Origin of the sequence: Pseudomonas sp. AN-1 (assembly GCF_034057115.1) — a bacterium.
Lineage (GTDB): Bacteria > Pseudomonadota > Gammaproteobacteria > Pseudomonadales > Pseudomonadaceae > Geopseudomonas.
Genome location: NZ_CP139195.1, coordinates 111860 through 168658, shown reverse-complemented (window position 1 = coordinate 168658; position 56799 = coordinate 111860). Strand labels below are relative to the sequence as shown.

Annotated in this window: 46 protein-coding genes and 2 riboswitches (2 of these 48 only partly in view); of the genes, 26 read left to right on the top strand and 20 right to left on the bottom strand. The window is 69.9% G+C overall.

Features of this window, described 5'->3' with window-relative positions:
* Both SK095_RS00735 and SK095_RS00730 read right to left on the bottom strand, forming a co-directional pair.
* Window positions 1-777, bottom strand: partial view of a glycosyltransferase family 2 protein gene (locus SK095_RS00735; protein WP_136491605.1) — the 5' portion only. It extends 528 nt beyond the left edge of the window; the window shows 777 of its 1305 coding nt (coding positions 1-777); its start codon is at window positions 775-777; the stop codon falls past the left edge of the window.
* A gap of 3 nt (window positions 778-780) precedes the next feature.
* Window positions 781-2166, bottom strand: a complete 1386-nt coding sequence (locus tag SK095_RS00730) for a diguanylate cyclase (RefSeq protein ID WP_320547560.1) — start codon at window positions 2164-2166, stop codon at window positions 781-783.
* A gap of 139 nt (window positions 2167-2305) precedes the next feature.
* On the opposite strand from SK095_RS00730, the gene SK095_RS00725 reads away from it, so the two are divergent.
* On the top strand, window positions 2306-2557 hold the full coding sequence (locus tag SK095_RS00725; protein WP_320547559.1) for a hypothetical protein: 252 nt from the start codon (window positions 2306-2308) through the stop codon (window positions 2555-2557).
* A gap of 136 nt (window positions 2558-2693) precedes the next feature.
* Here SK095_RS00725 and SK095_RS00720 read toward each other — a convergent pair whose 3' ends face one another.
* From SK095_RS00720 to recC, 4 genes are all read right to left on the bottom strand, one after another.
* A complete protein-coding gene (locus SK095_RS00720) occupies window positions 2694-3140 on the bottom strand; it encodes a bacteriohemerythrin (protein ID WP_136491602.1) in 447 nt (148 codons plus the stop codon).
* A 142-nt stretch (window positions 3141-3282) separates the two neighbouring features.
* Window positions 3283-5364 carry an exodeoxyribonuclease V subunit alpha gene (gene recD, locus SK095_RS00715; protein WP_320547558.1) on the bottom strand — a complete coding sequence of 694 codons (2082 nt, stop codon included), beginning with the start codon at window positions 5362-5364 and terminating at the stop codon, window positions 3283-3285.
* Window positions 5361-9041, bottom strand: coding sequence for an exodeoxyribonuclease V subunit beta (recB, locus tag SK095_RS00710; RefSeq protein ID WP_320547557.1), 3681 nt, complete (start codon window positions 9039-9041; stop codon window positions 5361-5363). Before recB ends, recD begins: the two co-directional genes overlap by 4 nt.
* Window positions 9038-12490, bottom strand: coding sequence for an exodeoxyribonuclease V subunit gamma (gene recC, locus SK095_RS00705; RefSeq protein WP_320547556.1), 3453 nt, complete (start codon window positions 12488-12490; stop codon window positions 9038-9040). The genes recB and recC overlap by 4 nt, the downstream gene beginning before the upstream one ends.
* Before the next feature lie 92 nt (window positions 12491-12582).
* Here recC and SK095_RS00700 point away from each other — a divergent pair, with 92 nt between their 5' ends.
* From SK095_RS00700 to SK095_RS00670, 7 genes are all read left to right on the top strand, one after another.
* Window positions 12583-12804, top strand: a complete 222-nt coding sequence (locus tag SK095_RS00700; protein ID WP_320547555.1) for a DUF3565 domain-containing protein — start codon at window positions 12583-12585, stop codon at window positions 12802-12804.
* A gap of 224 nt (window positions 12805-13028) precedes the next feature.
* Window positions 13029-13469 (top strand): type IV pilin protein, encoded by a 441-nt coding sequence (locus SK095_RS00695; RefSeq protein WP_320547554.1) that lies wholly within the window; start codon window positions 13029-13031, stop codon window positions 13467-13469.
* Between the two features lie 2 nt (window positions 13470-13471).
* Window positions 13472-14032: a type IV pilus modification protein PilV gene (pilV, locus tag SK095_RS00690; protein WP_320547553.1), complete on the top strand. Its 561-nt coding sequence runs from the start codon at window positions 13472-13474 to the stop codon at window positions 14030-14032.
* Complete coding sequence (locus SK095_RS00685) at window positions 14029-15231, top strand: PilW family protein (protein ID WP_320547552.1); 1203 nt, start codon at window positions 14029-14031, stop codon at window positions 15229-15231. The genes pilV and SK095_RS00685 overlap by 4 nt, the downstream gene beginning before the upstream one ends.
* Window positions 15228-15713 (top strand): hypothetical protein, encoded by a 486-nt coding sequence (locus tag SK095_RS00680; protein ID WP_320547551.1) that lies wholly within the window; start codon window positions 15228-15230, stop codon window positions 15711-15713. Before SK095_RS00685 ends, SK095_RS00680 begins: the two co-directional genes overlap by 4 nt.
* A gap of 29 nt (window positions 15714-15742) precedes the next feature.
* Window positions 15743-18868, top strand: coding sequence for a pilus assembly protein (locus SK095_RS00675; protein ID WP_320547550.1), 3126 nt, complete (start codon window positions 15743-15745; stop codon window positions 18866-18868).
* The gene (locus SK095_RS00670) at window positions 18865-19392 is read left to right on the top strand and encodes a GspH/FimT family pseudopilin (RefSeq protein ID WP_414153865.1); all 528 of its coding nucleotides are present in this window, start codon (window positions 18865-18867) and stop codon (window positions 19390-19392) included. Before SK095_RS00675 ends, SK095_RS00670 begins: the two co-directional genes overlap by 4 nt.
* A 102-nt stretch (window positions 19393-19494) precedes the next feature.
* On the opposite strand, the gene SK095_RS00665 is transcribed toward SK095_RS00670, so the two are convergent.
* Window positions 19495-20214 carry a murein L,D-transpeptidase catalytic domain family protein gene (locus tag SK095_RS00665; protein WP_320547548.1) on the bottom strand — a complete coding sequence of 240 codons (720 nt, stop codon included), beginning with the start codon at window positions 20212-20214 and terminating at the stop codon, window positions 19495-19497.
* A 234-nt stretch (window positions 20215-20448) separates the two neighbouring features.
* Between SK095_RS00665 and SK095_RS00660 the strand changes: the two genes are divergently transcribed.
* From SK095_RS00660 to SK095_RS00645, 4 genes are all read left to right on the top strand, one after another.
* On the top strand, window positions 20449-22056 hold the full coding sequence (locus SK095_RS00660) for a L,D-transpeptidase family protein (protein WP_320547547.1): 1608 nt from the start codon (window positions 20449-20451) through the stop codon (window positions 22054-22056).
* A gap of 60 nt (window positions 22057-22116) precedes the next feature.
* Window positions 22117-23121 carry an adenosine deaminase gene (locus tag SK095_RS00655; RefSeq protein WP_320547546.1) on the top strand — a complete coding sequence of 335 codons (1005 nt, stop codon included), beginning with the start codon at window positions 22117-22119 and terminating at the stop codon, window positions 23119-23121.
* 36 nt (window positions 23122-23157) lie between these two features.
* A complete protein-coding gene (locus tag SK095_RS00650) occupies window positions 23158-23721 on the top strand; it encodes a phosphoribosyltransferase family protein (RefSeq protein WP_320547545.1) in 564 nt (187 codons plus the stop codon).
* An 82-nt stretch (window positions 23722-23803) separates the two neighbouring features.
* Window positions 23804-23902, top strand: a riboswitch (glycine riboswitch).
* A riboswitch (glycine riboswitch) is annotated at window positions 23903-24004 on the top strand.
* Window positions 24005-24028: 24 nt separating this feature from the next.
* A complete protein-coding gene (locus SK095_RS00645) occupies window positions 24029-24649 on the top strand; it encodes a trimeric intracellular cation channel family protein (protein ID WP_201486170.1) in 621 nt (206 codons plus the stop codon).
* A gap of 12 nt (window positions 24650-24661) precedes the next feature.
* Here SK095_RS00645 and SK095_RS00640 read toward each other — a convergent pair whose 3' ends face one another.
* Window positions 24662-25333 (bottom strand): phosphoribosyltransferase, encoded by a 672-nt coding sequence (locus tag SK095_RS00640; RefSeq protein WP_320547544.1) that lies wholly within the window; start codon window positions 25331-25333, stop codon window positions 24662-24664.
* Between the two features lie 259 nt (window positions 25334-25592).
* Here SK095_RS00640 and SK095_RS00635 point away from each other — a divergent pair, with 259 nt between their 5' ends.
* Window positions 25593-26081, top strand: a complete 489-nt coding sequence (locus SK095_RS00635) for a BCAM0308 family protein (RefSeq protein ID WP_136488452.1) — start codon at window positions 25593-25595, stop codon at window positions 26079-26081.
* Window positions 26082-26116: 35 nt separating this feature from the next.
* On the opposite strand, the gene SK095_RS00630 is transcribed toward SK095_RS00635, so the two are convergent.
* The 4 genes from SK095_RS00630 to ttcA all read right to left on the bottom strand — a co-directional run bounded on the left by SK095_RS00630 (window position 26117) and on the right by ttcA (window position 28981).
* A complete protein-coding gene (locus SK095_RS00630; RefSeq protein WP_320547543.1) occupies window positions 26117-26635 on the bottom strand; it encodes a C40 family peptidase in 519 nt (172 codons plus the stop codon).
* 100 nt (window positions 26636-26735) lie between these two features.
* Window positions 26736-27314, bottom strand: a complete 579-nt coding sequence (locus SK095_RS00625) for a C40 family peptidase (RefSeq protein ID WP_201486167.1) — start codon at window positions 27312-27314, stop codon at window positions 26736-26738.
* Between the two features lie 154 nt (window positions 27315-27468).
* Window positions 27469-28140, bottom strand: coding sequence for a DNA-3-methyladenine glycosylase I (locus SK095_RS00620; protein WP_320547542.1), 672 nt, complete (start codon window positions 28138-28140; stop codon window positions 27469-27471).
* A gap of 16 nt (window positions 28141-28156) precedes the next feature.
* Window positions 28157-28981 (bottom strand): tRNA 2-thiocytidine(32) synthetase TtcA, encoded by an 825-nt coding sequence (gene ttcA / locus SK095_RS00615; RefSeq protein WP_136488456.1) that lies wholly within the window; start codon window positions 28979-28981, stop codon window positions 28157-28159.
* A gap of 191 nt (window positions 28982-29172) precedes the next feature.
* Between ttcA and SK095_RS00610 the strand changes: the two genes are divergently transcribed.
* From SK095_RS00610 to SK095_RS00600, 3 genes are all read left to right on the top strand, one after another.
* Window positions 29173-29766: a DNA-J related domain-containing protein gene (locus SK095_RS00610; RefSeq protein WP_320547541.1), complete on the top strand. Its 594-nt coding sequence runs from the start codon at window positions 29173-29175 to the stop codon at window positions 29764-29766.
* 161 nt (window positions 29767-29927) lie between these two features.
* Window positions 29928-30527, top strand: a complete 600-nt coding sequence (locus SK095_RS00605; RefSeq protein WP_136488458.1) for a Yip1 family protein — start codon at window positions 29928-29930, stop codon at window positions 30525-30527.
* Between the two features lie 155 nt (window positions 30528-30682).
* Window positions 30683-31177, top strand: a complete 495-nt coding sequence (locus SK095_RS00600) for a SprT family zinc-dependent metalloprotease (protein WP_201486164.1) — start codon at window positions 30683-30685, stop codon at window positions 31175-31177.
* Here the strand turns inward: SK095_RS00600 and SK095_RS00595 are convergent.
* Entirely contained in the window at window positions 31168-32196 is a 1029-nt protein-coding gene (locus tag SK095_RS00595; RefSeq protein WP_320547540.1) for a glycosyltransferase family 1 protein, read from the bottom strand. The genes SK095_RS00600 and SK095_RS00595 overlap by 10 nt on opposite strands.
* Window positions 32193-33005, bottom strand: a complete 813-nt coding sequence (locus SK095_RS00590) for a UDP-2,3-diacylglucosamine diphosphatase (RefSeq protein ID WP_201486162.1) — start codon at window positions 33003-33005, stop codon at window positions 32193-32195. Before SK095_RS00590 ends, SK095_RS00595 begins: the two co-directional genes overlap by 4 nt.
* A gap of 172 nt (window positions 33006-33177) precedes the next feature.
* On the opposite strand from SK095_RS00590, the gene SK095_RS00585 reads away from it, so the two are divergent.
* Window positions 33178-34029, top strand: coding sequence for a DMT family transporter (locus SK095_RS00585; RefSeq protein WP_320547539.1), 852 nt, complete (start codon window positions 33178-33180; stop codon window positions 34027-34029).
* A 4-nt stretch (window positions 34030-34033) separates the two neighbouring features.
* Here SK095_RS00585 and SK095_RS00580 read toward each other — a convergent pair whose 3' ends face one another.
* The 5 genes from SK095_RS00580 to recQ all read right to left on the bottom strand — a co-directional run bounded on the left by SK095_RS00580 (window position 34034) and on the right by recQ (window position 39734).
* Window positions 34034-35077 (bottom strand): glycosyltransferase family 4 protein, encoded by a 1044-nt coding sequence (locus tag SK095_RS00580; protein ID WP_136488463.1) that lies wholly within the window; start codon window positions 35075-35077, stop codon window positions 34034-34036.
* 232 nt (window positions 35078-35309) lie between these two features.
* The gene (locus SK095_RS00575; RefSeq protein WP_136488464.1) at window positions 35310-35603 is read right to left on the bottom strand and encodes a SelT/SelW/SelH family protein; all 294 of its coding nucleotides are present in this window, start codon (window positions 35601-35603) and stop codon (window positions 35310-35312) included.
* 57 nt (window positions 35604-35660) lie between these two features.
* A complete protein-coding gene (locus tag SK095_RS00570) occupies window positions 35661-37061 on the bottom strand; it encodes a DHA2 family efflux MFS transporter permease subunit (RefSeq protein ID WP_136488465.1) in 1401 nt (466 codons plus the stop codon).
* On the bottom strand, window positions 37061-37492 hold the full coding sequence (locus SK095_RS00565) for a MarR family transcriptional regulator (RefSeq protein WP_136488466.1): 432 nt from the start codon (window positions 37490-37492) through the stop codon (window positions 37061-37063). The genes SK095_RS00570 and SK095_RS00565 overlap by 1 nt, the downstream gene beginning before the upstream one ends.
* 100 nt (window positions 37493-37592) lie before the next feature.
* Window positions 37593-39734 (bottom strand): DNA helicase RecQ, encoded by a 2142-nt coding sequence (recQ, locus tag SK095_RS00560; protein ID WP_320547538.1) that lies wholly within the window; start codon window positions 39732-39734, stop codon window positions 37593-37595.
* A gap of 125 nt (window positions 39735-39859) precedes the next feature.
* On the opposite strand from recQ, the gene SK095_RS00555 reads away from it, so the two are divergent.
* From SK095_RS00555 to SK095_RS00530, 6 genes are all read left to right on the top strand, one after another.
* Window positions 39860-40447, top strand: a complete 588-nt coding sequence (locus SK095_RS00555; protein ID WP_136488468.1) for a YecA family protein — start codon at window positions 39860-39862, stop codon at window positions 40445-40447.
* Window positions 40448-40457: 10 nt separating this feature from the next.
* Window positions 40458-40859, top strand: a complete 402-nt coding sequence (locus SK095_RS00550) for a YbaN family protein (protein WP_136488469.1) — start codon at window positions 40458-40460, stop codon at window positions 40857-40859.
* A gap of 458 nt (window positions 40860-41317) precedes the next feature.
* Window positions 41318-44779 (top strand): Ig-like domain-containing protein, encoded by a 3462-nt coding sequence (locus SK095_RS00545; protein WP_320548939.1) that lies wholly within the window; start codon window positions 41318-41320, stop codon window positions 44777-44779.
* Between the two features lie 116 nt (window positions 44780-44895).
* Window positions 44896-45951, top strand: a complete 1056-nt coding sequence (locus tag SK095_RS00540; RefSeq protein ID WP_320547537.1) for an SCO family protein — start codon at window positions 44896-44898, stop codon at window positions 45949-45951.
* 90 nt (window positions 45952-46041) lie between these two features.
* Window positions 46042-46740 carry a cysteine protease LapG gene (lapG, locus tag SK095_RS00535; RefSeq protein WP_320547536.1) on the top strand — a complete coding sequence of 233 codons (699 nt, stop codon included), beginning with the start codon at window positions 46042-46044 and terminating at the stop codon, window positions 46738-46740.
* Window positions 46737-48728: an EAL domain-containing protein gene (locus SK095_RS00530; RefSeq protein ID WP_136488472.1), complete on the top strand. Its 1992-nt coding sequence runs from the start codon at window positions 46737-46739 to the stop codon at window positions 48726-48728. The genes lapG and SK095_RS00530 overlap by 4 nt, the downstream gene beginning before the upstream one ends.
* A gap of 55 nt (window positions 48729-48783) precedes the next feature.
* Here SK095_RS00530 and SK095_RS00525 read toward each other — a convergent pair whose 3' ends face one another.
* Complete coding sequence (locus SK095_RS00525; protein ID WP_320547535.1) at window positions 48784-52542, bottom strand: retention module-containing protein; 3759 nt, start codon at window positions 52540-52542, stop codon at window positions 48784-48786.
* A gap of 467 nt (window positions 52543-53009) precedes the next feature.
* On the opposite strand from SK095_RS00525, the gene SK095_RS00520 reads away from it, so the two are divergent.
* The 3 genes from SK095_RS00520 to SK095_RS00510 form a co-directional block, all read left to right on the top strand.
* The gene (locus SK095_RS00520) at window positions 53010-54362 is read left to right on the top strand and encodes a TolC family outer membrane protein (RefSeq protein WP_136488474.1); all 1353 of its coding nucleotides are present in this window, start codon (window positions 53010-53012) and stop codon (window positions 54360-54362) included.
* A 78-nt stretch (window positions 54363-54440) separates the two neighbouring features.
* Window positions 54441-56600: a type I secretion system permease/ATPase gene (locus tag SK095_RS00515; protein ID WP_320547534.1), complete on the top strand. Its 2160-nt coding sequence runs from the start codon at window positions 54441-54443 to the stop codon at window positions 56598-56600.
* A gap of 10 nt (window positions 56601-56610) precedes the next feature.
* Window positions 56611-56799: the 5' portion of an HlyD family type I secretion periplasmic adaptor subunit gene (locus SK095_RS00510; RefSeq protein ID WP_236574686.1), read on the top strand. The gene runs 1134 nt beyond the window's last position; the window shows 189 of its 1323 coding nt (coding positions 1-189); its start codon is at window positions 56611-56613; the stop codon falls past the right edge of the window.

Here is a 56799-nt window from a genome sequence, read left to right as displayed (position 1 = left end):
GCGGCCGAAATAGCTCTTGATGCGCAGGGTGATGTCCAGATCCTCGGCGGTGTGGGTATCCCAGCCGCCGATCTTGTCGAGGAAGCTGCGGCGGAAGGCGCCGAACGCGCCGGAGATGTTGTTCACCAGGTTCCATTCGCCGAGGCCGATCTTGGCCAGGTGGATGGACAGCAGGTACTCCAGCGCCTGCAGCGCCGTCACCCAGGAGGCGAACGGATTGCGCACCCGCAGGCTGCCGGCCACCGCCGGCACCCGGGGGTCGACGAAGTGGCGCACCATGGCCGCCACCATGTCGTTGTCGAAGGAAGTGTCGCCGTCCAGGGCCATGACGATCTCGCCGTGGCAGTAGGCCAGCCCGGCATTCAGCGAGGAGACCCGGCCGCCGCGCTGCCACTTGGCGATCGGGCGCAGGTGGCGGCGCGGATAGCGCCCGGGATCGACGCGGAAATCGCGGATCGCCTGCAGCGTGTCGCGGTTGACCGCGGCGCCGTCGACCACCGGGATCAGCTCGATCTCCCCCGGATAGACCTGCTCGCAGAGGCTCTGCAGGGTCCTGGTCACATCCGCCCCTTCGCTGTAGCAGGTGACGATGCACGACACCACAGGCCGGTAGGGCGTGACCAGGGGCTGCCGCTCGCCCCGGCGGACGAACCAGCGCAGCACACCGAGCACCACCAGCAGATTCAGCGGCACCTCGAACAGCAGGAAGGCCGGCAGCAGGGCGAACAGCCCTCCCTCGCGACCCAGCTCGGCCAGCAGTCCCGCCAGCGCCTCCATCGCTCACTCCAGCTCGCCGGCCAGGCGCGCCAGCAGCAGGGGACCGTCCTCCTGCTCGAGCAGGTCCTGCGGCGCGCTGAAACCCACCGTGCTCAGCTCGATGCCGTGGGCCGCGGCGTCGCCGAGCAGGCCGCTGGGGCGGGTCAGCCGCTGGCGCAGGCTGGCCAGCCCGGCGGCATCGGTGTGCGGCAGCAGCATCCAGAACAGCTCCTCGCTGGCGCGCGTACAGCGGTCGGTCTCGCGCACTATCTCCAGCAGGCGCTCGAGCAGACCGTCGATCAGCGCGTGGGCGCGCAGCTCGCCCAGCGTGCGCAGGTTGTGCAGGCGCATGCCCAGCACCGAGAACGGCGGCCCGCCGTAGCGCCGCACCAGCTCGATCTGCCAGCTCAGCAGCTCGGCGAACTCGCGGCCGCCGCGCAGGTTGAGGCGCAGCAGGGTCAGCTCCGCTCGCCCGGCCTCGCCCAGGCCCTGGCGGCAGTGCAGCCGGCCGGCGTCGGTCAGCCGGTAGTGGCGCACCTCGCGCACCCGCAGGCGCTCCGGCGCCTGCACCTGGCCGCAATCCAGGCAGCGCGCCTCGATCCGCGCATCGACGAAGAACGCCTGGCAGTGGCGACAGCCGTAGTTCTCCAGCGGCCGGTCGTAGTCGCTGCCGATGTGGCGCAGGCGGGTCAGGCAGTTCGGGCACAGCAGCAGCCCCTCCCTGACGAACAGCTCCTGCGGGCCCACGTGCCCGCAGGTGAAGCAGTGCAGCGACGGCTGGCGGGCGATGTCGAGATCGCCGCACTCGGGACAGACGTCGACGTAGTTGAGACGCCCCGAACCGCAGCGGTTGCACAGTCGCAGCCGGTCGACCAGTTCGCCGGCCTGCAGCCAGCCCTGCTGGGCCATCAGCTGCAGCCAGACGAAGTCGTTGACCGTCTCCTCCTCGGCCAGCACCTCCAGCAGCGGGTAGCGGTAGTGCCGGGCCACCGCGGTGTCGCGCAGGGCGCGGACCTCGCCGGCCGCGCGCAGCCACAGCCAGGCCAGCACCCGGCTGTCGAAGCGCTCGGGCGCCACGCCACGGTTGAACAGCGCGAAACGGCCGCGCCACAGCCGCCACTGGGCGACCAGGGCGTCGGCCTGCGCCGGCGGCGCGCCGTCGCCCAGCGCCAGGCACCAATCATCCTGGTCGCGGCAGCAGTAGATCGGCAGGAAGCGGCAGCCCTCGGCGCGGCGCAGCTGCTGCAGCGCCTGCCCGGCCTGCGCGCCGGGCTGGTCGAGCAGCAGGACGTCCCACGGACCGGCGGCCAGCAGCGCGCCGAGATCATGGAAGACGTGAACCTGCGGATAGGGCAGCTCCCGGGCACCGGGCGCCGCCAGCACCGCAATGCGGGGAGTGGTCGCCGACATGCCGGGCTCCGCGGTGGCCGCGTGCGGGTGTTGTCAGCGTAGACCAGCTGTCAGGCGGAGGGATGCCGGCCCGCAGCGTGGCCAATCTGGCCTAAGGTTGTAGCTACGCCGATGCACCGCCCGAGGAGGAAGCAGGACCATGACTATCCGTACGCTCAAGCAGGCCCGGGGCCACACCGGCGAGGCGCAGGACGAATGGGAGCAGATCACCGATGGTCGCATCGTGGTCAGCTACAACACCGTGCGTGCCAACGCCGACGTCAGCTGGCGCCCCTATGCCAAGGAGGACGACTGGCAGGATCTGCCCTATGTGTCGGCCGACCTGCCCGCCGGCGACGAGAAGATCATCGCGTTCGTGCTGGACTATCTCGACCTCAACGAGGAGGACTGAGCGCCGGGCCGTCCGACGGCGGCGTCGCGAAGGCCTGCGCCAGCAGCCAGGGCAGCAGCTCGCCCGCCGCCGCGCGCAGGCAGAGGGGCGGTCGCTCCCCGACAGGGACGGATGTCGCCACCCGTCTCCGCGCAGCTCAGCCGAACAGCCGGGCGAAGAAGCTCTTCGGCCGCGGCTTGAGCGACGCCGCCAGGGCGACCTTGACGGTCTCGGCGTAGTCGGCGTCGTCGCGCTTGATGTGGTTGATCAGCCAGGCGCGCAGGGTGGTGAGCAGGTGGCGGGAGACATCCTCGCCCAGTTCGAAGCGGTACTGGAAGTCCTCGATCTTGCGGCAGAACAGCTCGTGGACCTTCTTGTGGGCATGATGGAAGGGATAGCCGGCCTGCTCCTGCAGGTCCTCCTCGAAGGCGAAGTGCGACATGGTGTACTCGACCAACTGCTCCAGCACCTCGCCGACCTCCGCGCGGCTCTGCCTGTCGATGGCCTGGTGCAGGTCGTTGATGTACTCGACGATGCGCCGGTGCTGGTTGTCGATGACCTCGATGCCGAGCTCGAGATCGCTGGTCCACTTCATGTAGCTCATGGGGTCGTCCTTGGAGGCGGGAAATGTCCGGCATTCTGACACCCGAGCCAGGTACGAAACACAACCGGGATCAAAAAGCCGGAAAACCGCCCATCCGACCTAGGCGCTGCGCCCCCGCCCGGCGGCGCAGCGTCGGCAGCGCTCAGCCGCCCAGTGCCTCCAGCAACCCGCTGCGCCGCTGCACCCGGCGCCTGACCGCCTCGTCGAACACCCCGGCGCGGCTCTCGATCAGGCTGAACCAGTGCCGGGCGCGGGTGATGCCGGTGTAGACCAGCTCCTTGGTCAGCACCGGGCTGAGGGTGTCGGGGAGGATCAGCGCGGTGTGGGCGAACTCCGAGCCCTGCGACTTGTGCACGGTCATGGCGAACACCGTCTCCACCGCGTTCAGCCGGCTGGGCAGGATGTAGCGCAGCTCGCCCGAGCCGTCGTTGCGCGGGAACACCACGCGCAGCACGCTGCGCGGCGCCTCGCCCGGGCGCTCGGCCGGCTCGGGCAGGCGCAGGGCGATGCCGATGTCGCCGTTCATCAGGCCCAGGCTGTAGTCGTTGCGGGTCACCAGCACCGGGCGGCCTTCGTACCAGCCCTGGTCGCTCTCCAGCAGGCCGCGCCGCTGCAGCGCGGAGGCGATGCGCGGGTTGAGCCCCTCGACGCCCCAGGCGCCCTTGCGCACCGCACAGAGCAGCTGGAAGTCGTCGAAGGCCGCGAGCACCCGCCCGGCCCATTGCGTCCACGCCGCGGCATCGGCCGGGGTGTCGGCCGGCGGGCGGCTGGCGTGCAGCACGTTCAGGTAGTGGGCGTAGCCCTGCGGCCGGCCCTCCCCCTGGGCCGCCAGGCCGTCGAGCAGCAGGCGCTCCAGATGCGCGTCCTGCTCGCCGCGCAGGCGCAGCAGGTGCAGGTCGGGATTGCCCGCAGCGAGGATCTCCCGCGCCGCCGCCGGCTCGCGGGCGTTGACCGCGCGGGCCAGGCGGCCGATGCCCGAACCGCCGGCGAAGCGCCGCGAGTGGCGCAGCATCACGGTGCGCTGGGCCAGCGGCCGGCGGACGGCATCGCCCTCCTGCAGCGCCGCATCGACCAGCCGCTCGCCGCCGACCTGCTCCAGCCAGGCGCGGGTCGCGGGCGCGTAGAAGCCGCCCTCGGCGTCGCGACACAGGTCGCCGAGCAGCGCGCCGGCCTCCACCGAGGCGAGCTGGTCCTTGTCGCCGAGCAGGATCAGCCGGGCGTGGCGCGGCAGCGCGTCGAGCAGGCAGGCCATCATCTCCAGGTCGATCATCGATGCCTCGTCGACCACCAGCACGTCGAGCGGCAGCGGATTGCCGGCGTGGTGGCGAAAGTGGCGGCTGTCCGGCCGGCTGCCGAGCAGGCGGTGCAGGGTGGTGACCTCGCTGGGGATCTGCGCGCGCACGCGCTCCTCGACCAGCAGCGAGGCGACCTGCGCGCCGATGGATTCGGTGAGCCGCGCGGCGGCCTTGCCGGTGGGCGCCGCCAGGCGGATGCGCAGCGGCTGGCCGGCAGCCAGCGCCGGCTCCTGCAGCAGCGCCAGCAGGCGCACCACGGTGGTGGTCTTGCCGGTGCCGGGGCCGCCGGTGATCAGGCCGAAGCTGCCGCGCGCGGCCAGCGCGCAGGCGAGCTTCTGCCAGTCGGTCTGGCGCACGCCGTCGACCAGCAGCGGCTCGGGGAACAGCCGCGCCAGGCGCGCGGCGAGATCATCCGGCAGCTCCGCCGTGTCGCCCAGGCGCGCGGCGAGGGCGGCAGCCACCGCCCGCTCGTAGTTCCAGTAGCGGCGCAGGTACAGGCGCTCGCCGTGCAGCACCAGCGGCGCGGCCTCGTCCGCGCCGTCGACCGCCACCAGGGCGCTGGCGCGCAGCGCCGCCTGCCAGTCGGCCAGGGTGGTGCCGGCGAGCACCTGCGACGGCAGCAGGGTCGCCCGCTCGGCGTCCTCGCCCTCGGGCGGCAGCGACAGGGCGAAATCCGGGCTGGCCAGGGTGGCGGCGAGGTCCAGGCAGACGTGGCCGTGGCCGAGCTGGTGGCTGGCCAGCGCGGCGGCGAGCAGCGCCAGCGGCGGGCTGCCGCCATCCAGTTCGACAAGGAAGGCGACCAGCGCGCGGTCCAGCTCGCGCAGCCAGCCGCGCGCGCCCCATTCGTCCAGCAGCTGCAGCAGATCGGCACTGCTGCGCAGCTCCACGGCCGGCGCCACGTCCATGCCCAGGGACAGTTGTTCGTTCATGCCATCGCCTCCGTCTGCTCGGCCTTTTCACCCTTGAACAGCGCGTCCAGCGCCTCGATCAGCACCCGCGGCGGGCGGGCGTGGTGGATGCCCTGCCCCGGTGCGCGGCTGCCGCGCAGGAACAGGTAGAGCGCTCCGCCCATGTGGCGGTCGTAGTCGTAATCCGGCAGGCGCAGTTGCAGCTGCCGGTGCAGCGCCAGCAGGTAGAGCACGTACTGCAGGTCGTAGCGGTGGCCGGCCACCGCGGCCGCCATCGCCTCGGCCGTGTAGGCCGCATCGCCCTCGCCCAGCCAGTTGGACTTGTAGTCGACCACGTAGTAGCGGCCGTCGTGCTCGAAGGTCAGGTCGATGAAGCCCTTGAACATGCCGTTGAGGGTGTCGCGGGCCAGCGCCGGGCGCGCCAGGCCGGGCAGCACATGCTGCTGCACCAGGCGGTCGAGCCGCCGCACGTCCACGTTGCGCGCCTCGAACCAGAACTCCAGCTCCGGCTGGTAGCTGGCGAGCTGCGCCAGCGCCACCGCGCGCCCTTCGTCCAGGACCAGCGGGGTGTCCAGCAGGTGCCGCAGCCAGGCGGCGAGCGGCTCGATCCATTCGGGCATGCCGCGCAGCTGGCAGCGCCGGGCGATCTGCTCGCGCAGTTCCGCGGGCTCGGCGGCCAGCTCGGCGAAGCCCTCGCGCCCGGCCATCTCCAGCAGGCCGTGGAGGAAGGTGCCGGGATTGGGGCCGCGCGGGAAGCGGTGCAGGCTCGGCGCGTCGCCCGTGCGCAGCGGCACGGCCAGGCTCTCGCGCTCGTCGTCGGCGGCCTTCTGCGCCGCCGGGCTGTCCGGCGCGGCGTCGTCGAAGCGGCTGGCGGGCGGCGCCTCGATCTCGCCGGTGCGCAGGGCGCTGTAGGAGGCGATCCACCAGTGCTCGGCGGCCTTGCGCGCCGGCTCGCGCCAGCTCAGCCCGGTCTGCCTGGCGACCGCCGCGACGAAGCGTGCGTCGCCGGCCTCAGGGGCCGGCAGCACGGTGCTCTCCCCGGCCACCGCCAGCGGCGCCAGCCACTGCGCCAGCGCCGCACTGCCCGCCAGCGCCGCGCCGCCGCCGAGCAGGTAGCCGAGCGCCGAGCGATGCAGCCCGGAGGCCTTGCCGCGGCCGTCCTTCAGGTCGGCGACACCCAGCCAGCAGGCGTGGCGGGCACGGGTCAGCGCCACGTAGAGCAGGCGCAGCTCCTCGCCGAGGCGCTCGCGGTCGGCGCGCTCGACAGTCTCGTCATCGGGATCGAGCACCAGGCTACGCCGCTCGCCGTCGTGGACCGCCAGCGGCTTGCCGCCTTCCGCCGGGCGGAAGGCGCAGATGAACGGCAGGAACACCAGCGGATACTCGAGGCCCTTGGACTTGTGGATGGTCACCACGCGCACCAGCGCGGCGTCGCTCTCCAGGCGCAGCACCTGCTCCTCGGCGGCCTGGATCTCGCCGACCAGCAGCTCGGACAGGTGGCGGATCAGCGCCTGCTCGCCGTCCAGCTCGGCGGCGGCCTGCTGCAGCAGCTCGGCCAGGTGCAGCAGGTTGGTCAGCGCGCGCTCGCCGTCGGCGCGGGCCATCAGTCGCTGCGGCAGGGCGAAGTCGTGGAGCAGCTGGCGCAGCATGGGCAGCACGCCCTGGCGCTGCCAGCGCTGGCGGTAGCCGCGGAACTGCATGACCCGCCGCTCCCAGATGCGCTCGTCCTGGTTGAGCTGCTCCAGCTCGCCCAGCGCGAGGCCCAGGGTGCGGCTGGCCAGCGCGGCGCGCAGCGGGCGGTCGACGTCCGGCTCGGCGCAGGCGCGCAGCCACAGCAGCAGGTCGCGGGCCTCCTGGCTGGCGAACACCGAGTCCTTGTCGGACAGGTAGACGCTGCGCACGCCGCGCCGGTACAGCTGGTCGCGGATCGCCTCGGCCTCCTTGCGGTCGCGCACCAGCACGGCGATGTCGCTGGGCGCGAGGGCGTCGAAACCGTCCGCCTTGGCGAAGCCGGCCTGGCCCTGCTGGCCGAGGCTCAGCAGGCGGACGATCTCGCTGGCTGCGCGCGCGGCCATCTCGGCGCGATAGGTGGTGGCGGACAGCGGCTCGTCGCCGGCCAGCTGCCAGAGGGTCAGCGCCGGCGGCGTCTGCCCCTCGACCTGCCAGACCTCCTTGCGGCCGGCGGCACGCACCTCGACGAACGGCAGCTCGTCCTGGAACAGGAAGGCCCCCTGCCCGCCCGGACGCCGCTCGGCCAGCTCGAACACCCGGTTGACCGCATCGACCAGCACCTGGCTGGAGCGGAAGTTGGTGTCCAGATTCTCGTGACGGCCTGCGGTGGCTCTACGGGCGTGCAGGTAAGTGTGGATGTCGGCGCCGCGGAAGGCGTAGATCGCCTGCTTGGGATCGCCGATCAGGAACAGTCCGGTGGCCTGATCGTCGCTCTCGACGCGGTAGATGGCATCGAAGATGCGGTACTGCAGCGGGTCGGTGTCCTGGAATTCGTCGATCAGCGCCACCGGAAACTGCTTGCGGATCACCCCGGCCAGCCGCACACCGTTGTCGCCCTGCAGGGCGGCGTCGAGGCGGGCGAGCATGTCGTCGAAGCCCATCTCGGCGCGGCGGCGCTTCTCCTGGTCGAAGCGCCGGCCGATCCAGGCGGCGGCGTGGCGCAGCGCCGGCTCGGCCGGATCGGCGAGCGCCTGCAGGCGCTGCTCGAGGGTCTCCATGTCCTGCAGGGCCTCGCGCACCGCCGCGCTCAGCGTGAGTTCGACACCCTTCTTGCAGGCATCGCGCAGGCCGTCGAGCTTGAAGCGCTTGAAGTGGTCGTCCTTGAACGACAGCTCGCCATCCCCCTCGCACCAGGCGCGGAGCATCGCCAGGCGCGGCTCGAAAGTCTTGGCGCCGAGCTTGGTGCCGTTGAACTGACCGGCCGCACTGGCCTCGCGATAGAACGTCTCAAGCGCGCAGATCCAGCCCTGCCACGGCTGCCTGATCCGTTCCAGCCCGGCCTGCCGGACAGCCAGCGCCGCCTCGAGCAGCGCGCCCAGCGTCTCCGCCGGCGCGGCGGCCGCCTCGCCCAGCAGCGGGCGCAGCCTGCCGAGCAGCGTGTCCGGATGCTGCCAGTGGTTCATCACCCAGCCCAGCGCGGCGCCGTCCAGCGGGTAGCACTGCTGGCGCCAGTAGTCGCGCACCACCTCGGCCATCAGCTCGCCGTGGTCGGTCTCCAGGGTCTGGGTGAACAGGCTGCCGCTGTCGAAGGCGTGCTCGCGCAGCATGCGCTGGCACCAGCCGTGGATGGTGGAGACCGCCGCCTCGTCCATCCACTGCGCGGCGATGTCCAGCCGGCGCGCGCAGGCCGGCCACAGCCCGGGCGGAAAATCGCCGCGCAGCTGCTGCAGCAGGTCGTCGCCCGCCTCCTCCGCGCGGAACACCCGGGCGGCCTGCACCAGCCGGGCGCGGATGCGCTCGCGCAGCTCGCGGGTGGCGGCGTCGGTGAAGGTCACCACGAGGATTTCCGGCGGCAGCAGTTCGCGGCCGAAGCCGGTTTCGCCCTCGCCGTGGCCGAGCACCAGGCGCAGGTACAGGGCGGAGATGGTGAAGGTCTTGCCGGTGCCGGCACTGGCCTCGATCAGCCGGCTGCCGCGCAACGGGAAACGCAGCGCCAGGGGGCGCTGGTCGTGGGTGATCGGGCTCATGCGTCAGCCCCCTCCTTGAGTTCTTCGATTTCCGCCTGCAGCAGCGCCTGGTAGAGGTCCTGGCTCCAGGCCTGGAAGTCGCCGTCGGCGGTGAGCGCGGCGAAGTCCGGGTACTGGCGCGCCAGGCTGGCGCTCTTCTCGACCTCGCCGGTGCGCTGGTAGCCGCCCTCGTAGGTTTCGCAGGCCGCCCTGGCCGCCTTCTCCTCGTCCCCGGCCGACAGCCAGGCGATGGCGGTATCCAGCGCCACCGGCAGCGGCGCATTCAGGCCGGCCGCGTAGCCTTCCAGCCAGCCGCGCAGGATGCCCCGGGCCCGCCCGGGCTCGACGGGGGCCAGCCGCAGGCTGATATCCTCGCCGACCAGCAGGCTGGTCAGGCGCAGCCCGCAGGCCGCCGCGGCGACGTGCGCGACCCAGGCGCCGAGCAGACGCCGCCACTTCAGCGCCTTGCCCTTCTTGTCCTTCAGCGCCCCCGGCTGCAGCTCGATGCGCGCCAGCTCGCCGTCCGCGCCGCGCGTGCGCAGGCCGCCGAGCCAGCCGTCCAGCTCGACGCCGGCATGCTCGAACTGCAGCGCCCTGGGCGACTGCAGCCGCTCGGGCCACAGGGCGCACAGCGCCCGATAGCGCTGCACCTGCGCCGGCAGCGGCGCCAGCACCTGCTCGCGCAGGCGCTCGCCGAAGCCGGCCAGCGGCAGCTGGCCGCTGCGCTGCAGGCGCAGGGCGGTGGCCTGCAGCGCCGGCTCGACCTGCCCGGCGCCCTCCTCCAGCACCAGGCTGGCGGCGCCGAGCAACGTCTGGCGCAGCTGGTACAGCTGCAGGCCGTCGAGGCCGAAGGGTTCCTCGTCGAGCTGCGCCCTGGCCTCCTCGTCGAGATGCACCTTGAGGCGCTGGGTGAAGAAGTGCCTGACCGGGTCGCGCAGGAAGCCCTGCAGGGTTTCCAGGCCGAGCGGCGCGTCGGCCTGGAACGGCGGCAGCGCCTGCCCCGCCGCCTCCGTGCCGGCCGGGCGATGCAGCGCGGCCCACTCGCGGGCGTAGCTGAACAGCGCCGGATCGACCTCGGCGAAGTAGTCGCGGCTGAACGGCTGCAGCGGGTGCACGGTGGTCAGCGCGCCCAGCAGGTCGCCGTCGCCGGCCAGCGTCCAGCCGCTGGCCAGATGGTCGCGCAGTTGGCCGACCAGCACCGAGGCCGGGCGCTCGCTGTTGTCGCGGATGCTGCGCCCCACCCAGCTGACGTACAGCTGCTCGCGGGCGGCGAGCAGCGCCTCCAGCAGCAGGTAGCGGTCGTCCTCGCGGCGCGAGCGATCGCCGGGGCGGTAGTCGCCGGCCATCAGGTCGAAGTCCAGCGGCGTGGCGCTGCGCGGGTAGTCGCCGTCCTGCATGCCGAGCAGGCAGACCAGGCGGAACGGGATGGCGCGCATCGGCATCAGGGTGCAGAAATTCACCGCGCCGGCCAGGAAGCGCTGGCTGAGGCGGCCCTGATCCAGCGCGCCGAGCCAGGCCTCGCGCGCCACGCCGAGCGGCAGCGGCTCTATCAGCCCGACGCCGGCGCACAGCGCCAGCCAGTCGTCCAGCGCCTCGCCCATCTGGCCGAGCAGGGTCTCGTCGCGCTCGCTCTGCGCGCAGAAGAAGTCCGCGAGCAGGCCGCGCAGGGTCTCGCCCCACTGCTGCGCCGCGGCCGGCTTGGCCAGCCGCCGATGCAGGGCGTCGATGGCGTCGAGCAGGGCGACCAGCGGGCCGATCAGCGCGGCGTCCAGGCCGCCGATCTCGTCATAGGGCTCGATGCCGGCATAGGCCGCACCGCGCCCCACGGCGTAGCCGAGCAGCATGCGGCGCAGGCCGAAGCGCCAGGTGTTCTGCTCCAGGCCTTCCGGCAGGCCGAGCGCGGCGCGGCGCTCGGCGTCCAGCCCCCAGCGGATGCCGGCGCCCTCGATCCAGCGGTGCAGGGTCGGCAGCTCGCCCTCGTCGATGCCGAAACGCGCGCGCAGCGCCGGCACGTCGAGCAGGTCGAGCACCTCGCTGACGGTCAGTCGCCCCTCCGGCAGTTTCAGCAGGTGTTCGACGGCGATCAGCAGCGGCTCGCAGCCGCGCTGGCCCTGGTCGGCCAGGGTGAAGGGAATCCAGCGCGGATCGTCCTGGGCGTACTGGCCGAACACCGCCTGGATGTGCGGCGCGTAGGCGTTGACGTCGGGGACCATGACGATGATCTCGCGCGGGCGCAGGGTCGGGTCGGCGGAGAAGCGCGCCAGCAACTGGTCGTGGAGGATCTCCACCTCGCGCTGCGCGCTGTGGGCGATGTGGAAACGCAGCGAGCGGTCCCGGGCCGGATCGAGCGGCGGCCAGGCGGCGCGGGTTTCGCCAAGGGTGCGCAGCTCGAGGATGTCGTCCTGCAACTGGCCGAGCAGGTGGCCGGTGTCGCCCGGCGCGAACAGGTCGACCCGCTGCCCCAGCGCGGCGAAGCGCTCGCGGTAGTGCTCGGGGTCGTCGTGCATGTCGAGCAGGTTGATGTAGTCGCGGCCCTGCTTGCCCCAGGCGGCCAGCAGCGGGTGGGCGTGCTGGTGCAGCTCGTCGGCGGACAGCCCCGCCGCCATGCCGGCCTTGCGCGCATGGCGGCGGTACTGGTGGCGCAGCAGGTCCTGGTCGGGAACGATGTCGCCCCAGTGGTGCCGGCAGGGGTTGTGCACGCAGAGCAGCACCTGGCTGAAGCGCGCCAGCGCGGCCAGCGCCTCGAGGGTCTGCGCCGGCAGCGAGGAGATGCCGAACACGACCACCCGCCGCGGCAGGCCGCGCGGCCGCCGCTCGACGCTGCGCAGGCGCTCGACGAAGCGCGGATGCACCCCGGCGCGGCTTTCCGCCAGTTGCTCGTCACCGACGTCGGCGAGCAGCGCGCGCCACAGCGCCGGCTGCCAGAGCGCCGCCTCGTCCAGCGCCCTCATGCCGCCGCGCGAGGTGCGCAACCGGTCGCGGCCGGCGGCCCAGTCGGCCAGCCAGTCGGCGCGGTACACCTGGTACTGGTCGAACAGGTCGGCCAGGCGCTCGGCCAGCTGGTGGCGCTTGCGCAGGTCGCCGTCGTCCTCGAGGAAGCGGCGCAGCGGGGCGAAGACCTCGCCATCCAGCAGGCCGGGCAGCAGACGCATCAGCCGCCAGGTCATCGGCGCCTTGTCCAGCGGCGACTCGCGCGGAATGGCGTCGCCGCCGAGCACCGCGCGGTAGCTCTGCCAGAGGAAGCGCGCCGGCAGCTCGACCTGCACGGCGGCGGCGATGCCGCAGCCCTGCTGCTCGGCCAGCGCCAGCTTCAGCCACTGGGCGATGCCGTTGCTCTGCACCAGAACCACCTCGTTCTCCAGCGGCGCCAGCGGATAACGCTGCATCCACGCCACCGCCAGCTCGCGCAGCTCCTCCAGGCGGTTGCCGTGCACCACCATCAGCCCCGGCGTCAGCTCGTTGTCCTGCATGTCCTGCTCCCTCGACCGACAGAACGCGCATTGTGCCACCGGGGTGCGACAAAGGGTGTCGCGGGGGAATGGCCGGCTGCTAACCTGCCGCGATGAAACAGCCCATCACCGGTTATCACCGCGACGAAGAAGGCCACTGGGTCGCCGAACTGGCCTGCGGCCACAACCAGCACGTGCGCCACGACCCGCCATGGGTCAGCCGGCCGTGGGTGACCACGCCCGAGGGGCGGGCGCGGATGCTGGGTCACGAGCTGCAGTGCAGGAAATGCGCCGAGGGTGCGCCGGCTGATGCCCTCCACCGGCAGTCACGATGAACCTCCGGTCGGCTCCATGATGACCGATGTGATCCAGCTCAATCTTTCCGCGCATGGCCATTTACATTCCCCGCATTACCTGTAAAACCTGCGCATACTTTGCATCGCTAAGGATTGGCGTCAGATAACCGGCGAACCCCCCTTCGGGTCCAGCCATCAACGATCAATCCGGGCAGCGCAAACTCGCCCCCAGACTCCGAATGCGGAGATGCGGCGCTACACACATGACAAACCAGAACAACAGCCGGGGGCAGGAGGCCCCCACTCGACAGCGTGGCTTCACTCTCATCGAATTGATGATCACAGTCGCGATCATCGCCATCCTGGCAGGGATTGCCTACCCGAGTTACCAGCAGTACGTCATCCGCGGCAAGCGCGCCGAAGCGCAAGCGCAGATGATGGACATCGCCAACCTCCAGCAGCAGTACCTGCTGGCCAATCGCGCCTATGCGAGCAAGTCCCAGCTGGGCTATGCACTGCCGGCGTCGGTCAGTCAGATCTACGCCGACACCATCCTGAGGTGTCCCGGCGATACCGGCTGCGGCACGTCGAGCCTGCCCTCCTTCACGATCACTTTCACGCCGAAGTCTGGTACCTCCCAGGCCGGCGACGGCGCCCTGACGCTGAACAGCGAGGGCGTCAAGACCCCAGCCGGGAAGTGGTGATCATGATCCGCTCCTTCGCGCATCAGCGGGCCTTCTCGCTGATAGAGGTGCTCGTCACCATCCTGATTCTTTCGGTGGGCCTGCTGGGCATCGCCGGTCTGCAGGCGCGCCTGCAGATGTCCGAGGTGGAGGCCTACCAGCGTTCGCAGGCCCTGATCCTGCTGAACGATATGGCCAATCGTCTGGCAGGCAATCGCAATGCGGCGGCGAGCTACGCGACTGGCTCCACGAGCCCCGTCGGCTACGGCACCACCTGCAGCACTTCGACGGCCACCCGCAAGGACGTGGACCTTGGCGAGTGGTGCACCGCCCTGCAGGGCGGTGCGGAGAGCGACGGCGAGAACCGGGTCGGCGCCATGACCGGCGGACGCGGTTGCATCGAGTCGCTCGGCGGCGGCGAGTATCTGATCACCGTGGCCTGGCAGGGCATGACGCCGATTGCCGCGCCACCTGCGGGCCTGGCCTGCGGCACCGGACTGTACAACGGCGACGCCGGATCGTCCTGCAGCAGCGACCGCTGTCGTCGCGTCGTCTCCACAGTCGTTCGGATTCCCAACCTATGATCTCTGCAAATCGCAGCGCGGCTCATGCCGCGCGACATGCGCCTGCGCGCCCGCCCCAGTCGGGCTTCAGCCTGATCGAACTGATGGTCGCCTCGACCGTGGGCCTGGTGATCATGCTGGCGATCCTGACGCTCTACACCAACACCAGCCGCAACAACGCCGAGCTGAGCAGGACCAGCGTGCTGATCGAAAGCGGCCGGCTGGGCATCCAACTGCTGCAGAAGGAGATCGCCCATGCCGGCTTCTGGGATCTGTACGTCCCCGAGTTCGACGACCTGACCTTCAAGAATGCACCGACCGTGCCGAGCGAGATCCCCGATCCGTGCCTGCCCCTGGCGAGCTGGGCGGGACAGGCCTCGAACGCGGAGAAGAACCTGCTCGGCATCGCCGTGCAGGTGCACGACTCCGTGCCGTCGGGCTGCTCGACGCTGCTGAGCAACTGGAAGAGTGGTACCGACATCCTGGTGATACGCCACGCCCGGACCTGCGTGGCCGGCGCCAGCGGCTGCGATCCGCTGGTCGACGGCAAGCTCTACCTGCAGGTGTCCCGCGCTCAAGGCGGCAGCGCCTGCAGCAGCGCGATCCGCAACGAGCCACGCTACGTGCTGTCCACCGCGACAGGCTACGAGCTGCACAAGCGCGACTGCTCGCTGCTCCAGGAAAAGCGCCAGTACGTGTCGAACATCTACTACATCCGTAACTACTCGCTGCAGATCGGCGATGGCATCCCGACTCTGGTGCGCTCGGAGTTCGACCTGGAAGACGGTGTGATCAAGGCCAGGGCGCCGGTCGCGCTGATCGACGGTATCGAGGGACTCCGGGTCGATCTGGGAATCGACCGGATCAGCGACGCCGGCATCGACGTGATCAGCAATGCCGATACGGCCAAGCGCTGGACCGCCGCCGTCGCCTGGGCAAACGCCAAGCAGCTGAACTCGCCGATCAACCGCGGCGACGGCGTGCCCGACGAGTTCGTGCACTGCTCCGGGGTCTGCTCGATCGACCGGCTGGCCAATGTGGTGGCGGTCAAGGTCAGTCTGCTGGCACGCAACCGGCAGCCCACCCAGGGCCACACGGACAACCGCAGCTACACGCTGGGCAGCCAGACCATCGCCGCCGCCAACGATGCCTACAAGCGGCATGCGTTTTCCACGGTCGTGCGCCTGAACAACATCGCCGGCCGCCGGGAGACCCCATGAGAGCCATGTCCGCCTATCGGCGCCAGCGCGGCGCCACGCTGATCATCGGCCTGATCATGCTGCTGCTGTTCACCCTGATGGTTTCCAGCTCGTTCATGCTCAGTTCGACCAACCTCAAGGCGGTGGGCAACCTGCAGGCGCGCAACGAGGCAATCGCCGCCGCCAACAAGGCCATCGCCTACGTCCAGAGCACGAAATTCACCGATGCGCCGGCAGCCGATCAGGTCGGCCTCGACCTCGACAAGGACGGCACCGCCGAATACACCGCAGCGGTGGATGCCCCCGAGTGCGTTGCGGCCACCTTGGCCGCCTCCACGGCGCCGAGCAGCGTGACGCTGCCGACCATCGCCAGCACTTCCTGGAACACCGTGTGGCTGATCCGCGCCGCCGTCAACGACCCGGTCACCGGCGCCGCAGTGGCGGTGCGAGCCGGCGTTCGCGTACTGCTCAACCAGGCCGAGAAAGACAAGTCCTGCCCCTGACCCAGAGGCCCTTGGATAAGGAGTTTCAGATGAAGCGCATGAACAAGAGCCTGCTGGGCGCCGCCCTGCTGACCGCCAGCCTGGGGGCAGCCGCCGAGGACATCGACCTGTTCGTCGGGGTGAAGTCGACCGACAGCAAGGACAACCCCAACGTCCTGATCCTGGTGGACAACACCTCGAACTGGAACACATCCAAACAGGACTGGCCCGGCGGCAAGCAGGCCGAGGAAGAGCTGCAGTCGCTGATCAACGTGCTCAACGCCCTGGACTCCAAGGTCAACGTCGGCCTGATGCTGCTGGACGCCCAGACCGGCGGCTACGTGCGCTCGGCGATGAAGCCGCTGGAGGGCGAGGCCAAGACCCAACTGATCGCCGACATCACGGACGTCAAGGCCAACTACAAGACCGTGGAAACCTCTTCGAGCGCCGACTACGACCGGGCGATGTTCGAGGTGTTCAAGTATTTCGGCGGCTATACCAGCCCGGCCAACGCCTATCGGGACATCGCCGGCAGCCCCACGGACAAGACCCATTTCGGCCCCTATCGCTACGCCGACATTCCCCTCAAGCAGACGCCCGACCCGGCCGCCTTCGTCGATGACGACAAGACCACCTACAAGCCGGTGGTTTCCAGCGACGAGTCATGCAAGGCGAAGAACTACCTGATCGTGCTGAGCAATGGCCTGCCCAAGGGCTCCAGCGCGGCGGGCACCATCCTGGCAGGGATCGGCGGCGACGCCAATCTGATCTATCCCGACAAGAACCAGGTGATCTATGCCGACGAGTACGCACGCTTCCTGTACCAGACCGACGTCAGCGCGGCCAAGGGCAAGCAGAACGTCGTCACCTACACCATCGACATCTACAAGGCCAAGCAGGACGTAGAAAACACCAAGCTGCAGCAAAGCATGGCACGGGCAGGCGGCGGCAAGTATTTCACCGCCACCAGCGCCACAGAGATCGAGACGGCGCTGAAGACGATCTTCTCCGAGATCCAGTCGGTCAACAGCGTGTTCGCCTCGGTGAGTCTGCCGGTGAGCGTCAATACCCAAGGCACCTATCTCAATCAGGTCTACGTCGGCATGTTCCGCCCGGATCCGGACGCCTATCCGCGCTGGGCCGGCAACCTCAAGCAGTACAAGCTGGGCATCAGCGGCAATACCCTGCAACTGCAGGATGCAGACGGCAAGGGGGCGATCAACAGCTCGACCGGTTTCATCACCGAGTGCGCACGCAGCTACTGGTCCCCCTCCTCGGTCAGCCTGCCGGGCTACTGGAGCAACGTCAGCAAGGCGATCAACGGTGGCTGCCTGGCGGTTTCCGGCTCCACCTTCGCCGACTACCCGGACGGCAACGTGGTCGAGAAGGGCGCACAGAGCTACAAGCTGCGCACCCTGAGCGGCAGTTCGGCACGCAACATGAAGACCTGCCCGACCAGCGGCTGTCCGGAGGCGCCGACGTCGACCAACACCACCCTGACCAGCTTCGACACCTCGACGGTGACCTCCATCGGCGCCAGCGAGGTGAACTGGGCGCGCGGCGGTGACAACGCGAGCGTCTCGGAATTCACCGACACCAGCGGCACCAGCACGTCAACCATCCGCCCCTCGGTGCACGGTGACATCGTGCACTCGCGGCCGGTGGCGATCAATTTCGGCACGGACGCCAGCAAGCAGGTGGTGGTCTTCTACGGCGGCAACGATGGCCTGCTGCATGCGGTCAACGGCAATCGCGACCCCGGCGACACGGCCTCGCCAGGCAGCAGCATAGGCGGTGTCGCCCCGGGCGGCGAGCTGTGGTCGTTCATGCTTCCCGAGTTCTACCAGGCTTCGACCAACCAGATCGCACGCCTGCGCGACAACACGGTGAAGATCAACTTCAAGGACCGCACGGTGCTCGCCGGAGAGACGGTGGCCAGCAAACCCTACGGTGTCGACGGCGCCATCACCGCCTACCAGGGAGCTTCAGCGACCTGGCTGTACGCGACCCTGCGCCGCGGCGGACGCGCGCTGTATGCCTTCGACGTGACCACCCCGCAGACGCCGGCCCTCAAGTGGCGGATCGGCTGCAGCGCGGACAGCTCTGCCTGCACCAGCGGCTTCACCCAGCTCGGGCAGACCTGGTCGTCGGCCAAGCCATTCAAGACCCAGGATACCGGCGACACGCCGCTGCTGATCATGGGCGGCGGCTACGATACCTGCGAGGATTTCGACGATGGCTCGCAGAACCACGACTGCGGCAGCTCGCCCAAGGGCAACCGCATCTACATGCTCAATGCCAACACCGGCGCACAGGTTCGAACCCCCTTCGAAACCCGGCGCAGCGTGGTGGGCGACGTCACCGTGGTGCCCGACAGCAACGGCAAGGCCAAGTACGCCTATGCCGCGGATACCGGCGGCAACGTCTATCGGCTGACGTTCGGCTCGGCCGAGCCGGACGACTGGAGCATCACCCGGATCGCCACGCTGGGCTGCGGCGCCGAAGGCAACTCGACCTGCGACATCAACCGCAAGTTCATGTTCGCGCCGGATGTCGTGGAACTCCAGGGTGAATACTACGTGCTGCTGGGCTCGGGGGATCGAGAGAAGCCGCTGGCCAGCTATGCGGCGGCCACCAAGGTGTCCAACTACTTCTTCATGATCAGGGACAATCCGTCCGACGCGAACTGGCTGACCCCCGAGTCGCTGCGCTGCGGAGGACGCAGCCGGATCTGCATGAACTCGCTGCAGGCCATCACCGGGACCGACACCCCCAGTGACTCCACCCTGGCCAGGAAGAAGGGCTGGTACCTGCAGTTCGCCGACAACGAGCAGGTGGTGACCAACGCCATCACCGTCTACGGCGTGGTCACCTTCAGCACCCACACGCCGGCGCTCTACCGGGCCGGGCAGTGTTCCAGCCTGGGAACGGCCAAGGTCTACAACGTCAACTACGCCAACGCCGCCCCCGCCAAGGGCACCTCGCGCCACTCGGAAATCGCCGGCGGTGGCCTGCCGCCGTCGCCGGTCGCCGGCATGGTGACGCTCGACGACGGCACCACAGTGCCGTTCGTGATCGGCTCGGACCCGGACTCCCCGCTGCAGGGCAGCTCGCCGAGCGACGGCGGCGGCCTGGTTCAGCCCAAGGCCAACGTGTTCTGGAACATCGAGGAATGACCATGGCGCGCGGAAGGTTGGCAAGGGCATGCCCGCGGCAACGCGGCTTCACCATGATCGAACTGATGGTGACGCTGGCCGTGCTGGCAATCCTGCTGGGGATAGGCATGCCGGCCTTCCAGGAGGTATCGCTGAGCACAACGCTGCGCTCCGAGGCCAACAAGCTGGCGGCAGCGGCGCAACTGGCGCGCAGCGAAGCGATCAAGAGCAATGCGGTGGTGCGGATATGCATATCCTCCGACGGCGCGACCTGCACCAGCGCCTCGGGCGCAAGCTGGGAGAACGGCTGGATCGTGATACGGGGCAGCACCGTGCTGCTCAGCCAGGCAGTAGCGAAAGACGGCTACAGGATCCTTTCCTCGGTCAGCCAGATCGACTTCCAGCCCTCCGGGGTCGGCGCTGGCCAGGCCACACTCAAGGTCTGCCGGGCTACCCCCTCGGTCGGCACTCAGGACCGTCAGGTAACCATCAGCGCAACCGGTCATACCAGCGTGGACAAGGGCAGCTCGGGTACCTGCTCGTGACAGGAGCCCGCCAGCTCTGCGACGCAGGCCAGAGGACAGGCGATGCAGCGACTGCAGGCGAGTCGAGGCGGGCCTTCAGGCCCGCCCCCGCCCGCAGCCCGATCAGCCCTCCGAATCCTTGCCGGCGGCGAGGATGGCCGCCACCCGCTGCGGTTTGCAGTTGAGGTAGGCGGAGGAGCGCAGCCACTGGCGGTCGGGGTACCAGGAAAACATGAACTGGCCGCCCTTGAGGCTGTCTACCACCATGCGCGCCACTTCCGGGCGCACCGCCGGGCAGCCGTGGCTGCGGCCGATGCGGCCGTGGCGGCTGATCCAGCGCGGGTCGACATAGTCGGCCGGATGGATGACGATGGCGCGCTCGCGGGCGCGGTCGTTGATGCCGGGTTCCAGGCCGTCCATGCGCAGCGAGTAGCCGTGCTGGCCGTGGTAGGTTTCCGCGGTGCGGAACAGGCCGATGCTCGACTGGTGGCTGCCCTCGGTGTTGGAGAAGCGGGTGGCGAAGTTCTCGCCGGAGCCCTGGCCATGGGCGACCAGCTCGCGCAGCAGAAGGGTCTTGCGCTTGAGATCGAATACCCACAGGCGCCGCTCCGTCGAGGGCCGCGAGAAGTCGATGACGGCCAGGCGGTCGGCCGGTTCGGAGCCGTTGTTGATCGCGCACTGCATGGCTGCCAGGGCATGGCGCAGAACTTTCTTGTTCAGGGTAGGCGCCGCCTTCGCCAGGCTCTGCTCCAGCGACGGAGCGCTGGCGGTGCTGGCCATCAGTGGCGTCGAGAAAGCCGCAACCGCTGCGGCCAGCCAGAGCGAACGAATCAGCCTGGTCATGGAAAAGGTGTCCTCTGTCTGCATGGCACGCCGCAACGACGCCGGCCAGCCCACGCTGCCTGCCGTCGTGACGGTCTGCCGATCCGTGACGCCCTGTCGTTGATTCTGCCGTCCTGCCTATGATCCGGCGCGCACAAACGGCGTTCTGCCATGCCGCTGCCCGGAAAGTCGGGCATTCTAGCAAGCAAACGTAGGTCTGGAGTCGAGCGCTTGTCTAAAAAACATACACCGTGGTTGGCAATCCTGCTGCTCGCCAGCCCATTTTCTTTTGCCGCCACTGCGCCGGAGCCGGCGGGCGGGACGCTGCGCCATGCCCTCGAGCAGCCGCAGCCGACGCTGGCCTGCGCCGCGCCGGCAGTCCACCTGACCGAGACGGAGCGCGCGGCCCTGCTCGAGTTCTATCGCCAGCATGCCTTCGCCCCCGTCTGGCAGGCCGGCGCCCGGCTGGCCGGCCTGCTGGAGCAGCTCGAACAGCTGAGCGACGACGGTCTGTCCCCCGACGACTACCAGGTGGCCACGCTGCGCCGCCTGGGGCAGCAGGCCAATGGCCAGGCGGCGCATGCCGACTGCGCCGACCTGCTGGCCAGCCATGCCTACCTGCAGGCGCTGCGGCACCTCGCCTGGGGCAAGCTCGACCGCGCCAGCGTGGAGCCGCTCTGGCACTCGCCGCAGGTCCAGCCCCCGCCGCGCCCGACGCTGCCGACGCCCCAGGCCGCCACGGGCCTCGACGACCTGCCGGCAACCTTCACCCAGGCCCGCCCGCAGCTGCCCGCCTACGCCAACCTGCGCCGCGCCTGGGCCGAGCTGCGCCGCCAGCCGCTGCCGGACTGGGAGACCGTTCCCGCCGGCCCGCTGCTGCGCCCCGGGCGCAGCGATCCGCGCGTGCCACTGCTGGAACGCCGCCTTGCGGCCGCGGGCTACCTGGGCGAAACGGCCACCAGCACCCGCCGCGCCGACGCCAGCGGCGAGCGCTACGACCCGCTGCTGGTGGATGCGCTGGAGGCCTTCCAACGCCGCCACCAGTTGCAGCCCGATGGCGTGCTCGGCCCGGCGACCCTGGCCGAACTGAACGTCAGCCCCGCCGCCCGCCGCGACCAGGTGCGGGTCAACCTCGAGCGCCTGCGCTGGCTGGCCCGCGAAATGGAGCCGACCATGGTGGTGGTGGATGTCGCCGGCGCGCGGATCGCCTTCCAGCGCAACGGCGAGGAGGTCTGGCAGGCGCGCACCCAGGTCGGTCGCCCCGAGCGCGCCACGCCGCTGCTCAAGTCGCGCATCAGCCACCTGACCCTCAACCCGACCTGGACGGTGCCGCCGACCATCATGCGCGAGGACAAGCTGCCGGAAATCCGCCGCGACATCGGCTTCCTCGATACCCACCAGCTGCGCGTGCTGGACTACCAGGGCAACACCCTCGACCCCCACCAGGTCGACTGGAACGATCCCCGCGGCATCCTGCTGCGCCAGGAGGCCGGCCCGAAGAATCCGCTGGGACGGGTCGCCATCCGTTTCCCCAACCCGTTTTCCGTGTACCTGCACGACACCCCCAGCCAGCACCTCTTCGACAAGCTGCCGCGGGTGTTCAGCTCCGGCTGCGTGCGGGTCGAGCAGGTCGTGCGCCTGCTCGATTACCTGCTGGAAGACGCCAGCCCGGCCCAGCGCGCGCGCTTCGAGGAGCAGCTGGCCAGCGGGCGCACGCGCGATTTCGGACTGCCGCAGCCGGTGCCCATCCTGCTCGCCTACTGGACGGCCGAGGCCGACCGCGACGGCCGCCTGCGCTTCCGCCCGGACATGTACCAGCACGACGCACGCATCCTCGCGGCCCTGAACTCTGTCCGTCCGTGATTGGCAGGGCCGGGCGCCCCGGCTATGTTTCGATAAACCAACCGCCCTCCCGGAGCACTCATGGATCTCGAGACCTACCTGCGCGCCCTGCCCAAGGCCGAACTGCACCTGCACATCGAGGGCACCCTGGAGCCGGAGCTGATGTTCGCCCTGGCCGCACGCAACGGCGTCGCCCTGCCCTGGGCCAGCGTCGAGGAAACCCGCGCTGCCTACGCCTTCAGCGACCTGCAGAGCTTCCTCGACCTCTACTACGCCGGCGCCGCCGCGCTGCTCCACGAACAGGACTTCCACGACCTGGCGATGGCCTACTTCGAGCGCGCTGCCGCCGACGGCGTGGTGCACGCCGAGCTGTTCTTCGACCCGCAGACCCACACCGCCCGCGGGGTGCCTTTCGAGACCGTGCTGGACGGCCTGGAGCGCGCCTGCCGCGAGGCGCAGAGTCGCTACGAGATCAGTTCGCGACTGATCCTCTGCTTCCTGCGCCACCTCAGCGAGGAGGACGGCTTCGCCACCCTGGAGCAGGCGCTGCCGCACCTGTCGCGCATCCACGGCGTCGGCCTCGACTCCTCCGAGCGCGGCCATCCGCCGAGCAAGTTCGCCCGCCTGTTCGAGCGCTGCCGCGAGCTGGGCCTGCACGTCGTCGCCCACGCCGGCGAGGAAGGCCCGCCGGCCTACATCGTCGAGGCGCTGGACCTGCTCAGGGTGGAGCGCATCGACCACGGCGTGCGCGCCGCCGAGGACCCGGCGCTGCTCGAGCGCCTGGCCCGCGACCAGGTGCCGCTGACCGTCTGCCCGCTGTCCAACGTCAGGCTGTGCGTGTTCCCGCGCCTGGCCGACCACAACCTGAAGAGCCTGCTCGACGCCGGTCTCAAGGTGACGATCAACTCCGACGATCCGGCCTACTTCGGCGGCTACGTGCTGGAGAACTACCGGCAGACCGCCGCGGCGCTCGGGCTGAGCCGCGCCGAGCTGGCATGCATCGCCCGCAACAGCCTGGAGGCCGCCTTCGTCGACGATGCCGAGCGCGCCCCCTGGCTGGCACGGCTGGAGGCGCTGGACGCCTGAGCTAGGCTGTAGCGAGTAAACTCCGGAGAGCCGACCATGGACAGCAAACCTGCCGGCGAACGCTTCCGCCTGTACTCGGCACCGCAGCTGGTAGCGGTGATCGACGCCATGGCGCGCCAGGCGGCAGCGCTGTTCCAGCCCAGCCAGGAGGTCGCGCTGGTCGGCATCCTGCGTCGCGGCGAGCCGCTGGCCGCACGCCTGCAACAGGCGCTGGTGGCGCGCGGCCTGCCGCGCTGGCCGCTGTATCCGCTGCACCTGAAGCGCTACGCCGACGACCTCAGCCTGCTGCACCCGGAAACCGCGCTGACCGAGAACCCCGACCTGGCCGCCCTGGACCTGGCCCGCACCCGCCTGCTGCTGGTCGACGACGTGCTCTACGAGGGCCACTCGCTGCTGCGCGCCTGCGCCTGGCTGGCCCGGCTGGGCGCCGCGGAGGTGCGCTCGGCGGTGCTGGTGGACCGCTGCGTCAGCCGCCAGCCGGTGCGCGCCGACATCACCGGCCTGCGCCTGCAGGTGGCGCCGACCGACATCATCGAGTGCAACGTGCCGCCCTACGAGAAGGAGTTCTGCATCGAGGTGCTGCGCCGGGCGCTGAACTGACGCGTCGCCCGGCCCCACCGTCGGGCCGGCGCAGCGCATTCGCCCGTCCCGGCTGGCAAGTTGCCGGCCGCGCCGTATAATGCGGCGCTTCGCAGGAGAGTGAGCGTTGCGGTCACCCCGAACGCTCCGCCGAAGGCGCAAACTCCCATAATCGCTCAGGCCCATGAACTGCGAAGATCCGATCACGCCAACTGGAGAGAGGTTGCTGCGGGCAACCCACCGAAGGGGCAAAGCGGTCGAACGGCCGCGAAAACTCTCAGGTACAGAGGACAGAGGGAGAGGCGATCCAGACTCGAGGAGTCCTCCCGTGATGCTCACCTATATCTACATCATCGCCATCACCGCCGAAGCGATGTCCGGCGCCCTGGCTGCCGGACGGCGCAACATGGACATGTTCGGCGTGGCGCTGATCGCCTTCATCACCGCCCTCGGCGGCGGCACCGTGCGCGACATGCTGCTGGGCAACTTCCCGGTCGGCTGGACCCAGCACCCGCCCTACATCTACCTGACCATCGGCGCCGGGCTGTTCACCATGCTGGTCGCCCGCTTCATGCACCATCTGCACAAGGTGTTCCTGGTCCTCGACGCCATGGGCCTGATCGCCTTCACCGTGATCGGCTGCAACGTGGCCCTGAAGCTGGAGTACTCGACCCCGGTGGTGATCATGGCCGGCATGATCACCGGCATCTTCGGCGGCATCCTGCGCGACATCCTCTGCCAGCGCGTGCCGGTGGTGCTGCGCCACGAGCTGTACGCCAGCGTGTCGATGCTGGTGGCCATGCTCTACCTGCTGCTGGAGCGGCTGGGCGTCAACCACGACCTGACCCTGCTGGCCTCCTTCGGCTTCGGCCTGGCCCTGCGCCTGGCCGCCATCCGCTGGTCGTGGTCGCTGCCGGTGTTCTCCTACCAGCCCGGCCGCTGGGAATAGGCCGGCGCGGCGCTACGGCGTCCGACTCCAGGCCTGGCGCAGCAGCTCCTGCACCTCGCCATCGCTGGTCTGGCCGAAGTCGCGGTACCACTCGCCGATCGACGACAGCCAGTCCGGCACCAGCGCGCAGACCACCTCGTCGACCAGCGGCTCGAGCATGGCGAGGGCCTCGGTGGAGGCCACCGGCGCCACCAGCACGATGCGCGCCGGCGTCTGCTGGCGTACTGCCTGCACCGCCGCGCGCATGGTCGAGCCGGTGGCCAGGCCATCGTCGACCAGCAGCACCACCCTGCCCCCGAGTTCAGGCTGCGGACGCTCGCCGCGGTACAGGCGGTCGCGCCGCTCCAGCTCCCGGCACTCGCGCGCCGTCACCGCCTCCAGGGCGTGCTCGTCGACCCGGCTGTAGCGCAGCGCCTCCGCGTTGAGCACGCGCACCCCGCCGCTGGCGATGGCGCCCATGGCGTACTCCTCGTGACCGGGCATGCCGAGCTTGCGCACCAGCAGCAGGTCGAGCGGCAACCCCAGCTCGCGGGCGATCTCCCAGGCCACCGGCACGCCGCCGCGCGGCAGGGCCAGGACGATGGCGTCCGGCTGGCCGCGGTAGCGCTCCAGCAGCCGGGCCAGGGCCCTGCCGGCCGCCACCCGGTCGGGGATGGGTACTTCGATCTGCGCCTTGTGCTTCATCGCCGTCTCCCGGCGGCGGCATGGAAGCGCCGCCTCGTCCTGCAAGCCTATACCGGGCGACGGCACCCGCAAGGCAGGCTCGTCTGAGGACGAATCGCTATCTCGAGCCACCTGCCAACAGCAAAAGCAACTAAGGCTGCCACCGACGGCTTGGCCATAATGGATCTGTCCGCCGGTGAGCCTTCCAGACTGGGACGGACACGCGTCCGGCGCAGGCAGGCTGCGGCCGGCAGAAGAATTCTTTCAGCGGGAGTCGGTGATGGACAAGCATCAGCAGGGCCACAAAGAAAAGCTGAACCAGCCTCAGCACCATGATCGCGACACGGCCCACCAGCATCCGGCCGGCGCCGCCCACTGCGCGGGCTGCGGCGCCTACTACAACGCCGGACGCTGGTCGTGGCAGCGCGAGGCCGGCAGCCAGCCGGAGAGCGTCACCTGCCCGGCCTGCCGACGCATCGCCGAGAACGATGCTGCCGGCAACGTCAACCTGTCGGGAGCCTTCCTGCGGGGACATCGCGAGGAAATCGTCAACCTGATCCGCAACACCGAGGAGATGGAGCGCAAGGAGCATGCCCTGGAGCGCCTGATCGGGATCAGCGAGGAAGGCGGCAAGCTGGTGGTCGGCACCACCGGTACGCACCTGGCCAACCGCATCGGCCATGCCCTGCAGGCCGCCTACGACGGCACGGTGAGCTACACCTACACGAACAACGAGACCCATCTGGACGTGAACTGGGAGCGCGACTGAGCCCCGGCAGCCGCGGCAGGGAGCGCCGCGGGCGCTCAGGGATTACGCGCCAGGCGGGCCCCGCCCAGCACGCGGCGCGCATCGAGGTAGCTCTTCTGCCAGTAGCCGTTGCTCAGGCTGTCGAGGCGCACCGTGCCGCCCGTGCTGGGCGCATGCACGAAACGGCCCTCGCCCACGTAGATGCCGGCATGACTGACCCGGCCGCCACCGCTGGTGGCGAAGAACACCAGATCGCCGGAGCGCAGCTGCTGGCGAGGCACCCTCGGCACGCGCAGGGCGCTCATCTCGCGGGTCGTGCGCGGCAACTGCAGCCCCGCCGCATCCCGATAGACATAGCCGATCAGGCCACTGCAGTCGAAACCGCTCTCGGGAGTGTTGCCGCCCCAGCGATAGGGGGTGCCGACCAGGCCGATGGCGCGGATCAGCACGTCCTCCGCCTCGGCGGAAACCGGGGGAAGCGACGAGCCGGCAGACGGGGGAAGCGGCGCCTGCGAGGAACAGGCCGCAAGCAGGAGGACAACGGCGAGACCGGCCAGACGGCTCGACACGGACATGATCGGCGGATCCTTGCGAAATTCCTTTTGACCCTAGACGGCTGGCCGCAGACTGCGCAAGCGGGAACGCAGTCCGGGTGCCGGCAACTTCAGCGCGCGATCACTCGTCGATGACGCGCTTGGCCATCAGGTAACGGCTGTTCCAGTAGTCGCTGGACAGCTTGTCCACCCGCACGCCACCGCTGCGGGTGCTGGAGGAGTGGATGAACTCGCCGTCGCCGATGTAGATGCCGGCATGGTTCACCCGCCCGCGGTTGGCGAAGAAGATCAGGTCGCCGGGCTGCAGGTCGTGGCGAGCCACCTTGGGTGCCGGCATCTTGATCATCTCGCGGGTCGAGCGCGGCAGCTTGATGCCGGCTTCCTCGCGGAACAGGTAGCCGATGAAGCCGCTGCAGTCGAAACCGGTGGAAGTCGAGGTGCCGCCGAAACGGTACGGGGTACCGATCAGCGAGAAGCCACGCACCAGCAGGTTGCTGAGAGCCGGCAGTTCGTAGGGCTTGTCGTCGAGCAGCTGCTCTTCGATGCTGCTCTCTTGCGCCTTGGCGGCGGCTTCGGCATCCAGCTCGAAGGACAGGCTGTGCGAGCTGGCATCGAGGCTGTGCTGCTGCGAGGTGCTGGCACAGGCGGTCAGCAGGAGGGCCAGGGTGATTGGCACGAGGGGTGCGAAGCGCTTGAGCATGGGCACGACCGTGTCGCTGAAAATTGATGATGCGCGACTATGCCGTCTATCGACCCCATTTGCAAATTTTATCGAGCAGAATGTGACTTCCTCTGCTACTTGCGCCGTCTGCGCGACCCACTGCCGCACCCCTGCGACAAAAAACTGAAGCTTTTCAGTGATTTACAGTGAAAGCCAGCATCATCGACAGCTGGCACAACGGCCGCCCGCTCTGCGTCTGCCAGGCGTTGAAGGCGGCCTGCACGGCGGCCAGATCGCGCTGGCTGCTCGGCGCCCTGTCGACGATACCCTGGGCCTTGAGCGCGGCGACCACGTCGTCGCTGGGGATGAAGGTGTCCTTGCCGGCCATGCGCAGGAAGCGCGGTGCGGACAGGCCACCGAGCTGGCTGCCACGCTTGCCCAGCTGCCGCCACAGGCCGACGATGTCATCGACCGGCCAGTCGGCCAGCCAGGCGCCGAAACTGCCGTGTTCGCGGGCGATGTCGAGGACGAACTGGGCGTTGCGCGGGACGCTCGCAAGCTTGGCCAGGTGGCGGATCAGCCGCGCGTCCTGCATCAGCCGCTCCAGATGCTCGGCGCCCATCAGCACCACCTTGTGCGGGTCGAAGCCGAAGAACGCCTCCTCGAAGGCCGGCCACCTGGCGTCCACCACGCTGTGCCTGAGGCCGGCGCGGAACACCCGCAGGCTGAGCAGCGACAGGTAGCGGTCGTCGCCGATCGCGCGCAGCTCGGCCGCCGACTTGGCCTGCGGCAGGTGCGCCTCCAGTTCGGCCGCCGAGCCGAAGCGGTTCAGGCAGTACTCGTGCAGCCACTGGTAGTCGCGCATGGCCGGCCGCTCCGGGTCAGAGGCTCATCACGTCGATGAAGCGCGGCGTGGCGTCGTCGTCGATCTTCAGGCTCTGGAAGTCGAACAGGTTGCGGTCGGCCAGCTGCGAGGGCACCACGTTCTGCAGGGCGCGGAACATGATCTCGGTGCGCCCCGGCGACTTGCGCTCCCACTCGTGGAGCATCTCCTTGACCACCTGGCGCTGCAGGTTCTCCTGCGAGCCGCACAGGTTGCACGGGATGATCGGGAACTCCTTGAGCTGGGCGTATGCCTCGATGTCCGCCTCGCTGCAGTAGGCCAGCGGGCGGATCACCACGTTGCGGCCGTCGTCGGAGAGCAGCTTGGGCGGCATGGCCTTGAGGGTGCCACCGTAGAACATGTTGAGGAAGAAGGTCTCGAGGATGTCGTCGCGGTGGTGGCCGAGGGCCATCTTGGTCGCGCCGATCTGGTCGGCGAAGGTGTACAGGGTGCCGCGACGCAGGCGCGAGCACAGCGAGCAGGTGGTCTTGCCCTCGGGGATCTTCTCCTTGACCACCGAGTAGGTGTCCTTCTCGATGATGTGGTACTCGACGCCGATCGACTTCAGGTACTCGGGCAGCACGTGCTCGGGGAAGCCCGGCTGCTTCTGGTCCATGTTCACCGCCACGATCTCGAACTTGATCGGCGCGACCTTCTGCAGATACAGCAGCACGTCGAGCATGGTGTAGCTGTCCTTGCCGCCGGACAGGCAGACCATGACCTTGTCGCCGTCCTCGATCATGTTGAAGTCGGTGACGGCTTCGCCGGCCAGGCGACGCAGGCGTTTCTGCAGCTTGTTCTGGTTGACCGAAAGGGTGCCCATGGTGGTGTGGAATCCGGTGCTCTACGAAAAGGGAGTGCGAAAGGGGAATGCGAAAACCAGCCATTTTACGCACAAACGCCCGCGCACCCCAGCCCCCTCGGCGCCGGCGGTCGCCGCCGCGGCCTGCGAGGCCGGTCACGTCCCGCGCAGGCGCGCCGTGGCGGCGCCCGGACGCATGCTAGGCTGCCCGCATGAACACTTCCTTCGATCCCGCCCTCGAGCTGATGGAGCAGCTGCTCGACCTGCTGCGCCAGGTGCCGGACGGCCTCAGCGAGCACCAGCTGATCCGCCGCCTGCGGGCGCAGCACTGCACCCACATCCCGCAGCTGCCGCTGGCCGACAAGCTGGTGCTGTACCGCACCCACTTCGTGCTGTTCAACGCCCTGTACCGCCTGCGCGACCGCCTGTGGCAGGAGCGCCGCGCGCATCTGGAGATCAGCCCGCTGCTGATTCGCCTGCTGCCCTGGCAGGAAGGCGTGCAGGGACTGACCGGGCACGACCCGCTGCGCAGCTACTACCTCGACGAGGCGCACCTGCGCGACACCACCGAGCGCGACGTCGAGCGCCTGCTGCAGAGCTTCTGGACCCGCATGCACGGCGGCGAGGAGCGCCAGGCGGCACTGGAGCTGTTCGACCTCGACGCCCGCGCCGACTACGCCGCCATCCGCCTGCGCTACCGCCAGCTGGTCAGCCAGCACCATCCCGACCGGGGCGGCAGCACCGCCCGCCTGCAGTCGATCAACAAGGCCATGGAAATTCTCGAGCGCTATTACAACCACCGCTGAGAGGCGAAATCGCTCTACCCTCCCCGGCCGCCGCCCGCGGATGCGCGCCTATACTGCGTCATAAGGTCGCAGAGGACGACCCGGCACCGGACGGCACTGGCCACGTGCCTCCGGCGCCTTGTCAGGGGCGATCCGCATATAAAACGAAGAGGTGTCCGATCATGATTCACCACGTCTGGGGGCTCTTCACCCATCCTGATCAAGAATGGCAAGAGATTCGTGGCGAGAAAGAAAGCATCAGCCATATGTATCTGAGCCATGTACTCATCCTGGCGGCGATCCCCGTTGTATCCGCCTACATCGGTACCACCCAGGTCGGCTGGTCGATCGCCGGCGGCGAGGCGGTGCGCCTGACCGAGTCGAGCGCGCTGCAGATGACCGTGCTGTCCTACCTGGCCATGCTGGCCGGCGTCGCCGTGATGGGCGCGTTCATCCACTGGATGTCGCGCACCTATGACGCCCAGCCCAGCCTGACCGACTCCATCGTGTTCGCCGCCTACTGCGCCACGCCCCTGTTCATCGGCGGCCTGGCGGCGCTCTACCCCAACCTGTGGCTGGCCATGGCGGTCGGCACGGCTGCGGTGTGCTACACGGCCTACCTGCTGTATGTCGGCATCCCCTCCTTCATGAACATTCCGAAGGACGAAGGCTTCATGTTCTCCAGCTCGGTGCTGGCCGTGGGCCTGGTGGTACTGGTGGCGATAATGGCCATCTCGGTGGTGCTGTGGGGCTTCGGCGTCGGTCCGGTGTACGCCAGCTGAAGCCGGTCCAGCAAGACAACCTGGCGTAGGTCCGGTCGAGTCCAACAAGAACAATCACGGACCATTCCACCTGAGGCCGCCTGCGGGCGGCCTTGCTGTTTGTGCCGCACGGCGCTGGCATAATCGGCGCCCACCCCCTCTGCCCCGTCCCGCCCATGCCCGAACAGCTGCTCGCCCGCGTCGAGGCCTGCTACCAGCAGGCCGAAGCCTTCTTCGCCCGCCGCTTCCCGCGCCCCGAGGTCAGCCTGCGCCTGCGCGGCCTCAAGGCAGGCGTCGCCCACCTCACCGAAAACCGCCTGCGCTTCAACGCCCAGCTGTACCGCGAGAATCGCGAACACTTCCTGCGCCAGACCGTGGCCCACGAGGTGGCGCACCTGGTCGCCCACCAGCTGTTCGGCGCCGGCATCCGCCCGCACGGCGGGGAGTGGCAGCGGATCATGACCGGCGTCTACGGCCTGCCGGCCGAGCGCTGCCATTCGTATGAAGTGCAACGCCGGCAGCGGCACTACCTGTACCGCTGCAGTTGCCCGGACGGCGAATTCCCCTTCACCGCGCAGCGCCATGCGCTGGTGCTGCGCGGGCGCCGCTACCTGTGCCGGCGCTGCAGGGAGACGCTGGTGTTCAGTGGCGAGCGCCTCGCTCAGCCCTGAACGGCTGCGGCTGCGCCGCCGGCCGTGCCGTCGCGGCGCGGCAGGTGGGCGAGGAACTCCGCCGCCGAGGCCTGCCACGACTGGCGCTGCGCCTCGGCCCGGCAGGCGTGGCGATCCAGCGCAAGGGCCTGCAGGCAGGCGCTGCGCAGATCCGCGTCCATCACCCCGCTGACGCCCTGGCGCAGCACGTCCAGCGGGCCGGCCACCGGAAACGCTGCCACCGGGGTGCCGCAGGCCAGCGCCTCGAGCATCACCAGCCCCAGGGTGTCGGTGCGCGAGGGGAACACCAGCACGCTGGCCGCCCGGTAGGCTTCGGCCAGCTGCGATGCCGGCAGGTAGCCGTCGAAGAGCACCTGCGGATAGCGCCGCTGCAGTTCGCCGCGCAGCGGACCGTCGCCGACCACCCGCTTCGCCCCCGGCAGCTCGAGCTCGAGGAAAGCCTCGAGGTTCTTCTCCGGCGCCAGGCGCCCGGCGTAGAGGAACAGCGGCGCGCCCTCGCCCGCCTCCAGGCGCGGCTGGAACTGGCGTAGGTCGACGCCCTTGCGCCACAGCGCAAGGCGCTCGAAGCCGCGCGCGGCGAACTCGGCCTGCAGGCGCTCGGTGCTGACCAGCACCGCCCGGCTCGGCCGGTGGAAGGCGCGCAGCCAGGCGTAGCCCCAGTCCAGCGGCAGCCACGGCCAGCGGCCGCTCACGTATTCGGGAAAGCGCGTGTGGATCGCCGTGGAGAACGCCCAGCCGCGCCGCCGCAGCCAGCGCCGCGCCGCCCAGCCGAGCGGCCCCTCGGTGGCCAGGTGCACGGCATCCGGGGCGAAGGCCTCGATCTTCGCGCCGACCTTCCAGACATCCCAGGCCAGCGGGATGGCCGCGTAGCCCGGGCAGGGCAGCGTGCGGAACTCCTGCGGCGACAGCACACCGACCTGGTGGCCCAGACGCTCCAGCTCCCCGACCAGCGCGCACAGGCTGGTGACCACGCCGTTGACCTGCGGCGCCCAGGCATCGCTGACGATCAGCAGCCTCATGTCAGCGTCTCCGCCAGCGGCTCGGCCGCGACCGGCAGCCCGCCGCCGGCGGCCAGGCGGTACAGCTCGATGCGCCCGTCCAGGTGTTCGATCAGCGCCGTGCACGACTCCACCCAGTCGCCGCAGTTGAGGTACTCGATGGCGCCGATGCGGCGGATCTCGGCGTGATGGATGTGGCCACAGACCACGCCGTGGAAGCCGCGGCGGGTGCACTCGTGGGCCAGCGCCTCCTCGAACTCGCTGATGTAGCTGACCGCGCCCTTGACCTTGTGCTTGAGCCAGGCCGACAGCGACCAGTAGCCGTAGCCCCAGCGCTGGCGCCAGTGGTTGAGCCAGCGGTTGAGGGTCAGGGTGACCTCGTAGGCGGAGTCGCCGAGGAAGGCCAGCCAGCGGTGGTAGCGGGTGATCACGTCGAACTGGTCGCCGTGCAGCACCAGCAGGCGGCGGCCGTCGGCGGTCAGGTGCTCGGCCTCGTCGACCAGGCGGATGTTGCCCAGCACCAGGTCGGCATAGCGGCGCAGGCATTCGTCGTGGTTGCCGGTGACGTAGATCACCTCGGTGCCGCGCCGGCTCATGTTGATCAGCCGGCGGATCACGTTGGTGTGGCTCTGCGGCCAGAACACCGAGCTGCGCAGCTTCCAGCCGTCGATGATGTCGCCGACCAGGTAGACCCGCTCGGGCGCATAGCCCTTGAGGAAGGCCTCCAGGCGCTCGGCCTGGCAATCGCGGGTCCCCAGGTGCACGTCGGAGATCCACAGGGTGCGCACGTACTGCTTGCACTTGGGCAGGAGCGGCTGGGCTAGGGTCATCGACGGCCTCCGGCGGGTTTGCCCCGATGGTGCGGCGCCGCCGTGTACGCCGAATGACAGCCCGGCGGCAGGGCGATGACAGGCGCCGGCAGACGGGTAAACTGGGCACCTTTGCCCGGAACCACCGCATGCCCCCGCACCTGCCGTCGCCCGCCCCCGCGAGTCGCCGCCCATGACCCCGCGCAACGCCCTGCTCGCCGTGCACCTCGGCGCCCTGCTGTTCGGCCTCACCGGGGTGTTCGGCAAGCTGGCCGAAGCCGCGCCGCTGGCGATCACCGCCGGGCGCGCGGCGTTCGCCGTGCTCGCCCTCGGCCTGTTCCTCGCCCTCGCCCGCAATGCTTCCGCTGGCCGCCCCAGCCTGCGTCAGCTGGCCCTGCTGGCGCTCGGCGGACTGCTGCTCGGCGCCCACTGGCTGACCTTCTTCCACGCGGTCAAGGTATCCGGCGTGGCCATCGCCACCCTCGGCTTCGCCAGCTTCCCGGCCTTCACCCTGCTGCTCGAGGGCCTGCTGTTCCGCGAGCGGCTGCGCGCGGGCGAGTTCGCCGTGGTCGGCCTGGTCTGCCTGGGCCTGGTACTGGTGACGCCGCAGTTCGAGCTGGCCAGCCAGGCCAGTCAGGGCCTGCTGTGGGCGGTACTGTCCGGGCTGCTGTTCGCCCTGCTGTCGCTGACCAACCGGGTCAGCGCCCGCGGCATCGAGCCGGCGCAGGCGGCGCTGTGGCAGAACCTGACCATCGCCCTGTGCCTCTTGCCGCTGGCAGCACCGCAGCTGCCGGCCATCGCGCCGCTGGACTGGCTGTGGCTGGCGCTGCTCGGTGTGCTGTGCACCGGTCTCGCCCACAGCCTGTTCGTCTCCAGCCTGCGCGTGCTCAAGGCGCGCACCGCCGCGGTGGTGTTCGCCATGGAGCCGGTCTACGGGATCTGCTTCGCCTGGCTGCTGTTCGCCGAGATACCGAGCCTGCGCATCTTCGGCGGCGGCGCGCTGATCGTGCTGGCCACCTTCGTCAGCGCACGCCTGCCGCGCTGACCGCTCAGGGTGCGGCGCGTTCGGCGCTGAGCCGCTCGGCCGGCAGACAGGGAGCGCCGTCCAGGCGCGGCTGGCGGGCGAGGAACTCCAGTGCGGAGGCCTGCCAGGACTGGCGCCGCGCTTCCTCGGCGCAGGCGCGCCGGTCCAGCTCGAGCGCCTGCAGACAGGCGCGCTGCAGGTCCTCGTCCATCACCCCGCTGACGCCCTGGCGCAGCACGTCCAGCGGGCCGCTGACCGGGAAGGCGGCCACCGGCGTGCCGCAGGCCAGCGCCTCGAGCATCACCAGGCCGAGGGTGTCGGTGCGCGAGGGGAACACCAGCACGCTGGCGCTGCGGTAGGCCTCGGCCAGCGTCTCGCCGCGCAGGTAGCCAAGAAAGCGCACCTGCGGATAGCGTCGCTGCAGCTCACCGCGCAGCGGGCCGTCGCCGACCACGCGCTTCTCGCCCGGCAGCTCGAGGTCGAGGAAGGCCTCCAGGGTCTTCTCCGGCGCCAGGCGGCCGACGTAGAGGAACACCGGCGCGCCCTCGTCCGGCTCGAGGCGCGGCTGGAACTGGCGGATATCGACGCCCTTGCGCCACAGGCCGAGATGGGCGAAGCCCTGGCGGGCGAACTCGGCCTGCATGCGCACGGTACTGACCAGTACCGCATCGCTCGGCCGGTGGAAGGCGCGCATCCACGCATAGCCCAGGCTGAGCGGGATCACCGGCCAGCGGGCATGGACGAACTCGGGAAAGCGCGTGTGCATGGCGGTGGAGAAGGCCAGTCCGCGGCGCTGCAGCCAGTGCCGCGCCGCCCAGCCGAGCGGCCCTTCGGTGGCCAGGTGCACGGCGTCCGGGGCGAACGCCTCGATCCTCGCCGCCACCCGCCAGATGTCCCATGCCAGGGCGATCTCGGGGTATCCCGGGCAGGGCAGCGAGCGGAAATCCAGCGGCGACAGCACGCCCACCTCGCAGCCCAGCTCCTCCAGCTCCATCACCAGCGCGCGCAGGCAGGTGACCACGCCGCTGACCCGCGGCTCCCAGGTGTCGCTGACGATCAGCAACCGCATGGTCGCGCCCTGCGCAGACGGTCACGGGAAACGGCAGGAGCCGGGGCAGTCCGCGGACGCGACGGACGACGTGCGCATTTCGACGGGCAAGGCTGGGCACAGTCCATCAGCCACCTCCGGCTGGAGCTGCAGGATCTTTGCTGGCGTCAGGAGGCGCCGCGCATGGGCGCGGGGCCTCGTTAACGCAGCATAGTCACAGCCGGGAAAGTGCGCCGCTCGTCGGCGCACTTCGTCACTCGCGGCGCGGACGGTCGCTGTGGCCGAGGTCGCGACCCGGATCGATGCGGTCGCGCACGCGCTGCTTGAGCACCTTGGCCTCGGGGAAGCCGCCGTCGGCCTTGCGCTCCCAGATCTCGACGCCGTCGCAGGTGATGCGGAACACCCCGCCGGTGCCCGGCACCAGGCTGACCTTGCCCAGATCGTCGCCGAAGGTGGACAGCAGTTCCTGCGCCAGCCAGGCGGCGCGCAGCAGCCATTGGCACTGGGTGCAGTAGGTGATCTCGACTTCGGGTCTGCCGATGCTCATCGCGGGGTCCTGAACGGAAAACGGGCGGGCCGCCATGATAGCGCCCCGCCTGCCGCCTCAGCGATTGCCACGCAGGCGCCAGGCCGGCCAGATCGCCAGGGCGAACAGCGCGGCCAGCAGCCAGAAGCTCTGCTGGAAGGCCAGGGCATTGCCCAGGGCATCGCCGCCTTCGGCCTCGTGGCGCCATTCGAGGAAGAAGGTCAGCAGGTTGATGCCCAGCGCCCCACCGAGCTGACGCATGAAGGTGGTGGCGCCGGTGGCGCTGGACAGCTCCTCGGCCGGCAGGTCCTGCACCGCCGCGGTGCTCACCCCGGGCAGGATGCCGCCGAGGCCGAAGCGCCCCAGCGAAGCCCAGGCGCAGATCGCCCAGAAGCCGCCCTCATCGCCCAGCAGCGCCTGGCCGGCGGCGGACAGCGCCAGCAGCGCCAGACCGCCGACCAGCAGCCAGCGCGCCGCCAGGCGGTCGCTCAGCCAGCCGCCGACGAAGGCGGCGACGCCCAGCACCAGGCCGGTGGGCAGCAGCACCAGGCCGGCGTCGGCGGCGCTGTAGTGCTCCACCGTCTGCACGTACAGCGGGATCAGGTAGGTGACGCCGAACAGACCGACGCCGAGCACCATCGCCACCCAGCTGGTGCGCCGGAAGCTGGCGTTGCGCCACAGGCGCAGCGGCAGCAGCGGCGCCTCGTGGCGGCTGCAGCGCCAGAGGAAGGCCGCCAGGCAGGCCAGGCCGATGCCGCCGGGCACCAGGGTCACGCCGGCCAGCCAGCCGAAGCGCTGCGCCTCGGCCAGACCGCCGAGGATGCCGAACAGCGCCAGATTGAGCAGGACGAAGCCCGGCACGTCCAGGCGCGGCGGGGTCAGCGAGCGGAAGCTCGGCAGCAGGCGGGCGCCGCCGATCACGCTGATCACGCAGATCGGCGCCGGCAGCCAGAAGATCGCGCTCCAGCCGAAGTGATCGACCACATAGCCGGCCAGGGTCGGCCCCAGCGCCGGCGCCATCATCGCGCCGAGGCCGAACAGGCCGAGCGCCAGGCCGCGGCCGCGGTCGGGGAAGGAGCGGAAGATCAGCACCATGGCCAGCGGCTGGACCAGGCCGGCGCACAGGCCCTGGACGATGCGCAGGCCGATCAGCGGCCAGATCGAGGTCACCAGCGGCGCCACCAGCGAGGTGGCCATGAACAGGCCGAAGGTGCCCAGCAGGGTGCGCCTGGCGCCGAAGCGCGCCTGCGCCCAGGACGACAGCAGCAGGCCCGAGGTCATCGCGGCGAGGAAGCCGGTGATCAGCCACTGCGCCAGCGGCCGGCCGATGGCGAACTCGGCCATGATCGCCGGCAGGGCGACGTTGACGCTGGTGGAGGCCAGCACCATGGTCATGGTGGAGAGGATCAGCAGGGCCAGCAGCCAGGCCGGGTAGCGGGCGCCGAAGCGCTCGCGCAAGGCATCGAGGTCGTGCCCCATCACAGCCGCTCCAGGTTGGCCTGCATCCGGCCGAGCACCCGCTGGCAGACCTCCAGCTCCTGCTGGTCGATGTCGGCGAGCACCTCGTTGCGCAGCTCGCCGGCGATCGCCTCGATCTGCGCGATGAGCGCGGCGGTCTGCGGCAGCAGCTCGATGCGCTTGGCGCGGCGGTCCTCGGCCACCGTCACCCGGCGCACCAGCTGCTGCGCCTCGAGGCCGTCGAGCAGGCGCGCCAGGGTCGCGCACTCGACGCCGACCAGCGCCGCCAGCTCGCTCTGGGTCGGCGCCTCCGCATGCCGGGCCAGGTGCAGCAGCACCAGCCAGCGCGCCTGCGACAGGCCGAGGTGGCTGAGGCGGCGGTCCAGCTCGGCCCGCCAGGTGCGCGCCAGCAGGGCGACCTCGGCGCCGAGGCGGTGATCGGAATGCGCCATTTCATACCCTCCTAAATATCAACAAGCTAAACATTAGCCTGCTAAGTATTTATCCGCAACTCTCCCCCGTCAGCAACCCGATGGGGGACAGTGCGCCGGCTCAGGCGCCCAGCTCGACCTCCAGCGCGGCGCGCACGCAGTGCAGCACGCCGAGCGGCACGCGGCCGTCGAATGCCTCGGCCAGCGCCGCCACCGGCGGCAGCTCGCCGTCGCCGTCGAGGAAGGCGTCGTGGATCTCGCCGAGCAGCTCCTCGGGCAGGTCCAGCGCCTGCTCCAGGCTCAGTTGCTGGCGACCGATGGCCTCGGCCAGCAGGCTGTAGACGTTCTTCTCCGAGCAGTCGAGCTGGCGGGCGATCTGCGCCGGGGTCATGCCCGAGCGGGCCAGGCTGACCAGCTCGTGGCGCAGGTCGGTGACCACCGCCGGTACGGCCGGCGCCGCGGGGCTGTCGGTGAGCACGTCGAGGAAGGCCTGGCCGTAGCGCTCCAGCTTGCGCGCACCGACGCCGCTGACCTGGGCCATTTCGGACAGCGACTGCGGCTGGCTGCGCAGCATCTCCAGCAGGGTAGCGTCGGGGAAGATCACGTAGGGCGGCACGCTGTGCTCCTCGGCCAGCTTGCGGCGCAGGGTGCGCAGCGCCTCCCACAGCGGCCGCTCGTCGCCGCGCACCAGCTGGCTGGCCTGGCTCGGCCCGCCGCTGGAACGCTGCGCGCGCTGCGGCTTGAGATCGCGGCGCAGCTCGAGGCTGACCTCGCCGCGCAGCAGCGGCCGGCAGGCGTCGGTCAGGCGCAGGCCGCCGAAGCCGTCGAGGTCGATATCGGCCAGGCCGCGCGCCACCAGTTGGCGGAACAGCGTGCGCCAGTCCGCTTCGGCCAGTTCCTTGCCCTTGCCGAACACCGCCAGCTGCTGGTGGCCGAACGAGCGCACCTTGTCGCTCTCGCGACCGAGCAGGATGTCGACCAGGTGGCCGACGCCGTAGCGCTGGCCGCTGCGGTAGATGGCCGACAGCGCCAGGCGCGCCGCCTCGGTGGCGTCCCAGGTCTCCACGCCCTCCACGCAGTTGTCGCAGTGGCCGCAGGGCTGCGCCAGCTCCTCGTCGAAGTAGGCCAGGAGCGCCTGGCGACGGCAGCGCGACTCCTCGCACAGCGCCAGCATGGCCTCCAGCTTGTGGCGCTCGACGCGCTTGTGCTGCTCGTCGCCCTCGGAGTTCTGCAGCATCTGGCGCAGGAACAGCACGTCCTGCAGGCCGTAGGCCATCCACACTTCCGAGGGCAGGCCGTCGCGGCCGGCGCGGCCGGTTTCCTGGTAGTAGGCCTCCAGCGACTTGGGCAGGTCGAGGTGAGCGACGAAGCGCACGTTGGGCTTGTCGATGCCCATGCCGAAGGCGATGGTCGCCACCATGATCAGCCCTTCCTCGTTGATGAAGCGCTTCTGGTTGTGCGCGCGCAGCTCGCTGGCCAGCCCGGCGTGGTACGGCAGCGCCGGATAGCCCTGCTCGGAGAGGAAGGCGGCCACCTCCTCGACCTTCTTGCGCGACATGCAGTAGACGATGCCGGCGTCGCCGCGACGCCCGGCGAGGAAGGCCAGCAGCTGCTTGCGCGGCTGATCCTTGGGCACGATGCGGTAGAAGATGTTCGGCCGGTCGAAGCTGGAGAGGAAACGCTCGGCCTGCTCCAGGTGCAGGCGCTGGACGATCTCCTCGCGGGTGCGCTTGTCCGCGGTGGCGGTCAGGGCGATGCGCGGCACGTTGGGGAACAGCTCGGCGAGCTGGCCGAGCTGCAGGTACTCGGGGCGGAAGTCGTGGCCCCACTGCGACACGCAGTGCGCCTCGTCGATGGCGAACAGGGCGATCGGCAGGCGCTGCAGGAAGGCCAGCATGCGCGGCTGCACCAGGCGCTCGGGGGCCAGGTAGAGCAGTTTGATCTCGCCGCGGCGCAGGCGCTCGGCGATCTCGCGCTGCTCCTCGGGCGTCTGCGTGGAGTTCAGCGCCACCGCCGCCACGCCCAGCTCGTCGAGGGTGGCGACCTGGTCGTCCATCAGCGCGATCAAGGGCGACACCACCACCGCCACGCCGTCGCGCAGCAGCGCCGGCACCTGGAAGCACAGCGACTTGCCGCCGCCGGTGGGCATCAGCACCAGGGCGTCGCCGCCTTCGCTCACGTGCTGGATGATCCGCGCCTGGTTGCCGCGGAAAGCGTCGTAACCGAACACGTCTTTGAGGGTGCGCAGGGCGGAATCGAGCATGGGGCCTCCGGATGAAGCCGGGCATTATACGCCAGCCCGCACCCGGTTCCGTGCGCCACTCGCCTGGCAGCGCGCCCACTGCTCGTCTACAATCGAGCGCGCATTCTTCCCGAGGTAGTGTCCCGATGTCCTTCGCCGAGCAACTGTCCCGCCTGCAAGCCTTTCTCGATGCCGACGACCTGCATGAGGAAGCGCTGGACTACGTGGCCGCCCACGGTTACCTGACCGCCCTGTCCATCTGCCCCGATCCGGTACCGGAGCGCGAGTGGATCGACGCCCTGTTCGCCGAGCCGCCGCACTACCGCAGCGACGCCGAGCGCGAGGAGATCGAAGCCTCGCTGATCCAGCTCAAGGCGCACATCGGCCGCCAGCTGGCCAGCGACGAGGACATGGAGCTGCCCTGCGACCTCGATCTGGGCGACGACCCCGACGACTCCGACCTGCGCGGCTGGTGCATCGGCTTCATGGAGGGCGTGTTCCTGCGCGAGGCCGTGTGGTTCGAGAACGCCGAGGACGAGGTCAGCGAGCTGCTGCTGCCGATCATGGTCGGCTCCGGCCTGTTCGACGAGGAGCCGGAGTTCGCCGAGATCGCCAGCGACCGTGACCTGGTCGACAGCATGATCGACCAGATCCCCGAGCTGCTTACCGCGCTGTTCCTGCTCTGCCAGGCTCCGGAAGAGAAGCCGGCGCTGCTCAAGCCCCGCCAGCACTGAGCCGCGCCGCATGGCGCCACGCGAACCCGCCGAGATACGTCACGCCTGGCTGCGCTGGCTGCTGCTGGGCATCGGCTGGCTGAGCGTGGCGCTGGGCGTGCTCGGCATCTTCCTGCCGGTGCTGCCCACCACCCCCTTCCTGCTGCTGGCCGCCGCCTGCTTCGTGCGCAGCTCGCGGCGCGTCTACGTCTGGCTGGTCACCCACCCGCGCCTCGGCCCGTGGATCCGCGACTACCTCGACGGCCAGGGCATCCCCTTCCGCGCCAAGGCCTGGGCCATCGGCCTGATGTGGGCGAGCATCCTGCTGTCCTGCTACCTGGTGCCGCTGCTGCCGGCCCGCCTGTTCATGCTGACCAGCGCCGTGCTGGTGACCCTCTACATCCTCCGCCAGAAGACTCTCGGCCGGCCCTGAGGGACGGCGCCTTCCCCACAACCGGGGCCGATACCCCCAGCCACGGGGAAAGTTCCCCACCCCCCGACGCCAGGTACGAGGCCTCGCCTGGGGGGCAGGCGCTGCCCGCCCTTGGCTGCCGCGCCTGGCGATGGCTCCGTGCCGCCTGGCACCATGCTTGCTTGGTCTCCACTGACGATACCTTTCTGCCATCACGGGAAGCATCACGGGAAGGGCTCGATCAACGGAAGCAGTGCCCGGCCGGGAGCAACCGGCCGCGCAATCCGGTATGCACTGGAAGCACCGAGGCAAGACCTCTCGTCCTGATCGGCTCCGCAACGGCGCCGACCCGCGCCGAGTCGCCGTTCTCCTCCGTCGTGGAGCATCCAGTCGCGGTGAACGCCATCGTTCCGATGGTCGACGCGCGCCCGACAATGCACGCGCGTCTGCGTCTATCCGTGCAGCAGGGTGAGGACAACATGGACAAGAAATCATCTTCCGCGAGCCTGTTCCAGCTATCGGCCGTCGCCTGGGCGATCCTGGCGACCCTGAGCCTGCCCGGCAGCGCTGCCGGCTCCCTGGACGACGAGAGCCAGCCGCCGCCGACCGACCCCTCGGCCTACGTCGATGCTCCGGAGCATCCGGACGAGACGCTGCACGAGATGGAGAGCTGGCCGAAGGCCAACAAGGGCGCCTACGACCTGCCGAACGGGGTGAGCGGCGACAAGAACACGCCGACCGCCGAGAACGTGCTGCAGCCGCTGCAGCAGACCTCGTTCAACTACCCGACCAACGGCACGGCAAGCCCGCTGTTCGGCGCCCAGCCCTTCACCCAGCAGGTGCTGCGCTTCGAGGAGTTCGGCCTGGAGAGGCTCGACCCCGGCGCCCCGGCCGGCACCCTGCCGCTGCCACCGCCGAGCCTCGGCCCGGCTCCGGCCCAGGATCCGCTCAGCGTTGCCCGCAGCGGTCCGCCCTCCTCGGCGCTGGACGACTTTCTCAGGCAGCCGGGGCTGTTCCCGTTCCCGGCCCAGTACTCCAACGTGCTGGACCCCAACCCGTGGAAGTCCCAGATCGAGCACTTCCTCAACCGCTACGTCAGTTCGCCGGCCGAGGGCCGCCCGCCGGGCAAGGGCTGGTCGCACCAGCGCTGGAACGAGTTCTATCCCCAGGCCGCGTTCAAGACGGTACAGGCAGGGGCGCGGGTCAACGGTGGCGTGCGCAACGGCCGGCAGCTGCACGGCTACGCGGTCGGCGAATTCGGCCCCGGCGGCCTCTACCACAACACCGCCGGCACGCCAGCGACCGCCGGCACCACAGCCGGCATCGGCATCCGCCTCCACCCGAACATGCCGGTGCAGAATCACAAGTCGCTGTGGACCTTCGACGGCACCCTGCCGCCCAAGCTGCTGATGGTCCGTTACGGCCAGCCGATGCTGATGCGCCACTACAACGCCCTGCCGATCGACCCGGCGGCCAACCGCGGCTTCGGCCTGCACACCATCAGCACCCACGAGCACAACGGTCATGTCCCGGCCGAGAGCGACGGCTTCGCCAACGCCTTCTTCTTCCCCGGCCAGTACTACGACTATCGCTGGCCGGTGCAGCTGGCCGGCTACGACAGCATCAACACCAGGGCGGAGGATCCGCGAGCCGCCTTCCCCTGCGCACCGGGAGAGACCCTCTGGGTCAACGACCTCAACCCCGGCCCGAGAACCTGTGGCGACGACGGCAAGATCAGGATTCGCGGCGACTGGCGCGAGACCATGAGCACCCACTGGTTCCACGACCACATGCTCGATTTCACCGCGCAGAACGTCTACAAGGGCAACGCCGCGGTGATGAACTACTACAGCGCCGTCGACCGCGGCAACGAGGCGTTCGACGACGGCGTCAACCTGCGCTTCCCCAGCGGCTCGGCGCTGCCCTGGGGCAACCGCGACTACGACGTCAACCTGGTGATGGCCGACAAGGCCTGGGACGACCGGGGCCAGCTGTGGTTCAACCCGTTCAACACCGACGGCTTCCTCGGCGACCAGATGGTGGTCAACTGGCTGTACAAGCCCTACATGGAGGTGCGCGCACGCAGCTACCGCTTCCGCCTCCTCAACGGCTCGGTGTCGCGCTACTTCAAGATCGCCGTGGTGCGCGAGATCCAGGGCAGCGGCGGCGAGTTCAAGGGGCCCAAGGGCTCGGGCGTGTCCTACGACCGGGTGCCGTTCCACATGATCGCCAACGACGGCAACATCATGGAGCACGCCGTGCCCTTCGACGGCAGCATGGATCTGGACGGCGACGGCGACCGCAAGGACCACCACGGCATCCTGCCGACCCAGGCCATCGCCGAGCGCTATGACATCATCATCGACTTCGCCCGGCACGGCATCCGCCCGGGAGACCACCTCTACCTCGTCAACCTGATGGAGCACGACACCGGCAAGGGCCCGTCGAACAAGGAGCTGTCGCTTGGCGAGGTGCTGTCCGAGGCATACAAGGCGACCCTCGACCAGACCAGCAAAGGCGCGCGCTGGCGGGACGGCGATCCGGTGGTCGGCAAGTTCCTGCAGTTGCGGGTCGTCACCTATGGCGGCAATGACCTGAGCATGAACCCTGCCGAATACGAGCCGGCCAAGCCCGGCAAGGCCGCCGGCAAGAAGATGATCCCGCTGACCATCGACCGCAACAGCGTTGCCGACCGGGCCAAGCTCGCCCAGGCCCGCAAGCGCCACTTCACGTTCGGCCGCTCCGACGGCACCGATGCCGAACCCTGGACCGTCAAGACCGACGGCGGCCTCGGCTATGCCGCCGACCCGCGGCGGATCTCGGCAGCGCCCCAGCTGGCCAACGGTCCGACCGACGCCGGCTGGAGCGGCGACGGCACCCTCGAGGTATGGACCATCGAGAACGGCGGCGGGGGCTGGAGCCATCCCGTGCACGTGCACTTCGAGGAAGGCGTCATCCTCAGCCGCGACGGCCGGGAGCCGCCGGAGTGGGAGAAGTGGGCGCGCAAGGACGTCTATCGCGTCGGGCCGGAGGTCGATGGCTCCATCGAGGTCGAGGTGGCACTGCGCTTCCGCGAGTTCGCCGGCACCTACGTCGAGCACTGCCACAACACCCAGCACGAAGACACCGCGATGCTGCTGCGCTGGGACCTGGAGCACCCCGGCCAGTTCCAGTTCATGCCGACGCCCCTGCCGACCTGGGATGGCGTGCAGTACGCCGGCTCGGTGGCCCTTCCCACTGCCCGCAGCAGCAGCGGCGGCAGCGGTAGCTCGGGAGGCGGCACGGGCGGCAGTGGTGGCGGCACCGGCGGTAGCGCTGGCGGTACGGGCGGCGACGGCGGCAGTGGTGGCGGCACCCCGCCCGCCAATCAGCTGCCGGTGGCCATGGCCGACAGCGCCAGCACCAGGGCTGGCGCGGCGATCAGCATCGACGTGCTGGCCAACGACAGCGATCCGGAAGGCCAGCCGCTGAGCATCGTCGACCTGAACCCGCCGTTCCACGGCCAGGGCAGCGCCAGCACCGACGGCGACCGGGTGCTCTATACCCCGCCGACCACGCTGAGCGAGCCCCTGACCGCGACCTTCACCTACTCGGCCAGGGACGCCCAGGGCGGCGTCTCGAGCCCGGCCACGATCAGCGTGACGGTCAACCCGGCGCCCAGTGCCGAAGACCTGAAGGTCACCACTGCCGAGGTCCGCTCGCGCAGCGGCAACCGCTATCGCTGGGAACTGAGCGGACGGACCTCGCTGCCGAGCGGCAACAGCATCGAGGTGACGGTCGCGACCCGCAGCGGGCCTCTCAGCCTGGGCAAGGCCACCCTGACCTCTGCCGGATCCTGGCGGCTTTCCGTGGAAACCACCGGCAGCGGCCCGGCAGCGGCCCCCACGGCGACCATCCGCTCGATCCACGGCGAGGTCACGGTACCGCTCAAGGCGCTCTGAGCCTCCCGCCCGCGCCCGGGAGTTCCCCGGACGCGGGCGGGATCCTGCGAAACGGACTGTCCGCGAGGGCGAACCAGCTCCGCCCGCCAGCGGACCCAGCACGGGAAGCCGAAGCCATGTCCAGCCAGCCCCGCACCGCCCGATCCGTCCTCACCACGCTGCTGCTGTCGCTCGCCCTGCTCGGCGCGCTGAGTCCGGCGGCCGCCACCTCCGCCAGCGAGAGCAGCGCGGCGAGCGGCTCCATCTCCCCCTGGGGGCGGGACTACTTCCCCAACATCGTCCTGATCAACCAGGACGGCCAGAAGGTCCGCTTCTTCGACGACCTGATCAAGGGCAAGGTGGTGGCGATCAACTTCATCTTCACCGCCTGCGGCGACTCCTGCCCGCTGGAAACCGCCCGCCTGCGCCAGGTGCAGAACCTGCTTGGCGAGAGGGTCGGCCGCGACGTCTTCCTCTACTCGATCAGCATCGACCCGATCTCCGATACCCCGGAGGTGCTCAAGCGCTACACCGAGAAGTTCAACATCGGCCCGGGCTGGCAGTTCCTCACCGGCGACTACGACGAGATCAACCTGCTGCGCCAGAAGCTCGGCCTGTTCATCGACGGGGTGGACGACCAGCAGGTCGACGCCAGCGGCACCCGCGACCACAACCTGAGCCTGATCATCGGCAACCAGAGCACCGGCCGCTGGATGAAGGCCTCGCCCTTCGAGAATCCGTACATCCTCGCCGACCGTCTCGGCAGCGTCCTGCACAACTGGAAGCAGGCCAGCGTCGTGCACAACGACTACGCCGAGGCCCCCGACGTACGCACACCATCGGCCGGCGAGCAGATCTACCGCACGCGCTGCTCCTCCTGCCACACCCTCGGCGACACCCGGCACGCCGGGCTGCGCAGCCTCGGGCCGGACCTGCTCGGCGTGACCCGCCGCCGCGACCCGGCCTGGCTCAGCCGCTGGATCAGGGAGCCCGACCGCATGCTGGCCGAGAAGGATCCGCTGGCCATGGCGCTGCTTGAGCAATACAACCGCGTCCCCATGCCCAACCTGCGCCTGGGCGAGGTCGAGATCAGCGCCCTGCTGGCCTATCTGGAAGAAGAGAGCAACCGGCAGAACCCGCCGCAACCCCTCGTGCAGGAAAGCCACGACGCGCAGCGCCAGCACCCGCGCTAGCGACGGCCGGCTGCCGACAAGCCGGCCGCGTTGCGCCTATCCTCAGAAGGGAACCGACAGGGCGTGAGCGGCGCGATGGAGCGATGCGGGATGGTCACGAGACAGCCAACCGGCAGGCGCGCGCTTGTGGGCTTCTGCCTGCTCGCCAGCCTGCTGCCCGGTCTCGCCGTGCAGGCCAACTGGGACTTCGCACGGATCATCCGCCTCGCCGAGCAGCGCTACGGCGGCCTGGGCGTCGGACGCGAGCGCCTCGAGCAGTGGGCGCTGCTGATCGAGCACGGTGGCGGGTTCGACGAAGAGGCGCAGCTGCGGGCGGTCAACGGCTTCTTCAACCAGGCCCTGCGCTTCACCGACGACGCCAGCACCTGGCAGCAGCTCGACTACTGGGCCACCCCCCTGGAAGCCCTGGTGAAGGGGGCCGGCGACTGCGAGGACTACGCCATCGCCAAGTACCTGACCCTGCGCCAGCTCGGCGTCCCCGGCGAGAAGCTGCGCATCACCTACGTCAAGGCACTGGAACTCGACCAGGCGCACATGGTGCTGGCCTGGTACGCCACCCCGACCAGCGAACCGCTGGTGCTGGACAACCTGATCCCCGATATCCGCCCTGCCTCGCAACGCCCCGACCTGCTGCCGGTGTATGCCTTCAATGCCGAAGGCGTCTGGCTGCCGGGCGCCGGCGGCAACCAGCGCAGCGGCGACAGCAAGACCCTGTCGCGCTGGCAGGACCTGCTGAACAAGATGCGCCACGAAGGATTTGCCCGGCACCCGGGCAAGGAGGCCCCATGACCCTGCTGCAGCAACGCTTCCTCTCCATCTGCCTGTTCCTGCTGCTGGCCTTCACCGTCAGCTTCGTCGCCAGCCTGGAAAGCTCCCGCGAGCAGACCGTCGCGCAGCTGCGCTCGCACGCCCAGGACGCCGCCACCGCCCTCGGCGTGGCGCTGACGCCGCACATCGACGACCCGGCCACGGTCGAGCTGATGGTCTCCTCGATCTTCGACAGCGGCTACTTCGCCAGCATCCGCGTGCGCCGCGCGGACGACGGCGCCATGCTGGCCGAGAGGCAGATGAACCCGCGCAGCGACGAGGTGCCGGGCTGGTTCGCCCGCCTGGTGGACCTCCACGCCGAAGGCGGCGAGGCGCTGATCCAGCGCGGCTGGCAGCAGGCCGCGCGGGTCGAGGTGGTCAGCCACCCGCAGTTCGCCCTCGCCCGCCTGTGGCACGCCGCCCTGGGCAGCCTCTCCTGGCTGGCGCTGTGCGGGCTGCTCAGCGCCGCCCTCGGCGGCTGGCTGCTGCAGCGCCAGCTGCGCCCCCTCGAGCGCATGGTGGAGCAGGCCGAGGCCATCGGCCGCCGCGAGTTCATCAGCCAGCCGCTGCCGCATACGCCCGAGCTGCGCCGGGTGGTGCTGGCGATGAACCAGATGGCCGACAAGCTGCGCAGCCTGTTCGCCGAGGAGGCGGCGCGCAGCGAGCGGCTGCGCAACGAGGCCTACCAGGACAGCCTCACCGGCCTGGCCAACCGCCGCCTGCTCAACATGCGCCTCGACGCCCAGCTGCTGGCCAGCGAGCAGAACGCCGCCGGCTACCTGCTGCTGCTGCGCCTCAACGACCTCAGCGGCCTCAACCAGCGCCAGGGCGCCGGGCGCACCGATGCCCTGATCCGCGAGATCGGCGAGCGCCTGCAGCAGATTGGCGCCCGCTTCGGACACCCCGACTGGCTGGCCGCCCGCTGCCGCGGCGGCGAGTTCGCCCTGCTCGCCCCCGGCGCCACTACCGCCGAGATCGAGCAGCTGGCGGCCGAACTCGGCGAGACGCTCGCCGGCCTGCAGGACACCGGCGCCAGCGACTGCGAGCCGGCGGCGCACATCGGCCTGACCGCCTACCAGCCGGGGGAAAGCCGCCAGGGCGTGCTGAGTCGCGCCGACCAGGCGCTGAGCCAGGCCCAGCAGCGCTACGACCAGCCGTGGGAGCGCGTGGACGAGAGCACCCCGGTCTGCCGCCTCGACCAGCACGACTGGCGCCACTGGCTGGATGAGGCGCTCGGCGAGGGTAAGCTGCAGCTGTACTTCCAGCCGGTGGTGCGCAGCGACGACCGCACGCTGCTCCACCACAAGGTGCTGGCGCGCCTGCTCGATCCGCAGGGCAAGGCCATACCGGCCGGCCTGTTCCTGCCCTGGGTCGCCCGTCTGGGCTGGGGGCCGCGCCTCGACCGGCTGATGCTCGAGCACGTCCTCGAACACCTGCGCCAGCATCCGCAGCCGCTGGCCATGAGCCTGTCCGGAGCTACCCTGCACGACCAGGTCAGCCTCGCCCTGATCCTCCACAGCCTGCGCAGGCATCCCCAGCAGGCAGGCCTGCTGACCCTGGAGCTGGACGAGCGCACGCTGCCCGGCGCCGAGCAGTTGCCGGCCCTGTGCGAGCCCCTGCGCGAAACCGGCTACGGCCTCGCGGTACAGCATTTCGGCGGACGCTTCAGCCTGATCGGCAACCTCACCCACCTTGGCCTGGCCTGGCTGAAGATCGACGGCAGCCACATCCACGGCCTCGACCGGGAAGCCGACCGGCGCGTGTTCATCGAGGCCATCCGCCGCACCACCCACAACATCGACCTGCCGCTGATCGCCGAGATGGTGGAAAGCGAAGGCGAGGCGCAGGCCCTGCGCGAGCTGGGAGTACACGGGATGATGGGGCGCCTGATCGGAGTGCCGGCGCCCTGGCCGAAGAGCGAACAGCCCGCCACGGGAAGCGGCGTGCGCCCGGGAGCGAAGCTCGAATAGGGGAGCGGGGAAAGGCCCGCGCCGGCGGTAAGCCGACCGGCGCGGGCGGGATGGCTCAGACGACCTTGAGCGAGCCGTCGTCGAGCATGGCGTGGATGATGCTGGCCTGGTCGGCGGAGCCGTAGGCCGTCGACAGGTTCACGCCATCGAGCACGATGGTCTGGCTCGCCGGCAGCGGCCCGGCGCCGTCGGGGTTCACCGTGAGGGTGGTGCTGCTGCCGGTGGTGAGGGTCAGGTAACTGCCCAGCACGCTGGCCAGCTCCGACATGCCCAGCGACGGATCCAGGCCGGCGAGCAGATCGCTCAGGTCGAGGCTGTCCTGCCCCGGATCGAAGTCGGTGACATGGTCGACGCCGCTGTCCCCGGCGAGCCAGACGAAGGTATCGCTGCCCGCCCCGCCGCTCAGGACGTCGTCGCCGGAACCGCCGATGAGCGTGTCGTCGCCGGCCATGCCGGCGAGGCGGTCGCTGCCGCCCAGCCCGATCAGCACGTTGTCGCCGGCGCTGCCGGTCAGCTCGTCGTCGTGCTGGGAACCGATCAGGTTCTCCAGCCCGGTCAGGCGGTCCGTGCCGGCGCCGCCGGTATTCTGCGACTGACCGATCAGACTTTCGCTCAGGCTGACCCGCACCCCGCTCGTGGCGCTGATGTAGCTGGCCGTATCGTTGCCGGCGCCGCCGATCAGCGTATCGTTGCCGGCGCCGCCGGCCAGGATGTCGTCGCCCGAGCCGCCGTCGAGCACGTCGTTGCCGGAGCCGCCGACGAGGATATCGTCGCCGCTGTCGCCCTTGAGGGTGCTGCCGCCCTCGCGCCCGAGCAGGATCTCGTCGAGGTAGCTGCCGACCAGCACGCTGCCGGGATCGCGCTCCAGATGCACATCGGCAGAGCCCACCACGCTGCCGCCCAGACTCACCTCGTAGCTGAAGCTGCCCCCGTCGCGCTCGGTCGGCCCCCCCTCGATGAAGGTGATGGTGGAGCCGGCATCCAGCACCTGGCCGCCGCTGGCCGATGCGGCGATGGCCGCCAGGGCCAGCAGGTGGCTGTTGGGGCCGGTGTCGTTGGCCAGCAGCGCCCACTTGGGAATCGTCAGGCTGTCCGGCCCGGACTGGATCGGCACGTTGCTGAGCACCCGGTCGTCGCGCACCACCAGCGGCCCCGAGGCGGCATCGACGATCAGCGACAGGTTCGCGCCCGCCGTATCGCCATCGTTGTCGATCAGCACGTAGCCGATGTGCTCCCTGGCCGACTGGCCGACTCCGGCCGGCGGGGTGTAGACGAAGGCGCCATCGTCCATGTCGACCGCGAAGCGGCCGCCGGCGACGGTGGTGATGGTCAGGATGTGGCTGGCCGCATCGAAACTGCCGGCACCGACCCCGCCGCTCACGCCTATGCTGCCGCCCCCGGCAGGCTGGTAGGTATAGGTGACGCCGTCCACGGTCACCGACAGCACATGACCGCCATCGGCGCCGAAGCCGCCACCGCTGGTCAGGTTGCCGGCCAGCGAGGCGGCCCGCACGCTGTCCACCAGGGTATCGCTGAGCTGGGCGAAGTCGGTGATGGTCTGGGCGTCGCTGCCCGCCCCGGCGGCGCCGTCGTAGGCGATCGGATCGAGCGCCGCCTCGGTCACCCCCGAGCCCATGCCCAGGGCATGCATGGTGATGCCGTTGGCCTCGAGGAAGTCGATCCAGGCGGCCTCCTCGGCGGCGGAGATGCCGACGCTGCCGGCCGGCAGCTTGGGAATGCCGTCGGACAGGAAGTAGCCGACGTTCTGCCCGTCGGGCAGCTTGCCGGCTTGCCCCCAGGCGCTGTTCATCACCGCCTGCAGGGCGGCGTCGTAGTTGGTCAGGTCGGAGTCCGACGGGTCGTCGATGGCCAGCACGGCGTCGATCGCCTCGTTGACGGATTGCCACTCGCTGCCCAGCACCTGCGCCGAGGAGCCGAAGATAACCACCTTGACCGCCACCTCACCCCGCGCCTCGTACTGCTCGAGCAGCTCGCAGATCGCCTGGCGGGCGGCCTCCAGACGGTTGTAGCCGCCGAACTGGGCCGACTCGTTCATGCTGTCGGAAACGTCGAGGACGATCAGCAGGTTGGTCTTGTTGCTCAGGGTGTTCTGCTCGTGGGCCGCCTGGTCGACGGCGCTGGGACGGTCGTCGACGATCTCGATGGCGATCTGCGCGGGTGCGGATGCGGCCGTGCCGTCGGATACCTGCAGCTCGAACAGTTCGCGCTCGACACCGGGGCCGTCCGTGGTCGGCCCGCTCAGCTGGTAGAGGTAGCTGCCGGTACCGGTCGCCGCATCGTAGCCGGTGATGGTCAGGGTTCCGTAGCTGCCGGTGAACACATGGCCGGCCAACTGGTCGATGGCGACGGTCTGGCCGTTGATGGTGACGCTGGCCAGATCGTCCAGGCCGTCCGCATCGCCCAGGCGGAAGGTGCCGCTGGCGAACTCGCCGTCGCCGGCAGCCGCCGAGCCGCCGGGCAGTCCGGCCTCGTACACGCAGTCGGCGATACCGCCGGGATTGCCCGGATCGACATCCACGGTCGGTCCGTCGTTGCTGCCGCGCAGGGTGATGGTCAGGGTGGCGCTGGCCGGGTCGCCATCGCCGTCCTGGATGCGGTAGGTGAAGCTCTCGCTGCGCACATCGCCTTCACGCAGCGCCTGGGTCGCCGCCCGCGCATTGTCGAGGAGGAAGCTGTAGCTGCCGTCGGCGTTCAGCTGCAGCGTGCCGTACTGCGACAGGACCGTCGACAGCGGGTTGTCCCAGGCGACGAAGCTGTGCCCGTCCGCCCCCGGCTGGCCATTGGCATGCAGGTCGTTGTCGAGCACGCTGCCGGCCAGCGCATCCGTCGCGTTCTCGCGGATCTCGGGGGTATCGTCCACCGCGCGCGGAGCATCGTCGGCGATCGTCACGTCCAGCTGACGCTCCGCCGACATGTCGCCGGTGCGGTCGATGACCCGCACGACGAAGCTCTCGCCGACCACGTCCAGGCCGCCGCTCAGGCCGGCGCCGCCGAGGTGGGGAGCGGGACCGTCGAGGGTGTAGGTCCAGCTACCGTCGGCGGCGACCACCAGGGTGCCGTAGAGCCCCTGCACGCTGCCTCCCGCCGCCACGTTGACCCAGTTGCCACCGGCGTCGCGCACCTGCAGCGCCAGCACGCCATCCGGGGCATCCACCACGAAGCGCCCGTAGGCCGAGGTTTCCGCACTGCCCGCCTGGCTGCCCGCGGGCAGGCCGGACTCGTCAACCGCGGCCCGATCGATCAGTACCTGGGCGCTGGGATCGTCGAAATATTCGATCTCGAGCGTGGGGATGGACGGCTCCGCCTGCGGGTCCTCCGCGGGAACCAGCTCCTCGGCCTGCAGCGGGACGAAGCTCAGCGGTCCGGTCGGGAAGCCGATTTCCGGGTCGACCCGGCCGGCGGTCTCGCCCAGCAGGACGAAGGAGATGCCGCCGCCTCCGGCACCGCCAGCGTCGCCGCCGGGACCTGCCGCCGGCGGCTCGGCGCTCAGCGTCGGGTCCGCGCCCGCCCTGATCGCCTGCTGCAGCTGCTCGACGCCGCTCGCCTCCTGCCCTGCCGTATCCTCGGCGCCCCGCTCGCCCAGCAGCCGCGTGCTCAGCACCTGGCCGCTGTCACGCCCGAGGATCAGTTCCCCGCCATTGGCCAGCCGCACGACCACCGCCCCCTCCGCGCCGGTCTGCAGCTGCTCGCCGGCGAACAGCCGGTCCCCCTCGACCAGCACCCGCTTGCCGCCCGTCGTTACCGCGAACGCCTCGCCGACCACCTGCCTGACGACCCCGATCAACCGTGCCATGAGTCCATCCTCCTGCAGCCGCCGCCCAGCGGGGCCTGCCTGTAGCGCTGACAGTACGGGGAGGATGTCGCGAGCGAAGTCAGTCGAAACGGGGCAAAGCGGGGCGACACGGCAGCCGGTGAACGACGAAAAGCCGTCGCCCTCCTGGTTTCATCCGGATAGACCGGTCCCCCGCAATGGCAAGCTTCCCCCGGCTGGCGTCCTCGTGTTCCGCCCGTGCTTTCCGATCTGCATGGAACGGCGAATAGCTGCTTCCTGCAGATTGCCTTCTCCTAACAACCTTTGCCGGTTTCTCAGAAGACATCAGACCTTTTTTTCATATTTCTTATGAAAAACACTTCTGAGCAGATAGTCCCGGATGTTCTTTCATTCTTGAGTAGAACGACAAAGCGCCAGGCCGCAACGGAAGTCATAAATCTGGCGCACGACCATCAAGAGTGGACAGACACCAGCGGAAGGAGACACCCATGCGCCTCTCACCTAAGTGGGTCGGACTGCTGTTGGCAGCAGGGTTCAATCAGGTCTCGGCCATGACGCTCTCGGAAGCCATCCAGAGCACCATCGACAACCACCCGGAAATCCACGCCGCCAGCAACAGCCGCCTGGCTGCCGACGAGCAGCTCAAGGTCGCCAAGGGTGGCTACCTGCCGACCGTCGACATGCTGGCCAGCTACGGCCGCGAGCACACCGACAACCCGAGCACCCGCGCCTTCGGCGACCACAACACGGAAACCCTCAATGCGCGCACCGCCGAGCTGCGCCTGCGGCAGATGCTGTTCGACGGTTTCAACACCCCCAACGAGGTCGCCCGCAGCGCGGCGGTAGTCGATTCGCGCGCCTACCGCCTGCTGGGTACCAGCGAGAGCCTGGCGCTGCGCACCGCGGAGGTGTACCTGGAGGTGCTCAAGCGCCGCGAGATGGTCGCCCTGGCCGAGAACAACCTGCAGGCGCACCGCCGCGTGCACGACCAGATCAGCATGCGCAGCCGCAGCGGCGTCGGCAGCAGCGCCGACCGCGACCAGTCGCAGGCGCGTCTGGCCCTGGCCGAGAACAACCTGTACACCGAGCAGGTCAACCTGGCCGATGCCGAAGCCAACTTCTTCAGCGTCGTCGGCCGCATGCCCGACGAGCTGAGCGCTCCGACCTCGATCCGCGGCCAGCTGCCGGACAGCGTGGCCAGCGCCCGCGACCGCGTGATGAGCAACAACCCGCTGCTCAAGTCGGCCCAGGCCGACGTGCAGGCCGCCGAGAAGCAGTACGAGGCCGCCAAGTCGCGCTTCTACCCGCGCTTCGACGTGGAGCTCGCCGGCAATGCCGACGACAATCGCCAGGGCGAGGAAGGCCACTACAACCGCTGGTATGCCGGCGTGACCATGAACTACAACCTGTTCAACGGCATGCGCGACAAGGCCCAGCTGCAATCCAGCGCGCACCAGATCAACGAGTCGATGGACATCCGCAACAACGCGTTGCGCCTGCTCAACGAGAACCTGATGCTGGCGTGGAACGCCATGGAGAACGCCCGCCTGCAAACGCCGCAGGCACGCGAGTACGCCGAGTCCAGCGCACGGGTGCGCGAGGCCTACCAGCAGCAGTTCTCCCTCGGCCAGCGCACCCTGCTCGACCTGCTCGACAGCGAAAACGAGCTGTTCACCGCCAACCGCCGCTATACCGAAGTCCGCTACACCGAGGAATTCTCGATGTACCGCGTGATCGCCTCCATGGGCGAGCTGCTGCGCCAGCAGAACGTAGTCCCGCCGAGCGAGGCCGTGGCCATCAACGAGGTGCAGAGCCAGGCGCGCCTCCCCACCCTGAAGTAAGCCGGTGCCGGCGACCGGCAGCTGGCTGTCGGTCGCCCGTCTCGACAATCACTGGAAGTCGCCCGGGGGGCCACCACCATGACCATCATGGAACGGGTCGGCAATGCCGAAGGTCCGCAGCACGATCACGACGACCCGCTGCTGGACGGACTGGCGATCCTCTGCAGGCTGCACGACCGACCGGTCAACCGCGCCAGCCTGCGCGCCGGCCTGCCGCTGCCCGGGCAGCGCCTGAACGCCGAACTGCTGCCCCGCGCCGCGGCCCGCGCCGGCCTGCAGGCCCGCCTGCTGCGCCGGCCGCTGGACGGCATCGCCGCACTCAACCTGCCGGTACTGCTGCTGCTGCGCGATGGCCGCAGCGCCGTGCTGCGCCAGTGGGGCGCGGACGGCCGGGCGCTGATCCTGCCCAGCGAAGCGGACGGCGGCGAGCAGTGGCTGGAGCGCGAGCAACTGGCCGCCGACTACGCCGGCCTGGCGCTGTTCGCCCGCCCCCGCCACGAACTCGAGGAACTGCGCGAGCCGCTGGTTCCGCGGGTGCAGTCGTGGTTCCGCGATACCCTCAGGCTGTCGCGCTGGCTGTACACCGACGCCATGTTCGCCAGCCTGCTGATCAACCTGCTCGGCCTGGCCGTGCCGCTGTTCGTCATGCAGACCTACGACCGGGTGGTGCCGAACCAGGCGCTGTCGACCCTGTGGGTGCTGACCGCCGGCCTGCTGCTCGCCACCCTGTTCGAGCTGCTGCTGCGCGTGCTGCGCTTCCGTCTGCTCGACATCGCCGGCAAGAAGACCGACGTGGTGCTCTCCGCCACCCTGTTCGAACGCATCGCCGGCATGGCCATGAAGGCCCGCCCGGCCAGCATCGGCGGCTTCGCGCAGAGCATCCACGACTTCCAGGGCCTGCGCGAATTCCTCACCGCGGTGACCCTGACCAGCCTGATCGACCTGCCCTTCGCCCTGCTGATGCTGCTGGTGATCGGCCTGCTCGGCGGCCCCCTGGTGATCGTCCCGCTGCTCGCCTTCCCGCTCACCGCACTGTTCGCCTTCATCGTCCAGCGCCGCCTGCGCGATACCGTGCAGCGCAGCCTGACGCTGGGCGCCGAACGCCAGGCACTGCTGATCGAGACCCTCGGCGGTCTGGAAACCCTGAAGAGCTGCGGCGCCGAGGGCGAGCGCCAGCACCAGTGGGAGCACACCCACGGCGCCCTCACCCGCCTCGACGGCCATGCCCGCCTGCTCTCCGCGGTGGCGCTCAACGGCACCCTGTTCCTCCAGCAGCTCGCCGGACTGGCGCTGATCGTCGCCGGGGTGTACGCCATAGTCGCCGGCCAGCTCAGCGTCGGCGCGCTGGTCGCCTGCTACATGCTCAACGGCCGGATCATGGCGCCGCTCGGGCAGATCGCCAGCCTGATCACCCGCTACCAGCAGGCCCAGCTGACCATGAAGAGCACCGACGCGCTGATGGCCCTGCCGCAGGAGCGCGCCAGCCGCCAGCGGCCGCTGGAGCACACCCGCCTGCACGGTGCGCTGGAGCTGCGCCAGGTGAACTTCGCCTACCCGGAGCAGGGCCAGCCGGCCCTGCATGGCCTGTCGCTGCGCATCGCCGCCGGCGAGAAGGTCGGCATCATCGGCCGCAGCGGCTCGGGCAAGAGCACCCTGGCGCGCCTGCTGATGGGGTTCTACGCACCGGACGAGGGGAAGATCCTGTTCGACGGCCTCGACCAGCGCCAGATCGACGTGGCCGACCTGCGCCAGCAGATCGGCTACGTCGCCCACGATCTGCCGCTGCTCGCCGGCACCCTGCGCAGCAACCTGACCCTGGGCGCCCGCCACGTCAGCGACGAGCGCCTGCTCGAGGTCGCCGAGCTGACCGGCGCCGCCGACCTGGCCCGCCAGCATCCGCAGGGCTTCGAGCGTCCGGTGGGCGAGCGCGGCCAACTGCTCTCGGCCGGCCAGCGCCAGGCGGTGCTGCTGGCCCGTGCCCTGCTGCTCGATCCGCCGATCCTGCTGCTCGACGAACCCACCAGCTCGATGGACAACGCCAGCGAGGAAGCGCTGCGCGCCCGCCTGCGCGACTGCTGTCGCGACAAGACCCTGCTGCTGGTCACCCACCGGCCGGCCATGCTCGGCCTGGTCGACCGCCTGATCGTGCTCGACGGCGGCCGGCTGGTCGCCGACGGCCCGCGCGATGCGGTCATCGAAGCCTTGCGCAAGGGCCGCGTCGGCCCGCTGACGGTTTGAGGAGGCGCCCATGCACCTGTCGCGGATGGCCGAACCGGCCTTCATGCCCGAAGTCCAGGGCGCCCTGAGCGAAGACGCCAGCGCCCTGACCCGCCTGACCGTGTGGCTGATCGGCGGCCTGCTGCTGGCGGCCCTGGTCTGGGCGCACTTCGCCGTGCTCGACGAGGTCACCACCGGCGAGGGCAAGGCGATCCCCTCC

What these genes read in the sequence shown, in the direction of transcription:
- SK095_RS00730 (WP_320547560.1), bottom strand. Translation starts at nt 2,166, where the DNA reads ATGTCGGCGACCACTCCCCGCATTGCGGTGCTGGCGGCGCCCGGTGCC.
- SK095_RS00725 (WP_320547559.1), top strand. Translation starts at nt 2,306, where the DNA reads ATGACTATCCGTACGCTCAAGCAGGCCCGGGGCCACACCGGCGAGGCG.
- SK095_RS00720 (WP_136491602.1), bottom strand. Translation starts at nt 3,140, where the DNA reads ATGAGCTACATGAAGTGGACCAGCGATCTCGAGCTCGGCATCGAGGTC.
- recD (WP_320547558.1), bottom strand. Translation starts at nt 5,364, where the DNA reads ATGAACGAACAACTGTCCCTGGGCATGGACGTGGCGCCGGCCGTGGAG.
- recB (WP_320547557.1), bottom strand. Translation starts at nt 9,041, where the DNA reads ATGAGCCCGATCACCCACGACCAGCGCCCCCTGGCGCTGCGTTTCCCG.
- recC (WP_320547556.1), bottom strand. Translation starts at nt 12,490, where the DNA reads ATGCAGGACAACGAGCTGACGCCGGGGCTGATGGTGGTGCACGGCAAC.
- SK095_RS00700 (WP_320547555.1), top strand. Translation starts at nt 12,583, where the DNA reads ATGAAACAGCCCATCACCGGTTATCACCGCGACGAAGAAGGCCACTGG.
- SK095_RS00695 (WP_320547554.1), top strand. Translation starts at nt 13,029, where the DNA reads ATGACAAACCAGAACAACAGCCGGGGGCAGGAGGCCCCCACTCGACAG.
- pilV (WP_320547553.1), top strand. Translation starts at nt 13,472, where the DNA reads ATGATCCGCTCCTTCGCGCATCAGCGGGCCTTCTCGCTGATAGAGGTG.
- SK095_RS00685 (WP_320547552.1), top strand. Translation starts at nt 14,029, where the DNA reads ATGATCTCTGCAAATCGCAGCGCGGCTCATGCCGCGCGACATGCGCCT.
- SK095_RS00680 (WP_320547551.1), top strand. Translation starts at nt 15,228, where the DNA reads ATGAGAGCCATGTCCGCCTATCGGCGCCAGCGCGGCGCCACGCTGATC.
- SK095_RS00675 (WP_320547550.1), top strand. Translation starts at nt 15,743, where the DNA reads ATGAAGCGCATGAACAAGAGCCTGCTGGGCGCCGCCCTGCTGACCGCC.
- SK095_RS00670 (WP_414153865.1), top strand. Translation starts at nt 18,865, where the DNA reads ATGACCATGGCGCGCGGAAGGTTGGCAAGGGCATGCCCGCGGCAACGC.
- SK095_RS00665 (WP_320547548.1), bottom strand. Translation starts at nt 20,214, where the DNA reads ATGACCAGGCTGATTCGTTCGCTCTGGCTGGCCGCAGCGGTTGCGGCT.
- SK095_RS00655 (WP_320547546.1), top strand. Translation starts at nt 22,117, where the DNA reads ATGGATCTCGAGACCTACCTGCGCGCCCTGCCCAAGGCCGAACTGCAC.
- SK095_RS00650 (WP_320547545.1), top strand. Translation starts at nt 23,158, where the DNA reads ATGGACAGCAAACCTGCCGGCGAACGCTTCCGCCTGTACTCGGCACCG.
- SK095_RS00640 (WP_320547544.1), bottom strand. Translation starts at nt 25,333, where the DNA reads ATGAAGCACAAGGCGCAGATCGAAGTACCCATCCCCGACCGGGTGGCG.
- SK095_RS00635 (WP_136488452.1), top strand. Translation starts at nt 25,593, where the DNA reads ATGGACAAGCATCAGCAGGGCCACAAAGAAAAGCTGAACCAGCCTCAG.
- SK095_RS00630 (WP_320547543.1), bottom strand. Translation starts at nt 26,635, where the DNA reads ATGTCCGTGTCGAGCCGTCTGGCCGGTCTCGCCGTTGTCCTCCTGCTT.
- SK095_RS00625 (WP_201486167.1), bottom strand. Translation starts at nt 27,314, where the DNA reads ATGCTCAAGCGCTTCGCACCCCTCGTGCCAATCACCCTGGCCCTCCTG.
- SK095_RS00620 (WP_320547542.1), bottom strand. Translation starts at nt 28,140, where the DNA reads ATGCGCGACTACCAGTGGCTGCACGAGTACTGCCTGAACCGCTTCGGC.
- ttcA (WP_136488456.1), bottom strand. Translation starts at nt 28,981, where the DNA reads ATGGGCACCCTTTCGGTCAACCAGAACAAGCTGCAGAAACGCCTGCGT.
- SK095_RS00610 (WP_320547541.1), top strand. Translation starts at nt 29,173, where the DNA reads ATGAACACTTCCTTCGATCCCGCCCTCGAGCTGATGGAGCAGCTGCTC.
- SK095_RS00605 (WP_136488458.1), top strand. Translation starts at nt 29,928, where the DNA reads ATGATTCACCACGTCTGGGGGCTCTTCACCCATCCTGATCAAGAATGG.
- SK095_RS00600 (WP_201486164.1), top strand. Translation starts at nt 30,683, where the DNA reads ATGCCCGAACAGCTGCTCGCCCGCGTCGAGGCCTGCTACCAGCAGGCC.
- SK095_RS00595 (WP_320547540.1), bottom strand. Translation starts at nt 32,196, where the DNA reads ATGAGGCTGCTGATCGTCAGCGATGCCTGGGCGCCGCAGGTCAACGGC.
- SK095_RS00590 (WP_201486162.1), bottom strand. Translation starts at nt 33,005, where the DNA reads ATGACCCTAGCCCAGCCGCTCCTGCCCAAGTGCAAGCAGTACGTGCGC.
- SK095_RS00585 (WP_320547539.1), top strand. Translation starts at nt 33,178, where the DNA reads ATGACCCCGCGCAACGCCCTGCTCGCCGTGCACCTCGGCGCCCTGCTG.
- SK095_RS00580 (WP_136488463.1), bottom strand. Translation starts at nt 35,077, where the DNA reads ATGCGGTTGCTGATCGTCAGCGACACCTGGGAGCCGCGGGTCAGCGGC.
- SK095_RS00575 (WP_136488464.1), bottom strand. Translation starts at nt 35,603, where the DNA reads ATGAGCATCGGCAGACCCGAAGTCGAGATCACCTACTGCACCCAGTGC.
- SK095_RS00570 (WP_136488465.1), bottom strand. Translation starts at nt 37,061, where the DNA reads ATGGGGCACGACCTCGATGCCTTGCGCGAGCGCTTCGGCGCCCGCTAC.
- SK095_RS00565 (WP_136488466.1), bottom strand. Translation starts at nt 37,492, where the DNA reads ATGGCGCATTCCGATCACCGCCTCGGCGCCGAGGTCGCCCTGCTGGCG.
- recQ (WP_320547538.1), bottom strand. Translation starts at nt 39,734, where the DNA reads ATGCTCGATTCCGCCCTGCGCACCCTCAAAGACGTGTTCGGTTACGAC.
- SK095_RS00555 (WP_136488468.1), top strand. Translation starts at nt 39,860, where the DNA reads ATGTCCTTCGCCGAGCAACTGTCCCGCCTGCAAGCCTTTCTCGATGCC.
- SK095_RS00550 (WP_136488469.1), top strand. Translation starts at nt 40,458, where the DNA reads ATGGCGCCACGCGAACCCGCCGAGATACGTCACGCCTGGCTGCGCTGG.
- SK095_RS00545 (WP_320548939.1), top strand. Translation starts at nt 41,318, where the DNA reads ATGGACAAGAAATCATCTTCCGCGAGCCTGTTCCAGCTATCGGCCGTC.
- SK095_RS00540 (WP_320547537.1), top strand. Translation starts at nt 44,896, where the DNA reads ATGTCCAGCCAGCCCCGCACCGCCCGATCCGTCCTCACCACGCTGCTG.
- lapG (WP_320547536.1), top strand. Translation starts at nt 46,042, where the DNA reads ATGGTCACGAGACAGCCAACCGGCAGGCGCGCGCTTGTGGGCTTCTGC.
- SK095_RS00530 (WP_136488472.1), top strand. Translation starts at nt 46,737, where the DNA reads ATGACCCTGCTGCAGCAACGCTTCCTCTCCATCTGCCTGTTCCTGCTG.
- SK095_RS00525 (WP_320547535.1), bottom strand. Translation starts at nt 52,542, where the DNA reads ATGGCACGGTTGATCGGGGTCGTCAGGCAGGTGGTCGGCGAGGCGTTC.
- SK095_RS00520 (WP_136488474.1), top strand. Translation starts at nt 53,010, where the DNA reads ATGCGCCTCTCACCTAAGTGGGTCGGACTGCTGTTGGCAGCAGGGTTC.
- SK095_RS00515 (WP_320547534.1), top strand. Translation starts at nt 54,441, where the DNA reads ATGACCATCATGGAACGGGTCGGCAATGCCGAAGGTCCGCAGCACGAT.